50 protein-coding genes and 3 tRNA genes (2 of these 53 only partly in view) are annotated in these 57,671 nt (G+C 50.8%); 25 read left to right on the forward strand and 28 right to left on the reverse strand.

Annotation, left to right across the window (positions count from 1 at the left end; all coding sequences use genetic code 11):
* Positions 1-310, forward strand: the end of a protein-coding gene (locus BUA93_RS01370; RefSeq protein WP_072976781.1) for a hypothetical protein. It extends 1,037 nt beyond the left edge of the window; 310 of the gene's 1,347 nt are visible here — the last part of the coding sequence; the start codon falls outside the window, past its left edge; the stop codon is at positions 308-310.
* Positions 311-448: 138 nt separating this feature from the next.
* Here BUA93_RS01370 and BUA93_RS01375 read toward each other — a convergent pair.
* The 7 genes from BUA93_RS01375 to BUA93_RS01405 all read right to left on the reverse strand — a co-directional run bounded on the left by BUA93_RS01375 (position 449) and on the right by BUA93_RS01405 (position 7,465).
* Positions 449-521, reverse strand: a tRNA-Ala gene (locus tag BUA93_RS01375).
* A 45-nt stretch (positions 522-566) separates the two neighbouring features.
* Positions 567-1,571, reverse strand: a complete 1,005-nt coding sequence (locus tag BUA93_RS01380; RefSeq protein WP_072976783.1) for a polyprenyl synthetase family protein — start codon at positions 1,569-1,571, stop codon at positions 567-569.
* Positions 1,572-1,576: 5 nt separating this feature from the next.
* Positions 1,577-3,514: a DNA topoisomerase (ATP-hydrolyzing) subunit B gene (gene gyrB, locus BUA93_RS01385; protein WP_072976785.1), complete on the reverse strand. Its 1,938-nt coding sequence runs from the start codon at positions 3,512-3,514 to the stop codon at positions 1,577-1,579.
* 59 nt (positions 3,515-3,573) lie between these two features.
* Complete coding sequence (locus tag BUA93_RS01390; RefSeq protein ID WP_072976786.1) at positions 3,574-3,900, reverse strand: DciA family protein; 327 nt, start codon at positions 3,898-3,900, stop codon at positions 3,574-3,576.
* Entirely contained in the window at positions 3,900-4,673 is a 774-nt protein-coding gene (locus tag BUA93_RS01395; protein ID WP_254793797.1) for an MlaE family ABC transporter permease, read from the reverse strand. The genes BUA93_RS01390 and BUA93_RS01395 overlap by 1 nt, the downstream gene beginning before the upstream one ends.
* A gap of 21 nt (positions 4,674-4,694) precedes the next feature.
* On the reverse strand, positions 4,695-6,494 hold the full coding sequence (locus BUA93_RS01400) for a S41 family peptidase (protein WP_072976790.1): 1,800 nt from the start codon (positions 6,492-6,494) through the stop codon (positions 4,695-4,697).
* 116 nt (positions 6,495-6,610) lie between these two features.
* The gene (locus BUA93_RS01405; protein ID WP_072976792.1) at positions 6,611-7,465 is read right to left on the reverse strand and encodes a sigma-70 family RNA polymerase sigma factor; all 855 of its coding nucleotides are present in this window, start codon (positions 7,463-7,465) and stop codon (positions 6,611-6,613) included.
* Positions 7,466-7,723: 258 nt separating this feature from the next.
* On the opposite strand from BUA93_RS01405, the gene BUA93_RS01410 reads away from it, so the two are divergent.
* From BUA93_RS01410 to BUA93_RS01425, 4 genes are all read left to right on the forward strand, one after another.
* Positions 7,724-8,899, forward strand: a complete 1,176-nt coding sequence (locus BUA93_RS01410; RefSeq protein ID WP_175547348.1) for a sensor histidine kinase — start codon at positions 7,724-7,726, stop codon at positions 8,897-8,899.
* Positions 8,900-9,107: 208 nt separating this feature from the next.
* Positions 9,108-10,361 (forward strand): hypothetical protein, encoded by a 1,254-nt coding sequence (locus tag BUA93_RS01415; protein WP_139257652.1) that lies wholly within the window; start codon positions 9,108-9,110, stop codon positions 10,359-10,361.
* Entirely contained in the window at positions 10,361-12,844 is a 2,484-nt protein-coding gene (locus BUA93_RS01420; RefSeq protein WP_072976797.1) for a hypothetical protein, read from the forward strand. Before BUA93_RS01415 ends, BUA93_RS01420 begins: the two co-directional genes overlap by 1 nt.
* A gap of 68 nt (positions 12,845-12,912) precedes the next feature.
* The gene (locus tag BUA93_RS01425; RefSeq protein WP_139257654.1) at positions 12,913-13,752 is read left to right on the forward strand and encodes a hypothetical protein; all 840 of its coding nucleotides are present in this window, start codon (positions 12,913-12,915) and stop codon (positions 13,750-13,752) included.
* Positions 13,753-13,848: 96 nt separating this feature from the next.
* Here the strand turns inward: BUA93_RS01425 and BUA93_RS01430 are convergent, their stop codons facing one another.
* The 8 genes from BUA93_RS01430 to BUA93_RS01455 form a co-directional block, all read right to left on the reverse strand.
* Positions 13,849-15,423: a biotin attachment protein gene (locus tag BUA93_RS01430; protein WP_072976800.1), complete on the reverse strand. Its 1,575-nt coding sequence runs from the start codon at positions 15,421-15,423 to the stop codon at positions 13,849-13,851.
* Between the two features lie 257 nt (positions 15,424-15,680).
* A complete protein-coding gene (locus tag BUA93_RS01435) occupies positions 15,681-16,049 on the reverse strand; it encodes a DUF1232 domain-containing protein (RefSeq protein WP_072976802.1) in 369 nt (122 codons plus the stop codon).
* A gap of 85 nt (positions 16,050-16,134) precedes the next feature.
* Positions 16,135-16,581 carry a hypothetical protein gene (locus BUA93_RS16110; RefSeq protein WP_175547349.1) on the reverse strand — a complete coding sequence of 149 codons (447 nt, stop codon included), beginning with the start codon at positions 16,579-16,581 and terminating at the stop codon, positions 16,135-16,137.
* A gap of 1 nt (position 16,582) precedes the next feature.
* A complete protein-coding gene (locus BUA93_RS16115; RefSeq protein WP_175547350.1) occupies positions 16,583-16,798 on the reverse strand; it encodes a hypothetical protein in 216 nt (71 codons plus the stop codon).
* A 147-nt stretch (positions 16,799-16,945) separates the two neighbouring features.
* On the reverse strand, positions 16,946-17,746 hold the full coding sequence (locus BUA93_RS01445; RefSeq protein ID WP_072976804.1) for a nuclease-related domain-containing protein: 801 nt from the start codon (positions 17,744-17,746) through the stop codon (positions 16,946-16,948).
* A gap of 9 nt (positions 17,747-17,755) precedes the next feature.
* Positions 17,756-19,234 carry a PH domain-containing protein gene (locus BUA93_RS01450; protein ID WP_083597073.1) on the reverse strand — a complete coding sequence of 493 codons (1,479 nt, stop codon included), beginning with the start codon at positions 19,232-19,234 and terminating at the stop codon, positions 17,756-17,758.
* A gap of 157 nt (positions 19,235-19,391) precedes the next feature.
* Positions 19,392-19,553 (reverse strand): hypothetical protein, encoded by a 162-nt coding sequence (locus BUA93_RS16120; RefSeq protein WP_175547351.1) that lies wholly within the window; start codon positions 19,551-19,553, stop codon positions 19,392-19,394.
* A gap of 41 nt (positions 19,554-19,594) precedes the next feature.
* Complete coding sequence (locus BUA93_RS01455) at positions 19,595-20,128, reverse strand: DUF4823 domain-containing protein (protein ID WP_072976807.1); 534 nt, start codon at positions 20,126-20,128, stop codon at positions 19,595-19,597.
* A gap of 175 nt (positions 20,129-20,303) precedes the next feature.
* On the opposite strand from BUA93_RS01455, the gene BUA93_RS01460 reads away from it, so the two are divergent.
* The 5 genes from BUA93_RS01460 (at position 20,304) to BUA93_RS01480 (ending at position 24,183) form a co-directional block, all read left to right on the forward strand.
* Positions 20,304-20,747 (forward strand): hypothetical protein, encoded by a 444-nt coding sequence (locus BUA93_RS01460; protein ID WP_072977239.1) that lies wholly within the window; start codon positions 20,304-20,306, stop codon positions 20,745-20,747.
* A 68-nt stretch (positions 20,748-20,815) separates the two neighbouring features.
* Positions 20,816-21,712 carry an aspartoacylase gene (locus BUA93_RS01465; RefSeq protein WP_254793798.1) on the forward strand — a complete coding sequence of 299 codons (897 nt, stop codon included), beginning with the start codon at positions 20,816-20,818 and terminating at the stop codon, positions 21,710-21,712.
* Between the two features lie 49 nt (positions 21,713-21,761).
* The gene (locus tag BUA93_RS01470) at positions 21,762-22,406 is read left to right on the forward strand and encodes a hypothetical protein (protein ID WP_072976809.1); all 645 of its coding nucleotides are present in this window, start codon (positions 21,762-21,764) and stop codon (positions 22,404-22,406) included.
* A gap of 15 nt (positions 22,407-22,421) precedes the next feature.
* Entirely contained in the window at positions 22,422-23,366 is a 945-nt protein-coding gene (locus BUA93_RS01475; protein ID WP_072976811.1) for an HAD-IIA family hydrolase, read from the forward strand.
* 61 nt (positions 23,367-23,427) lie between these two features.
* Positions 23,428-24,183 carry a DUF3298 domain-containing protein gene (locus BUA93_RS01480; RefSeq protein ID WP_139257658.1) on the forward strand — a complete coding sequence of 252 codons (756 nt, stop codon included), beginning with the start codon at positions 23,428-23,430 and terminating at the stop codon, positions 24,181-24,183.
* A gap of 218 nt (positions 24,184-24,401) precedes the next feature.
* On the opposite strand, the gene BUA93_RS01485 is transcribed toward BUA93_RS01480, so the two are convergent.
* Positions 24,402-24,474: transfer RNA gene (locus BUA93_RS01485), tRNA-Gly, on the reverse strand.
* Between the two features lie 98 nt (positions 24,475-24,572).
* Between BUA93_RS01485 and BUA93_RS01490 the strand changes: the two genes are divergently transcribed.
* Positions 24,573-25,202 (forward strand): hypothetical protein, encoded by a 630-nt coding sequence (locus BUA93_RS01490; protein WP_139257660.1) that lies wholly within the window; start codon positions 24,573-24,575, stop codon positions 25,200-25,202.
* A gap of 85 nt (positions 25,203-25,287) precedes the next feature.
* Here BUA93_RS01490 and nudC read toward each other — a convergent pair whose 3' ends face one another.
* The 5 genes from nudC to BUA93_RS01515 all read right to left on the reverse strand — a co-directional run bounded on the left by nudC (position 25,288) and on the right by BUA93_RS01515 (position 31,165).
* Entirely contained in the window at positions 25,288-26,145 is an 858-nt protein-coding gene (nudC, locus tag BUA93_RS01495) for an NAD(+) diphosphatase (protein WP_072976816.1), read from the reverse strand.
* Positions 26,146-26,203: 58 nt separating this feature from the next.
* On the reverse strand, positions 26,204-28,102 hold the full coding sequence (speA, locus tag BUA93_RS01500; protein WP_072976818.1) for a biosynthetic arginine decarboxylase: 1,899 nt from the start codon (positions 28,100-28,102) through the stop codon (positions 26,204-26,206).
* Between the two features lie 123 nt (positions 28,103-28,225).
* On the reverse strand, positions 28,226-29,500 hold the full coding sequence (locus tag BUA93_RS01505; RefSeq protein ID WP_072976820.1) for a saccharopine dehydrogenase family protein: 1,275 nt from the start codon (positions 29,498-29,500) through the stop codon (positions 28,226-28,228).
* Positions 29,501-29,622: 122 nt separating this feature from the next.
* Positions 29,623-29,696: transfer RNA gene (locus BUA93_RS01510), tRNA-Ile, on the reverse strand.
* Between the two features lie 44 nt (positions 29,697-29,740).
* Positions 29,741-31,165, reverse strand: coding sequence for a glycogen synthase (locus BUA93_RS01515; RefSeq protein WP_072976823.1), 1,425 nt, complete (start codon positions 31,163-31,165; stop codon positions 29,741-29,743).
* Between the two features lie 158 nt (positions 31,166-31,323).
* Here BUA93_RS01515 and BUA93_RS01520 point away from each other — a divergent pair, with 158 nt between their 5' ends.
* Complete coding sequence (locus BUA93_RS01520; protein ID WP_072976825.1) at positions 31,324-32,376, forward strand: hypothetical protein; 1,053 nt, start codon at positions 31,324-31,326, stop codon at positions 32,374-32,376.
* 227 nt (positions 32,377-32,603) lie between these two features.
* Here BUA93_RS01520 and BUA93_RS16650 read toward each other — a convergent pair whose 3' ends face one another.
* Both BUA93_RS16650 and BUA93_RS01525 read right to left on the reverse strand, forming a co-directional pair.
* Positions 32,604-32,726, reverse strand: coding sequence for a hypothetical protein (locus BUA93_RS16650; protein WP_256374664.1), 123 nt, complete (start codon positions 32,724-32,726; stop codon positions 32,604-32,606).
* 245 nt (positions 32,727-32,971) lie between these two features.
* Positions 32,972-34,102 carry a hypothetical protein gene (locus BUA93_RS01525; RefSeq protein WP_072976827.1) on the reverse strand — a complete coding sequence of 377 codons (1,131 nt, stop codon included), beginning with the start codon at positions 34,100-34,102 and terminating at the stop codon, positions 32,972-32,974.
* Positions 34,103-34,226: 124 nt separating this feature from the next.
* Between BUA93_RS01525 and BUA93_RS01530 the strand changes: the two genes are divergently transcribed.
* The 4 genes from BUA93_RS01530 (at position 34,227) to BUA93_RS01545 (ending at position 38,850) form a co-directional block, all read left to right on the forward strand.
* The gene (locus BUA93_RS01530; RefSeq protein WP_072976829.1) at positions 34,227-34,859 is read left to right on the forward strand and encodes a LolA family protein; all 633 of its coding nucleotides are present in this window, start codon (positions 34,227-34,229) and stop codon (positions 34,857-34,859) included.
* 3 nt (positions 34,860-34,862) lie between these two features.
* Complete coding sequence (locus BUA93_RS01535; protein WP_072976831.1) at positions 34,863-36,494, forward strand: hypothetical protein; 1,632 nt, start codon at positions 34,863-34,865, stop codon at positions 36,492-36,494.
* 143 nt (positions 36,495-36,637) lie between these two features.
* Positions 36,638-37,642, forward strand: coding sequence for a PorV/PorQ family protein (locus BUA93_RS01540; RefSeq protein WP_072976833.1), 1,005 nt, complete (start codon positions 36,638-36,640; stop codon positions 37,640-37,642).
* The gene (locus BUA93_RS01545) at positions 37,639-38,850 is read left to right on the forward strand and encodes a DNA replication/repair protein RecF (protein ID WP_072976834.1); all 1,212 of its coding nucleotides are present in this window, start codon (positions 37,639-37,641) and stop codon (positions 38,848-38,850) included. Before BUA93_RS01540 ends, BUA93_RS01545 begins: the two co-directional genes overlap by 4 nt.
* A 133-nt stretch (positions 38,851-38,983) precedes the next feature.
* Here BUA93_RS01545 and mscL read toward each other — a convergent pair whose 3' ends face one another.
* On the reverse strand, positions 38,984-39,427 hold the full coding sequence (gene mscL / locus BUA93_RS01550; protein WP_072976836.1) for a large-conductance mechanosensitive channel protein MscL: 444 nt from the start codon (positions 39,425-39,427) through the stop codon (positions 38,984-38,986).
* An 82-nt stretch (positions 39,428-39,509) separates the two neighbouring features.
* On the opposite strand from mscL, the gene BUA93_RS01555 reads away from it, so the two are divergent.
* Together BUA93_RS01555 and coaE are read left to right on the forward strand one after the other, a co-directional pair.
* Positions 39,510-40,379, forward strand: coding sequence for a DMT family transporter (locus tag BUA93_RS01555; RefSeq protein WP_072976838.1), 870 nt, complete (start codon positions 39,510-39,512; stop codon positions 40,377-40,379).
* Complete coding sequence (gene coaE, locus BUA93_RS01560; protein WP_072976839.1) at positions 40,380-40,946, forward strand: dephospho-CoA kinase; 567 nt, start codon at positions 40,380-40,382, stop codon at positions 40,944-40,946.
* Between the two features lie 94 nt (positions 40,947-41,040).
* Here the strand turns inward: coaE and BUA93_RS01565 are convergent, their stop codons facing one another.
* Complete coding sequence (locus BUA93_RS01565; RefSeq protein WP_072976840.1) at positions 41,041-42,942, reverse strand: glycoside hydrolase family 9 protein; 1,902 nt, start codon at positions 42,940-42,942, stop codon at positions 41,041-41,043.
* A gap of 98 nt (positions 42,943-43,040) precedes the next feature.
* Positions 43,041-44,615: an OmpH family outer membrane protein gene (locus BUA93_RS01570; protein WP_072976841.1), complete on the reverse strand. Its 1,575-nt coding sequence runs from the start codon at positions 44,613-44,615 to the stop codon at positions 43,041-43,043.
* Positions 44,616-44,780: 165 nt separating this feature from the next.
* On the opposite strand from BUA93_RS01570, the gene BUA93_RS01575 reads away from it, so the two are divergent.
* The 4 genes from BUA93_RS01575 to BUA93_RS01590 are packed head-to-tail and all read left to right on the forward strand — an operon-like array spanning position 44,781 to position 47,870.
* Positions 44,781-45,995, forward strand: coding sequence for a class I SAM-dependent RNA methyltransferase (locus tag BUA93_RS01575; RefSeq protein WP_083597095.1), 1,215 nt, complete (start codon positions 44,781-44,783; stop codon positions 45,993-45,995).
* A 55-nt stretch (positions 45,996-46,050) separates the two neighbouring features.
* A complete protein-coding gene (locus tag BUA93_RS01580) occupies positions 46,051-46,485 on the forward strand; it encodes a lipoprotein (protein ID WP_072976844.1) in 435 nt (144 codons plus the stop codon).
* Positions 46,486-46,488: 3 nt separating this feature from the next.
* Positions 46,489-47,403, forward strand: coding sequence for a hypothetical protein (locus BUA93_RS01585; protein ID WP_072976846.1), 915 nt, complete (start codon positions 46,489-46,491; stop codon positions 47,401-47,403).
* Between the two features lie 5 nt (positions 47,404-47,408).
* Positions 47,409-47,870 (forward strand): hypothetical protein, encoded by a 462-nt coding sequence (locus BUA93_RS01590; protein WP_072976848.1) that lies wholly within the window; start codon positions 47,409-47,411, stop codon positions 47,868-47,870.
* Positions 47,871-47,940: 70 nt separating this feature from the next.
* On the opposite strand, the gene BUA93_RS01595 is transcribed toward BUA93_RS01590, so the two are convergent.
* Both BUA93_RS01595 and BUA93_RS01600 read right to left on the reverse strand, forming a co-directional pair.
* Positions 47,941-51,489 carry a PD40 domain-containing protein gene (locus tag BUA93_RS01595; protein ID WP_072976850.1) on the reverse strand — a complete coding sequence of 1,183 codons (3,549 nt, stop codon included), beginning with the start codon at positions 51,487-51,489 and terminating at the stop codon, positions 47,941-47,943.
* Between the two features lie 95 nt (positions 51,490-51,584).
* Positions 51,585-53,654 (reverse strand): cellulase family glycosylhydrolase, encoded by a 2,070-nt coding sequence (locus BUA93_RS01600; RefSeq protein WP_072976852.1) that lies wholly within the window; start codon positions 53,652-53,654, stop codon positions 51,585-51,587.
* 256 nt (positions 53,655-53,910) lie between these two features.
* Here BUA93_RS01600 and BUA93_RS01605 point away from each other — a divergent pair, with 256 nt between their 5' ends.
* The 3 genes from BUA93_RS01605 to BUA93_RS01615 all read left to right on the forward strand — a co-directional run.
* Positions 53,911-55,287, forward strand: coding sequence for a nitroreductase family protein (locus tag BUA93_RS01605; protein ID WP_072977243.1), 1,377 nt, complete (start codon positions 53,911-53,913; stop codon positions 55,285-55,287).
* A 79-nt stretch (positions 55,288-55,366) separates the two neighbouring features.
* Positions 55,367-56,977, forward strand: a complete 1,611-nt coding sequence (locus tag BUA93_RS16490; protein ID WP_072976854.1) for an FISUMP domain-containing protein — start codon at positions 55,367-55,369, stop codon at positions 56,975-56,977.
* A gap of 8 nt (positions 56,978-56,985) precedes the next feature.
* Positions 56,986-57,671, forward strand: partial view of an FISUMP domain-containing protein gene (locus BUA93_RS01615; RefSeq protein WP_175547352.1) — the beginning only. The gene runs 1,021 nt beyond the window's last position; only the first 686 of its 1,707 coding nucleotides appear in the window; its start codon is at positions 56,986-56,988; its stop codon lies off the right edge, out of view.

Consider the following 57,671-nt stretch of genomic DNA (forward strand, 5'->3'; position numbering starts at 1 on the left):
CGCAAAGTGGCTTGGTCCCACACTGCGGTCGAGGCTATCTTATAAATTCAGGAATGGTCTTTCGCTTGAAGCGCGTTTGAACCTGTTCTATGGTTTTGTCCTTGACGGTCCCGACAGCGATTACGAAAAAATAAGGAAGTTCAGCGGTTCATGGGGCGGTACGGTTTTCTGGAAACCGAATTCGCTGACCCTGTACTTGGGGCTGGAACAGTTCTACAAACATTACGGCCTTCCCGCTTATTACAAGGGAATCTATCCGCAGAACACCCTGCTTTCCGAACTTAAGGCCGGTCTCAAATGGGAATTGTAATGTCATTCCCGCGAAAGCGGAAATCCCTACTTATAGAAAAGACCAGAACAGTAGTTCTAGTCATGCTTCTCTGTCATTCCCGCGAAAGCGGGAATCTCTACTTATGAAAAAAGACTAGAACAAAGTTCTAGTCTTTTATGGAGATAGTGGGAGTCGAACCCATGACCTACAGATTGCGAACCTGTCGCTCTACCAACTGAGCTATATCCCCAGGTTTGAGGCGAAATATAGAATTAAGCGCCTACGTTGTCAAGTGTCAGTTACCCCGGTTGTCCATCGAAGAAAACATTTGGACGATTTCTTCGGTAAACTGCGAACTCGGAAGCCCCTGAGCGATTTCGAGAGCTTTTTCCAGATGCCCCTGCGCATTAATCTTAGCCTTCTTGAACGCATCCTTTTCGTTCAGTTTTTCGATGATGCTTTCGGGAACATCAGTTTCTCCGGCCCTTGCAATCAGTGCTTCCATTTCAGTGCGCTCCTGCTCGTTGCAACTTTCGAAGTAGTACAACAGCGGAAGCGTGATGAGCCCGTTGCCGAGGTCGGTGAACTTCGCCTTGTCCAGGTTCTTGCTCCCGAAACCGTAATCCAGAAGGTCGTCAATAATCTGGAAGGCGATGCCGAAGTGGCTACCCATCTGGGCGCACTTGTCGATGATTTCCTTGTCGAAACCGGCGAGGATTGCGCCGATGCGGGCTGCAGCCGCAATCAAAGAAGCTGTCTTTCCATCGATAATGCGGTCGTATTCCTCAAAGGAAAGTCGCATATTTCCGGACTGGTCCAGTTCCAGGATTTCGCCTTCGATTAGTTTGTCCGCAGCCTTGGAAAGCACCGTCGGAATGTCGCGAGATTCTTCATCGATCACACACTGCATGGACTGTGACAGCACATAGTCTCCGATGAGCACAGCCACCTGGGTGCCCCATTCCTTATGGGCAGTCTTCTGCCCGCGGCGAATGTCGGTTCCGTCGATGATGTCGTCGTGGACTAGGCTTGCGAGGTGCAGCAACTCGATGCCTGCGCATGCGTGTGCGACTCGCAGGCTGTCGGGCTTCTGGGAACCGCTCTGTGCAATCAGGCAAAGCAGAGTCGAACGGATGCGTTTGCCCTTGCGCTGGAACAGGGATTCCAGTCGTTCGTTAATGCCTGCGGGTGCGTTTTTGGCTACACCGAAAATAACCTTTTCGGTAAGTTCCAACTGTTCCTGCACAAGCTTGCGGGCTTGTGCCAGTACAGTCTGAAAGTCTTCTTTACTTGGCGCCATCGAAATTAAATATCCAGGTCGTCCAAGACCTTGTAAGCGTTAGATTCAATGAACTTGCGGCGCGGTTCCACGTCTTCGCCCATCAGCATACTGAAAATCTGGTCGGCCGCCACGGCGTCTTCCACATAGCACTGCTTGAGGAATCGCTTGGTGGGGTCCATGGTCGTTTCGGAAAGCTGTTCCGGAGACATTTCGCCAAGACCTTTGAATCGGCTGATGGTCACGTTCTTCTTGTCTTCGAGCTTCGCCATGGCTTCGTCCTTGGCGGTTTCGTCGAACAGGTAAGTGTCCTTGGTGCCGACCTTGAGCTTGAACAGGGGCGGCATGGCGAGGAACACGTGGCCTTCGTCGATGAGCGGGCGCATGTAGCGGAAGAAGAAAGTGAGAAGCAGAGTCTGAATATGGGAGCCGTCCACATCAGCATCGGTCATGATGACGATCTTGTTGTAGCGGAGCTTTTCGAGCTTGCATTCGGTGCCGAGACCGCAACCGATGGCGTTCACCAGGTTCTGGATTTCTTCGGTGTCGAGCACGCGGTGGAGGCTTGCCTTTTCCACGTTCAAGATCTTACCGCGCAAGGGGAGAATGGCCTGGAATTCGCGGTTGCGGCCCATCTTTGCAGAACCACCTGCAGAGTCACCTTCCACGATGAACAGTTCGCATTCCTTGGGGTCACGGCTGGAGCAGTCGGCGAGCTTGCCCGGAAGTCCGCCGCTTTCGAGAACGTTCTTGCGGCGGGCGAGGGTGCGTGCCTTGTGGGCCGCTTCGCGGGCCACGGCGGCATTGTAAACCTTGTCCAAAATCGTCTTGACGGCTGCCGGATTTTCCTGGAAGTATTCTTCGAGCTTCGCACCGAATGCAGATGCCACATAGCCTGCGATTTCGGAGTTGCCGAGCTTGCGCTTGGTCTGTCCTTCGAACTGCGGCTGCGAGACCTTGATTGCGATGACTGCGGTCAGGCCTTCGCGGATATCGTCAGAAGTAATGGTGATGTCCTTCTTGCCCTTGGGCATTTCCTGTGCGAACTTGCTAATGACGCGAGTAAGGGCCGTCTTGAAGCCCGTCACGTGTGTACCGCCATCGTAGGTGTTCACGTTGTTCACGAAACTGAAGAAGTTTTCCTGGTAGCCGTCGTTGTACCACATGGCGACTTCGAGCGGATACTGGCCGTCGGGGAGCACCAGGTGGATCGGTTCCTGGAACAACGGGGTGCGGTGTTCGTCCACAAAACGCACGAATTCCGAAACGCCACCGGGGTAGCAGAAAGTTTCGCTGCGCTTTTCTTCGGTGCGCTCGTCGGTGAGCGTCAGCCGGAGCCCGCTCATAAGGAAGGCGAGTTCGCGGAAACGCGTGGCGAGCGTGTCGTACACGTAGACGGTTTCGCTGAAAATTGTATCGTCGGGGTAGAATTCGACAGAAGTACCGGTCGTTCCGTCGCTTTCGCCGAGGTCCACCTGCGGGCCGCACGGGACGCCACGGGCGAATTCCTGCTGCACCACGCGTCCGTTGCGGCGCACGGTAACAACCAACTTGTTCGAGAGTGCGTTCACGCAGCTCACGCCCACGCCGTGGAGGCCGGCAGAGACCTTGTAGGAGCTGTTGTTGAACTTGCCGCCGGCATGCAACTTGGTCATCACGACCTGGATGGTGCCCACCTTTTCCCTGGGGTGGATGTCGGTCGGAATGCCACGGCCGTTGTCGGTCACGCGGATGCCGTTGCCCGGCAAAATGGAAATTTCAATATGGGAGCAGAATCCGGCGAGCGCTTCGTCCACGGAGTTGTCGACCACTTCCCAAACTAGGTGGTGGAGACCGCGGATGTCGGTCGAGCCGATGTACATGGCCGGGCGCACGCGCACCGCTTCGAGGCCTTCCAAGACGGTAATGCTTTCGCCGCTGTAGGCTTCTTCGGCCTTTTTCATTTCTTCAGTTTCTTCTGCCATTTTTTACCTTGTTTTCTTCTTCTAAAACTATGTGCCGGAGCCGCACCGCACAGCCTTTTTTAGACAAAAAGGATATTCTTGACGGAGGGCTTTCCGAGCAATAAATTACACTTGTCAATAATAGCTTTTTTCTGCAAGAAAAGTTCCTGTTTCCACGCGGAACTGTCGCACTTTAGCGTCAAAATATTGCGCTCGAATTTAACGATTTGAACGTGCGGTTTTATGAGAGAACCCACTATGTTTTCGAGGTTGTTTTCTAGCTTTTCGAACGCCATTTCGTCGGAAAGATGAGTCTTGTCTAAAAGCATTTGCAACAACACACTGATGTCTTCAGGGTCTTTCCCGCAGATGGGCTTGCCGCGCCTTTTCCGGTAAGGTGTATCCATTAGAGCAACAGCAATTTCGACAGAACGAATCCGCCGATAAGGATGCTTGTCATGCCGGCGACAACGGTGGCCTTGGTGTTCTTGCCCACGCCTTCGGCGCCGCTATGGGTCGTGTACCCGAAGAAACATGCGTAGCTGGCGATAAAGTAGCCGTAGAGGGTTGCCTTAATCAGGCCCACGACCAGGTCCCAGTCGCGGTAGAACATACGGACTCCGTAGAAGAACACGGAGAACGAAACATCCTTGTAGAGGTGCGCCACTTCGTAGCCGCCCACAATACCGATAAAGATACTGATAATTGTCAGCGTCGGGAGCATAATGACAGTCGCAATCAGGCGCGGCGCTAACAAAAACTTATAGGGACTTAGACCTAATACTTTGTATGCATCGAGCTGCTCGGTCACGGCCATGGTACCAAGTTCCGAACACATGGATGCCCCGATGCGGCCCGCAAGCACCATCGCGGTTAGGATCGGGCAAAGTTCCACCATCACCGACTTGCCGACCGCCATTCCCACGAACATCAGCGGAATGATATCTGCAAATTGGTATGCCAGCTGCCATGCCATGATGGCGCCGGTTGCCAAGGATGCCGCCACCACTACGGGAATGCTGGTGAGGCCCACGTGCTGCATCTGTTCGACCGTCGTGTGGAAGTTGCTGAATGCACCGGGAATGCTCTTGAACAACATCCACACGAAGTGCAGGTAACTTGCCACCGTACGCAGAAACTTCCGGATAAACTTACCCAGACTTTCTGCGATCCTGTTCATGATGGTAATCAAGGATCAGCCCTACTTCTTCTTGGATTCCTTGGTGCTTTTCTTGGCTCTCTTGTCCGGGGCGCTGATGGCCTTCTTGTAAAGGTTCATGTCGCTCAGGTACTTGATGGCCTCGTTCAGCTGCTTGTCCTGCTTCAGGGAGAACGCCGTACTGACGGAATCGTTGATGAACGCCGTCAGAAGTTCGCGCTTGATGCCGTCCTTGATGTACTGCTTGTTCTCTTCAAACTGGGCGTTGCGATTGTTTTCGAGAGCGCTACGCATGTCGGCGAGTCGAGCCGCAAGCGTAGAATCGCTTACGGTCTTCGCGCTGTCGCCCATGTAATTTTGCTCGCGGATGATGCTCTTTTCGAGCTGGTCCACACCGACCAGGGCGTTGCTCTTGACCTTGGTGAAGTTCGTATCCTTCATGCAGAAATCGCGGAACTGCGTGAACAGGCTGTCGGGGACTTCCCAGTTTGCATCGATTTTTGTACCGGCCTTTTCGAGGTCGGGGCGAATCTTGACAGCGAACTTGAAGTACATGGCCATACGTTCCTGAACCTGCACCACCCATGGCATCGGGGCGAGTTCCACTTCTACGTCGGGAGTGATGCCACCGCTGCCGAACATCATGCGGCCGTTGTGCGTGTAGAAGGTGTCAACCTTGGCGGTATCCTTTTTCGTAGAATCGGCCTTTTCGTCGCCTTCTTCTTCGGCGGCGTATTCTTCTTCCAGGAGCTTGAGTCCCTTGATGCCGTTCTCGGGCTTGTTGATGCAGCGGCCGAAGGGCAGGTAGTAGAAGGCCGTGGTGAGCTTCAAGGCGTTCCCCTGGTTGTCCAGCGGGAAGATCGTCTGTACGGAACCCTTACCGAAGGACGTCTTGCCGATAATCAAGGCGCGGTCCCAGTCCTGGAGGGCGCCCGAGACAATTTCGGCGGCACTTGCGGAACCCTGGTTCAAAAGGACGACCATGGGCACGTCGGGCTTGACAATGCCGTTCCTGCGGGCGTGGCTTTCGGTCTTCTGGGTGCGGCCGCGGGTGCTTACGATGACGTTCCCCTGTTTCAGGAACAGTTCGCTGATTTCAATAGCCTGGTTCAGGAGTCCGCCCGGGTTGTAGCGCATGTCGAGGATGATTTTCTTCATGCCCTGTTTCTGGAGTTCCCTGAGGGCGTTTTCCACGTCACTCGTGGTCTTGTCGCTAAAGGTGGCGAGCTTGATGTAACCGATGTCCTTGCTGACCATGCCGTAGTAGGGCACGGCGTGCACGATGATTTCGGCACGGGTGATGGTGAAGTCCATCAGGTCGGGGACGCCTTCGCGTTCGATAGATACGGTCACGTCGGTGCCGATCTTGCCGCGGAGTTTGTTCACGGCTTCGTCGAGGGTGAGTCCCTTGGTGTCCTTGCCGTCGATTTTGCGGATGCGGTCACCGGCGCGGATGCCGAGACGGAAGGCCGGCGTACCGGACAAAGGTGAAATCACGGTCAGGATATTGTCGCGGAGGCTGATGGTAATGCCTACGCCGCCGAACTTTCCTTCCATCGAGACTTTCAGGCTTTCGTAGTCCTTCGGGGAAAAAACGGTCGTGTGCGGGTCCAGAATGTTGCGGATGCCGTTCAGGGCTGCATCGCTGAGTTCGGTGGGATCTACATCTTCGACATACTTGCGGTTGACTTCGGAAAGCACCTTGTTCAGGCGCGAGACTTCGTTGTAGAAGTCACCCGGGGCGTCCTTCTTGTCTTTGGCCGCGAAAGGGCTCGTCGTAAGGCAAAGGGCCGAAAGACCCGCTACAAAAAGAGTGCGAAAGTTCAGCATATTGAAATTCATGCCCTAAAAATACAATTTGATTTCTTTGTCGGGGCGACTCAAACGGGGAAAAACGGAAAAAACCGGCTCAAAGGCCGGTTTTTAATATTAGGAGAGAGAGAAAAAAAGGTCAAATGTTAGGCGGCGTCGTTCAGGACGCGGGTCAGCTGCTCGTTGCGGAGCTTTTCAAGGGCGGAATCCTTGAGCTGGCGGGTGCGTTCCTTGGAGAGGCCTACCATCGGGGCGATTTCCTTCAGGTTCAGGTCGGAATCCATCTTGAAGCCGAAATAGAGCTTGATGATTTCTTTTTCCTGTTCAGAAAGGCTGTTGTCCATCGCCTTGTCAAAAAGCTTGTTGCGGTTGTGCTGCTCGGCGAGTTCGTCGGTGCGGAATTCAGTCGCTGCAATGGTGTCGCCGAGGGTTATGTCGCCGTCTTCACCGACGGGAGCGTCGAGCGATGTGGACTTGTTGCCCATCATCAGAATTTTTTCGATGTCGTTCGCCTTGTACTTGCTAACGCCTTCGAGGCTCTTCGGGTCAAGCATAAGTCCACCGCCGACGACCTGGTGCATCTGGCCGCCCTTCTTGGCGAAGCGGCGGAGCACGAGTTCCTTTTCGGCGCTGATGCGCACCAGACGGCCGCGTTCTGCGATGGCGCGGGTGATGTTCTGACGAACCCACCAGACGGCGTAGCTGATAAACTTGATTTTCTGGGAGTGGTCAAAGCGGCGAGCGGCTTCGATGAGGCCCATGTTGCCTTCGTTGATGAGCTCGTTCACGTCAAGTCCCTGACCCTTGTAAAGGTTGGCGATATTCACCACGAAACGGAGGTTGCTTTTGACAAGCAGGTCCATGGCTTCGCGGCTGCCTTCGCGAACTTTCGCGAGTACAACCTTTTCTTGTTCCTTGGTAAGCAGCGGATATTTGGAAATATCGTTCAGATACTGGAAATAAACATCCCTGTCATCACGAACGTGCGTATTCTTTGTCATATCTACCTCGTTGCTTGTTGTTTTGTTTACGTTCGTAAATCTACCTCCTTTTCTATTTTGAAGTGTCATAGATTACGCTTTACTTCGCAAAAGTTTTTTGTGAATTTCGTCAAGGAAAACGGCACTTTTGTCACGTTTTTGTCATAAGGGGCTTTTTTTTGCTCAAATAAGGGCTATTTTTATACCCAGAGAGACACTTTTATGACAAAAGACAACCAAAATTCCCAAGAAAAATGCTGCACGTCAATACTCGAGCGAGTGAAACTCTTTTTTAGCAATCTGAGAATGTGGCTTGCCGAATTGCAGGAAGCTCAGTTTGATCGTGGCGAACGCGAGATTGCCACCCTGATCGAGGACGAAAGCATCAAGCATTATCCGGTGCCATCTTATGCGGTGTCGATTCTGGTCTGGTTTTTTATCCTGATCTTCCCGCTGATTTTGATTCTTGATCCGACGGCTCCCATGGCAAACGAGTTTGACTTGTGGAACATGGTGAGCTTCTATGTGCCGCTCCTTGCGACCATGATTATCTTTTTTGTGAACCTGCGCATCTTGGTTCCGAAACTTTTTTTCCGAAAAAAATACTTGGCTTATTTCTTGTGCAACGCCTTGCTTTTGGTCATTGGCATCGCCTGTAGGGAATTTGTCGTTTTCCTGATGACCAAAAATCCTGCCGAGACATTGTCGGACTTTTTTGCCATATATTGTTTCAGGGCTGTCCGGGGACATTTTTCGATTTGGACTGCAGTCAGTTTCTTCTTGATATTGAGTTTTGTATGCTTGATTTGCTTTGCTATTGTTTTTGCGAGCCGTTCGATCATGAGGGCTTTTGTGATGCGCGAAAAACGTCGTACCGAGATGACGTACGAACTTACTTTTTTAAAGCAGCAACTGAGCCCGCATTTTTTATTCAATACGCTGAACAACATCACAAGCCTGATTCGCATTGATCCGGACCTTGCTGAAAATAGCATGACGAAGCTTTCGCAGTTGCTTCGCATGATGCTTTACCAGACGTCTGACCAGTACATTTCGGTGAAAGAGGATGTGGAAATTCTTGAGAAATATGCGGACTTGGAAAGGTTGCGGTTAGACGAGTCCTTTGATTTGAAGTTCGAGGTGAACCTTGAAAATCCGCAGGCGCAGGTGGTGCCGCTGATGATGATGCCCCTGATGGAAAATGCAATGAAACATTGCCTGAATCCGGACGGCAAAAGTTTTGCGCATATCTATATCGAACAAAAGAACGGTGAACTTTATTTCAGGGCCGAAAACAGCAACTTCCCGCGGAAGAGTAAGTCCAAGTCGAGTGGACTCGGACTTGCCACATTCTTGAAGAGGCTGGAACTTATGTACAAGGACCGCTATACCTATACAACGAAGGTTGAAAACGGCGTATATATAAGTGAACTTAAGGTGAAACTAGAAAATTAATTTTTTTTGAAAAAATTTGACGCAACCTCTTTACAAGGATTTTTTCTTTAACTATAATTTTGTACGGAGCAAAAAATTTATTAGATACATCCATACGCCATGGGTGTATCTTTTTTTTGTTTTAGGCTCTATTGGTATATGGCTTGGTAGATTTTGCATGGCGGCGGGTGCCGTCGTGTTCTGATAACATTATAAAGTTGGAGGTCCTATGAAAAATAGGATGTCAAGGTGTGCAGCCTTGATGGGGACCGTATTGTCCCTTTCGAGTTTTGCGCAAGTGTGTCAAGAAATCTCGCTGTATAAGAATGGCGAATCGGGCAAGGTGGAAACCGCGGGGACGACGTTCCCGGAAGCGCCGGAATGGAGCGCCAACTGGGGCGAAATGGAGGCGCTTACCCCGCCTTATATCCGCTGGTCCGGTATGAAGGAGAAGGCGGGGGACTGGACGGGCGCATTGACGCTTTCCAAGTTGCCTGCGACCGTCCAGGGCGGGAACCTTTCCCTTAAGGTTCGCGTCTCGCAGAAGGCGAAGTTTGGCGTCTGGCTCGCGGGAAACTTTGGGAATAGCGGCGTTTCCTTCTACAATCTCGAACCGAACCGTACTTATTCCCTGACGGCTCCGGTGGAAAATCTCCTTGGTCGGGGCAGTGCCCGCATCGAGAAGGTGGGGGTCGGACTCTTCGATGTGCCGGCGCATCAGTATACGACGGTATTCGTGGATGATATTGCCCTCAGCTGCGGAATTTCGGACAACGCAAACGCTGGTGCATCGGATATGGAAGAAGCTTATCCTTTCAGTGATATTTCTCCGGAACGGAGCGCACGCTCGCCTAAGTTTATGCAGTCTAAGGTCCCGGTAACGACGGCGGCATATTCTTCCGAGGAACGTTCCGCCTTGACGGCGTCGACAAATGCTATGTTCGTCTTGAGCGAAGATGAACATATTCAAATAGGGGCATTTGTGAATAGGGACAGCTTGACCGCTCAGGAATCGCGTAGCGGATGGTTCCGGAGCATGTTCTTTGTTGAAAGGAATCGCTTGAGGGATAGTGTCATAGCGAATCCCAAGGCGCTCTTTTACGAGGCCGAAATTTATGCGGCGGGAACGGATAATCGCGCCATGCCTCTGTTGCTGGGCAATGTGGATTACGCTTACCGAGTTTGCGCGGATACCGCTTGCGAAACAAGTCAGCTGAAGAATTCTCGTGTTCTGCTTGCGGGCCTGCCTTCGGAAAATGTCGGCGGCTCCAGACTGAAACTATTCTACGATCCTTATTTTGTGAGTACGAACAGGAAAACGCTGCCCAAGGTGGAAATATGGTCGGGCAACCAGTGGAAGATTCTTGAACCGAAAAGTGAAATGGAGCTGGAGTTCGAATCGGCTGGTCACCAGAAGATTCGCCTTAAGCTGACGGAAGGCGGATTGACCGTTAATCAGAATATCTTTGTGGAGGTAAAGTAATGAAGTTCCTGAGCATCCTTATTATGTGCCTGCTGGCATCTACGTCTGTTTTTGCAAGAAATTATACTGTCAAGTTTGCTAAATCGACTGACCAGATCTTATGCGCGAGGGAAACTTCTACCGCAAGGTTCGTCGATGCCTCTGGTGAGTTTTGCAATGTTCAGATGAGTCAAAACGTTCGAATCCGCGTCTACGAACCGCAAGGGAGTAGTTCTGCCAAGTACGGTTTTGCTTTGGATAGGCCGTTCTTTATTTTGGACGGGATTTATCTTGACTTAAGGGGCTTGCGCACCTTGGACGCGTTCGAAAAGGAAGTCAATGGAATCGGCCTCACCAACATTCTTTCGGAATTGGGGTACACGCCGATTTTAGTGCAGTTCCCCGAAACGGTGAGGTGTTCGCTCGAAGAGAATGCGACAGATTTCTCGAGGCTTCTCCAGTTCTTGAATAATAATAGCCTTATTGATTTTGCTAATAAACAGGAGGGCTTCGTCGTGATGGGAATTAGCCAAGGTGGGGTGCTCGGACGCTATGGAGCGTATCTTTACGATACGAAACGAGCGAAAACGGATGCTCCCATAAAGCTTTATGCCTCGCTGGATTCTCCCCATCAGGGGGCTGTGTTGCCACTGTCTCTTTACTATACGATTAATTTCTGGGCGAAAGAAGGCGGGGCTGCTGAAGCGGAGGCTTTCCGGGACTTGATTGATGGACCTGGTGCGAGCGGCTTGCTGCTGTATGACTATGTTGAAAAGGACGGAAGGAGAGAATATTTTAAGAATATATCTTCGGAAAGGTTCCTTTTTGGGGAATACCGCAAGGCTGCAGAATATAAGGGTTTTCCGTCAGTCCTGGTTGCGCAGGGACAGCTGAAGGGTAATCTTGTCGAAGGAAATCTAAATTATTTTAAATTGAACCGCGCGGCTTCTAAGGCTTCGGTCGTAATGGGGCGCGCCATTAGCGAAATGGGGTATTCTCCGGATAATTCTGCAAGAATTGCTTATAACAGGGCCTACAAGAAAACGGATTACGATCGTAAACGCCAAGAAAATCAGGCGTCCTTGTACGATTTTGTTCAGGGAAGTACATATCCTTTTGCGGAAACGATGTATAACAGCTTGCTCTCCGGAATGGAAAGTGCGATTCCGCCTAGTATGCAGGTGAGCGTAGGGCTTTTCTCGGTGGGGTTGTCCACAAACTGGGACGAAAAACAGCTTAATCAGAAAAACAGCACCTTTATTCCTACGGCAAGTGCGATGGATATGAAATGCGATGGAACTCTCGCCATCGACAAACCATGTGCGTTTCATCAAACTTCGGACGGATTCCCGTTTACGAATCCGGGAAACCGTAGCACGGCCAAGGCAGCCTACGCGGTCGATCCGACGCATCCGCGCTATAACGAGCCGATGAGTGGCCGTCATGTAGAATTGCCCGACGGATCAAATGCAAATGTTGCAGATGCAATGCGTGTGGACTTGTGGCGCCTGCTTTGCGAATTGGCAAAGCAGGACTATGATTCAACGTATAGGGCGTTTCGAAACGAAAAATTGGCGGGGCACTTCGTTCCTGGCACGAACTGTATGGACCCGTCTAAAATTCCGCATCTCTTGAGTACGCTAGGAAGTGTCCAAAGAACAGCGCCCGGCTATAGTCGATATATGTATGAGCAAACGGCTTCTGAATTAAATGACTTGGTCTCGTTCAGCGTTCCTGCGGGTTGGCACAAGGTGAGCCTGCATGACAACGGGGCGAGCATTCCGTCTGCTTCTGTCATTGAAGTTGAAATCAAGGTAAATCAATCCAAGGGAAATTGGATGAAGGCGGAACTCATGCTCTACAAGAGCAGGAACGGGGGTGGTCAGCTTCAGCTGAAAGAAATAGATGTTCCTTTGGATGGCAAGTATCATGTATTGCGCTGGAATATGCCTGCGGCACCGGGAGCGCTTGATCGTTACCATTGGTTCGGGGTGGTCTTGAACTCCGATGGAGCCGATGTGACCATGCATGAACCCGAACTATTTGTCTCTACGGCAGGTCTCAATGTTCCTGCGGAAAAGGTACGCTCGCAGGTTTATCCGTCTAATGAATACAAATTTGTCCCTTGGACAGAATCTCAAAGTTCTAGCACTTACTCGGATGCACTGGGAAATGGTGCAGCGTTGAAGTTCGGTCGAGCGGGGGGCGGAATGCACCTTGACCTTGATGGGGAAAAATTCATGGGAGACTATTCGACTCTTAAAATTACTTATTGGCCGGGGACTTGCAGCGGTACGGGAGTCTACTTCGATTCCTTCAAAAAAGGCCGCAAAATGATAGGTTCTGGCCGAATGGATGGCAATTTTATGGTCTCTGAGATTCCTTTGGCCGAAATTGTAAATACGCTTTATACTCCGGAACAGAAACTGGTTGCCTCTAGGCTTGTCTTTGAAAATGTCGTTACTAACGAAGAATGCCTGATTCATGACATTGTCTTGAAGTAACTTGTTGTGGATATGTTATCTTTATTTGAGAGTGTTTGGAAAGTGAATCCTAATTTTATGGAGATAAAATGAAAAAAATATACATGCAAATGGCGGTGACAGCCTCGTTGTCGTTGTTTGTCACTGGATGTTTGGAGCCCACTTCCCGTTCTATGGGGGCGACCCTTATGCCGGCCCCGTTGATGCACCGTGCCTCTGCGGATAGTTCCTCGTCGGAAATGTCCGTGACCGCTTCTGGTTTCTGGGGGCACACGGGTGACGACTACAACGTGAAGGACCTGAATGCGGGAGGTGGAAATGTAGGCTTTACCTACCGTATGGGCGGAGCGTTGTCGCCGTTCTTCGTAAACATCGCGGCGGGCGGTTTCGGCGGTTCGCTGAAGTTCGGTTGCGACGAAGGGAGCAAGTGCAATCCGTCGTCGCTTACGAAAACAGACAATACGGTACCGCTGGATGGTGACGCGAAGTATGCTGCGTGGCTTAGGAGCGATGCTGGCAAGGAAAGCTACAGTTTCTGGAATATCCAGGAACGTATCTTGGCCGGTGTCGACTTCAACCTGGGCGCGTACGTCATTCTTGGCTTTGCCGGTGGAGCCCAGTTGTTCCAGGGAGCATCCGATTATGACGATGTTCGTGAAAAGCTGGACGAACTGCGGATTGTCGACGATGTGGACGGAAAATCGGGGGCCGCTTTCGCGACCGCCTACTGGTTGGGTTTGCATCTTGGCCGACACGGACAGTATGGCAACCTTGTCGCGGAGTATGGCTTCCTGCATAAGGGGAGTCCCGACAACTGGACATCTTCGCTCAAGTTTACCTATGCGCATCCGACAGGGTTCTTCGCAGGTCTCGCGAACAATAACCTGATGTCTGTGACCGTGTATGCGGGTAAGCAGTTCTTGTTCTAAAAAGATTCCTTGAAAAGAGAAAAGACAAAAAGAGCCCCGGCGATTTGCCGGAGGCTCTTTTTAATTTGTTTATGAAGCGGCGGTCGCCTCAACAAATTACTTGAGGGTCTGAACCTGCACGTCCCAGCTCTGGTTGCCAAGAGCGATGCGGTAGGTGCTTGCGGCGCCGGCCTTCATGTTCTTGGTGTCCACTGCCGGAGCAGCATTCGGGTCCTTCTTGGGAACGCCAATGTGGCGGTTGCCCTTGAGGAATTCGATACCCTTGTTGCCAGCCTTCGTCTGGAGGCAGCCCGTGATGAAGATGGTTTCGTCGGTGACCGGCAGACCATTTTCTTCGAGGAGGGCCTTGGCCTTTGGAATGCCCGGTTCGAGAATTTCTTCTGCGCACTGGACGCCCGGATAGGCTTCCTTGAACGGCTTCATGTTGAACTGGTCGGCAGCAATCTTCACCAGCTCCGGATCCGGTTCGCAAGGAGTCTTGCCCTGGTAACCGAGGAGCATCTTGCCGTAGCCTTCCGTCATCTTGAACCACGTACCGCGGCCTGCGGCTTGGTTCAGGGTGTTCATGTAGGCCTGCTGGAAGTAGAACTGGGAAACCGGCGTCACGGAAGAAGCAAAGCCACCGCGGCGGACGCATTCACTCATGTTCTCAATCACCTTCGGGAACAGGTGGAAGGTCTTGGTTTCACGCATCATGAGGGTGTTGGCGGTAAGAGCGCCACCCGGCATGGGGCTGAAGATCACGTCGGTGGTAATCTGACGGGCTTCGGGCGGGAAGTTGTAGTCCTTGAGGCATTCGACGGCGACGTTGTTGGCTTCCATGAGTTCCGGAATGTGATCGTCGACGATGCTGTCTTCACCGAGGGCGAGCTTGTATTCCGTACCCTTGAGGGCGTGGAACATGGAGAACAGGTCGGGCTGAGCCGTACCGCCGGAAAGCGGCTTGCGACCGAGGTCGACGCCATCAGCGCCACCTTCGATAGCGGCCTTGTACTGGGCCACACCGGTACCGCAGGTGTCATGGCTGTGAATGCGGAGTTCCACCTTATCGCCGAGGAGCTTACGGGCGCGCTTGAAGGTTTCATAAACCTTGGTCGGGTTCGTCGTACCGGAAGCGTCCTTGAAGCAGACGGAAGCGAACGGAACGCCTGCGTCCAAGATGTTGCGGAGGATGCGTTCGTAGAATTCCGGGTTGTGGGCGGCGTTGAGGTCGCATCCCGGAGGAAGTTCCATCATGGTCACGACGACTTCGTGTTCCAGACCGGCGTCGGTAATGCACTTGCCGGAGTAGATCAGGTTGTTCACGTCGTTGAGGGCGTCGAAGTTACGAATACGGGTCATGCCGTGCTTCTTGAACATGTCGGCATGGAGTTTGATCATGTCGCGCGGCTGCGGAGCGAGGGCCACCACGTTGATACCGCGGGCAAGGGTCTGCAGGCGGATGTTCGGGCCGACTACGCGGCGGAATTCGTCCATCATGTCGAAAGCGTCTTCGCCGCAGTTCTGGTACAGGGCCTGGAAACGGGCGCCGCCACCAGCTTCAAAGTGGGTGATGCCAGCCTTCACGGCTGCTTCGACCGCGGGCATAAAGTCCTTGGCGAACACACGGGCACCGAAAATAGATTGGAAACCATCGCGGAACGAGGTGTCCTGGAACTTGATCTTTTTCATTTGTGTCTTCCTATGGGATAAATCCCTGGTTTTTACTGTACAATAAAATACGGGGGGAAAGATAGAAAAAGTAGTGGTTGGTGATTGGTGATTAGTGGTTAGGGGATAGCTGAAAAAAGGCTTTTAGGCAAAAAGCGAAAAAAAAGATGTTTTTTTTGAGGATTCGCTAATGACCCTGGACGAAATCATTGACTACCTTGAATCTGAAAAGATTCCTTGCATTGATTCTGCAATGGAACCGTAAAGGGTTGTTTGATTTATCCGGCGACCAAATTCACGATGAGGGCGATTAGACCGCCTAGCAGCAAAACGGCTATGGCGACCATCGAGACGAAGGTCCACTTGGCGTATTTCAGGAGCTTAACCAGGCTTGCGTTCTGGTTCCCGACAAATTGTTGAATCAGGTTGATGCCTGCTGCGAGCGTAAGGCCCGCATCATCAATCCAACCTATGATGGGAATGTCTGGAATGAAGTCTACCGGAGAGGCGTCGTAAGCCAAGGCAGCAAGCATCAGCAACACCGCCAAAGCCTTTTTCATGTTCGAAGAATTATCTTCCACAGGAACTTCTTCCCGGTGAATTTCGTGAACTTCCACTTCCTCGATTTTGTCTTCATCTTTTGTCATGGCATTTAATATAATAAATTTGCCGATTGAGATTTTCATGCAAAAACTTAATGCAGTAAAATGGATCAAAGGGCTAGGGGCTCCCCTAAAACCCCTTTGCAGAAGATTCCTTTGTCGTCTGCATAACTTTTTCGATAACTTCTTCAGGGGTCACGAAGTTCAGAACACTATAAGCCGAAAATTCCGCACCCATATCCTTGAAACTAGCCCCGAAATGGTAAACCGTATCATCTACAAGCAAAAATCGGTCGTGAATAACTCGCATGGTCTTTAAATCAAATTCTGGATGCTGTTTTTTGTATAGCGCAGCCTCCTCCTTGAATTGGTGCGAAATCCGTGCGGAGTAAATGGTGGCGGCAACGCCTTCCGCTTTCATTGCGGTAAACTTCAATGCACTAATGTCTGCATATGGGTCAATAAAAACGATAGATCGTCTTGCTGATTTCACCCTATAACCGACAGAAATAATGACATCTAAAGAATAGATGGTCGTTGGCTTATACTTGGAGAGAGTATTATGCAAAATTTGCATATTACCTTCTTTGGTGATTTCTCCTTCTGAAATAGCGTTTTGAATGTGTCTGGCAATCTGATTGATTTTCCTGAAACAACTCAGCCATCTGCGCCTGTGTAAGCCATACGGTTTCGTTTTCAACGCGCACTTCCAGTTTTACTTCGCCTTCGGGTTGGTAAAGTACGATTTCGCCGGCAGAAACTAGCGGATTCGGCGTATCTTTTCTTATACTCATAGTAGTCCTTTTTTGAGGTGCATATATACTATACACGCTTTTTTCGGACTATTGAAGCCTTTTTTAGGACGAAATTTTACAATGATTTACAAAGGGGGGAGGAGGACGGCTAGGCTTTCGCTAGGGAATGAATTGTATATGAAAAAATTATTGATCAATGTCAATCTTAACTAGTTCTTTAATATGACTTGCGATATGTTTTACAACCGAATCGTCGTAAATTTCTTTTTCCTCTAAAAACATCGATGGTAACAGTTTCTCATTTACTATCCAATATTTGGAAAAATATTTCTTCATGTTTTTGTCTGCTTCATTTTCTGCAGGTGTATGTATAAAACATCCCACAAGGACCGCGACTTTTATAACAGGAATTTTTAATTCAGTTCTGTTTTCGATTTCGTTTTGAATGAATCTTGCTTCGCCGTCCATTTGAGGCAAAAGTTTTGGGCAAAGAAATAAGCTTCCATCTTTCATTTGGCGGTAAACCATGTTCCCGTCAAATGAAAACTCGTGGCACTTGCTTCTGTCAAAATGTTTAGTCTCAATGGCAAAAACGCCACGAGTGCTTACGATTATATGGTCTACATTAAACCGCTCTCCGGGGATGTCATGAAAAACATAACAAGAGTCGTTACTTAACTTGTTTAGTACTTCACCGACAAGTCTTTCTCCTTCAAGTCCTTTGCGATAGTTGTTTAATGATTTTCGTAAGTTTTTGACTTTTCGATAAGAGCGGATGGATATAATTATTGATATGACGGTGAACACACTCGCTGTTATAGCGTTAAATTGAATCCATTTAAGATCTAGGCAAAAAAGCCATAAGAATATTGTCATTATTACGAAAAAAACGGGAAACATACATGCTTCGTAAATATCAAATTCGATACCTCGAATTTTCTCTTGTAGGCCTTCGCCTTGGATTCTTGTGCGGTAACGGTGATTCATAGTAATCCTTTACTTTTTGTTCTCCTGAATTACAATTTTGCCGGATTTGCTTTCGCGAATGAGAATTCCCGGTTTTGTTTTTTCGTCTTGGATGGAAGGCGTGGCTTGGAGCTGATTTCTAGCTAACTGATTTTGGTTGGCTTGTCTGTTTGGTGTGATTGTATTTTGTACAGTTTGTACAGGCCGAACTTCTTTTTTTTCACTTTTTTTGCGTATAGTTGTAACTTTGCATTTGTCGGCGGAATATGTTCCGGCAGAAAGGCCTCTTCCGATACAATTGGCTGCTATTAAATCCCCCTTTCGTGCATCTAGCAGCTTGTTGGATTCTTTCTTAGGGAATGTTAATTCTATTTCAGAAACCTTATTACCTAAATTAAGTATATTGAATGGTCCGAGACCCTCGAATTTTACAACGTAATCTCCCCAAAAATCTTTTTCAACAGAACGTATAACTCCGGCAATGGTTAATCTTTTGCCGTCAAAGGTTCTGTCTGCAGCAGCTTCGTTCTGATTATATGTGTCAACGATTTCTCGAATGCTAGCTAGTTTGCCAGAATCTTTTATACTTTCATCACTGTACTCCGTCCAAGTTTCCGCAATATTTCCAATCAACAGAATAAGATATAGTAGTGAAAAGAACCCTGTTAAACCGCTTGATACAGCGGATGAAGGTTTGTCTTTGAAATAACTGCCGTCGTATATGTTGGCCAAATCGCAGAATACCCAAATGCAAATTATTGAAAAGGCTATAGCTGATAAAACATAGTGACCGCTTTTTTCTAGATTGAATGAAATTGCGCATAAACCACATTTTGTAGCGCCAGCTCCCCATGCACCCCAAATAAAATCGTTTAATCCGAACCAACCGAAAAATCCAGTAACAAGTGTAGCTGATGTTCTACTTGCTTTATTTGTTTCAACTAAAGGAGGCTTGACCAGTTTGTCGTTGTTTTTTGAGCTTTTCTTGAAATTGGCTATATCTTCATTTTCTTTTGGAGGGGTAAATCCATTTTCAAGTTCTTTTAGCCATTTGTTAGCTAAATCGGCCATTACTTTAACAGATTCTTTTGTACAGTTGTCGATGGTAATCAAACGACTGCCGAGGTCAATGGATATTTTCCCAAAAACGAAACCTTGTGAAGCCGAAATGGCTTGAACTTTGTTTAAACGGGCGCTTTGTGTGTCTATAGATGAGGTGAGTAAAGCTGCGTCCATAAATAGAAAGCGTTCAGAAGTTAATACAACAAGCCATGTGTTTAATCCCCCATCAAAGGTATTTGACGTGATGGTTTGTTTCATCAATCCAGATGCTAACGCAAAAACAACCTCGTCAGGTTCAAGGTAGCTAGATAAGGCTTCTAGTTCTTTGCGGGTTCCAAACGAATCAAAGCTGATTCCGTTTATTTCGCAAATACCTTGCCAGTCGGCATTTTCAGTTTTGATTTTGTAGCGATTGTAATCTTGTATCATAGATGTACCGAGAAACATTTTCTTTGTGAATATAACTTAAAATTCAAAAAGAAGGTTGGTTATTAGTCGCTTTTTCTGGTAGGTAAAAGGAGATTCTCACCTTGGTGACCATGCGCACTAAGCGTTAAAGGGCTAAGTGCTGTTTACCCGGTCAAACCGGGGAATACTTTGTGGACTATTCTTCTTGTTCCCAGCTCAAAATGGGGTAGCCGTCGTTCAAACCGCTGTCGTAAACGAAATCTTCGCCGAGGAGTTCCGCAAAATCTTCGGATTTCATTTCTTTGGATGATTTGGGGGTGGCGACTCCGCCGCCGTTGTTAAGACCGAAAGGCAGCATTCGGTCACTTTAAGATTACGTGGCGAGAATTTGCTAACCTGCTATTTAAGCTTGCCGAAAAGTTCCTTCAGCATAGCGCGGATGGGCTTGGGAAGCAGCGAATTGGGCTGCTTGCTGACCCAGACGATATAGGCACTCCTGCCGTTGATGAGGTAGGAGTCGATTAGCTGACGCTGGTTATTGTAGATGTCGAAACGAACCTCGATACGGTCCGGGACGAAGGACCAGCCCGTGGCACGGTCTTCCCAATGCTGAATTTGCGGGATGATCACGTAGTCGGTCTGTGCCAGATCCTGGGGGTAGATCTGTTCAATAGTCACGGGGACCGGGATGGTCGCGATGGCGTTCGTGTAGTGCTGCAGTTCCTTGGTCAGCGCCTGGATGACCTCGAAGCCCGAAGATGGATAGACGGTGTTACCGTACATACCGTTGACCGGGGTGACCAAGAGAAAACGAGACTGCGGGTAGAGCACGTTTGCGGGCTGGTTCAGGGTCATGTGCTGGTAAGACGCCGTGCAACCGCTTGTAAGCATGGCTAGCGCGATGGCGAAAATAAGGAAAATGAGTTTGTTCATAGTAAATCCTTTGGGGTTATTTAAATATAGTATTCTTTGTTTTTAGAGTTTCTCGTTTACGATTCTTATTCCAACTTGGACTATAAAAATGTTTACATTCGCTGGTTTGGCGAATGGGGTGGTTTGTATTTTGGAGGTGGGGCGGTTGGTTGCCCCGATAACACGGAGGTCCATCATGAAAAGCGTAAAAATAATGTTGTTTGTAATGCTAGCCGTTCTGGTATCGACCTCTTTCGCTGCCAGGAAGGTTAAGTCAAAGTTGGGAGACATCGATGTCACAGCCCAGAAAGGTGGTGGCGTGGTTGTCTGCACCGCTCACTTCAATGACGAATTGACGATTCTCAAGGATTCCGATACGGAGGTTCTTGTGAAGGGAGGTTGCGGTCAGGGGTGGGTCGCGAAATCAAAACTCGAATATGTGGCGCAAGGCCCGCGTGATAATACAATCACGATCGAAAACTTCGATATCCAGGCATGGATTGACAATCAGTCGGTATTCGATGTTCATATTGATAATGTCGAGGATTTCGATGGGGTTACGATTGACCGTGACTTTAGAGAATACTTGACTTACACGATTGATCGCGAACAGACTGAAATGCATAATGGCGAAAACTGATTTAACCATGGAGGTGTTTAATCCGTAGAATAATCCCTGCGCAAGCGGGGATTTTCTATATTATGGGTATGAGTTTGATAAATACCATAGTCGTTGCAGGTGGTACCCACGGTAACGAACGGACTGGCGTTCGCCTTGTCCAGAAATGGATGGAACACCCAGAGTGTTATAATTCGCTCTGTAGCGCCAAGGTGGATTTGGTGCTTGCTAACCCCGATGCGGTACGCTTGAATCGCCGCTATCGCGATCATGACTTGAATCGCGCTTTTTCGCAGACTTGCTTGGATGTGACGGTGGAGCCGCAGCAGTACGAGTTCCGTCGAGCCAAGGAACTGAATGCTTTGTATGGCCCGAAGGGGGCCGCCACCAAGACGGACCTGCTTCTGGATGTGCACAACACGGGCTCAAACATGGGCTACTGCCTGATTCTTTCGGCGCGCGACCCGTTTACGATGCGCGCCTCGGCGGTGCTGACGCAAGAATTCAAGGATGCTTGGATTTATTACCAGCCCGAAGAACGCTCCGCTTCGCCGTATTTTGGAACGGTGGCGAAGGCGGATGTGTGCATCGAAATTGGCCCGCAGCAGCATGGAACGCTGGATGCCGCGATTTTCGAGGAATCGGAACGCCTGGTGAAGCGCTATTTGGAACTTGCCGAGGAATGGAATCGCGGTGAATTGCAGAAAAGGGCGCCGATTAAGGTGGAAGTCTATACGCAGTTCAAGGATTTGGGTTACCCCAAGCCGCAGGGTGGTGGAGCGATCCAGGCGATGATTCATCCGGATTTGATGGGGCGCGATTATCGCGAACTCAAGGATGGCGACAAGTTGTTCCGTACATTTGACGGCAAGGATATTTTGTACCATGGCGAAAGTCCGGTGTATCCGATTTTCATTAGCGAGCCAGCGTATTACGAAAAGGATATCGCGATGAGCTTGACCACAAAAACTGTTGAACAATGGTAGAGTAACGTCATTGCGAGCAACGCGAAGCAATCCAAAAAAGAAGAGCTTTATGAGTGAAGAAAATGAAGAACTGAAGGAAATCTCGGGTGAAGAACGCCTGAAGAATTTCATGGAACTGGTGCAGAACCAGAAGAACGAACCCTGGGATTCTAGGTTGTTCGAAATTTTGGATGCCTTCGAGGATTTCTTGACGCTTCGTCCGGAACCGCCGCAGGAATGGCAGGAAACCTATGCCAAGAGCGGAAAGGAATTCGATTACTACCAGGTGGTGCTGCCGCAGGATTTCCAGGACCCGTACGAAGACGACTTGGGTAACATTCGCAGGCTGCGCAACGAGTTCGAGCGCACGCCTTCGACGATGGCGCTTGAACATGAACTCGTGAGCCGCAACTACTTCATTTTTGAAAACGGCCATGCCGAAGCGATTCCTGCCCCGCGTCCGATGCTGATGCTTGAAAGCAAGGATCGCGATGATGACGAGGAAGAACAGGAAGGCGACATCACGTGGGACTGCTGCATCTCGATTTTCTCGGACGGCAGCTACGTTGCCTACAACTTGAATCACGACGATGAAGAGGAGCTCGGCGAAGATTTTAAGGCCGAATTCGACAAGCATATCGATGTGCTTTCTAAGTTGCAGTTGGTGATTCCGGTGGAAGGCCGCGACTACGGGATTCTGAATAGCCGCTGCTAGGCGGCGTTTGAATCAATGACCCAATTCGAAACGGAAATCTACCTGCGGTATAGGCAAATTATTGAATCGCAGGGTGTGGGAACGAGTGTGCTCGCAGGGGGCGAGTCACCTGCGCCGCGCTGCACGCACATGGAAGATTTGCTGGACCGCTACGACGCGTTCTGCTTTGATGGGTATGGTACGCTTTATAACCGCGGGAGCTTTGTTTACGAGGGGGCGCAGGATTGGTATACAATGCTGCGTGCCGCGGGCAAGGAGATGCGCCTGATTACGAATGCTGCCTCCGATGTGGATTCGGTGCTTGCGGCCGATGCGGGCAAGCGAGGCTTCGCGTTTAGCGAGGCCGAGACGATTTCTTCGGGAAGTTTGCTCAAGGATTTGTGCGCTGAATTGCGCGGTCGTGGCAAGGCGGTGCGCGAAGTCTATTACATCGGGCGTGAAACGGGAAAGCATGTGCTTGAAAGTTGCGGCATTAAAGCGGTAGCTCCGGCTGCAGAACCGGTAGAACCGATTGTGGCAATTTCGTCGGCGAAGGATACGCCTGAAACATACGCACAGGCGGTCAAGATTTTAAAGCGCCCGGGCTCGATGCTCTTGGTGCTGAATTCTGATGCGTGGGCGCCGAAGATTCCTGATGACGATGGCGTGACGGTTCGCGAACCGGTATCGGGCGCTTTGAGTGAGCGCCTGCGTCGCGATTCCATGTGCGAGGCAAATGGGGGTGATGGCTGCGAGACTTATTATTTAGGTAAGCCGTTCCCGGCGATTTGGGAAAAGGTCAAGCGGAGCTTGCCTGAAGGTTCGCGCGTGCTGATGGTGGGCGATACCTTGGGTACGGATGTGCTAGGGGCTCGTGTGGCTGGGTTTGACTGCGCCCTGGTGGTGGGCCGGAATGTGCCGGCGGAAGAACTTGAGACGGATGAAAAGGCCTTAGGAATTAGGCCGGACTGGTATTTGTGATTTTTTTTCATTTCTTTTTTACAAAAGGGGCCTTTGAAACGATAATGGATAAGAGGTCGCTGTGAAAAAGATTTCTTTACTCCTAATTTTTTTGTTGGTTGCTTTTGCTTGCGCCGGCGGATTCCGCGATTCTGTTGTCGTGAAACGATGGATTGCTGGAACTCGATGCAATCATCATTTGACTTACCTAGCGATTGATTATCCTGTGGATGGTCCTTCTTCTGTCATAGAACCGATTCGTGACTGGATTGATTCTGAGGTATCCTGTAACGGCCATATCCGAAGTGGCAGGAATCCAGCGAAGAATTGCCTTGAATGTGTTGCCGAAAATGACGAAAGTCTGAAAGCCAATTTTGAGGTTGAAGATGCGTCTGTGTTGGGGAATAGCTATGATTCGACTTGGATTGTCTATAGGTCGCAGACGAAGAGTACGATTGCATACGAAATTCGGTCTTCGGGGTACGCGTTGGTGGCTGCCCATGGTTGGTATAATTCGCCGACATATGTTTTGTTGAAGGGGGAGTCCCGTCCTTTGCTGTATCACGATATTTTTGCGTTTCCCAAGAGTGCGATGATTCGCTATGTAGGAGAATTGGCACGGACGGAACCGAGTAATCAACACGATTGCGGTGTGAAACAGGGCTTCTCTGATTTTGACTGGATTTTCCCGACTTCAAGGGGGCTTGGTTTTCAGTGGCATACTTATGCGGTCAATTGTGGTGCGTGCGGAAATGTCGTGTTGATTTTGCCGTACGAGTATTTCCGCGGGATGTTTACGAAAAAATTCTACGAAATCCTGCCGGAATTTACGAAATAAGTTGCCTTAGACGTCAAAGGGTTTGATTCGTCGCCAGTCTCCGCTGCGCGGCTGGCTCCTCACCTTAACAGGCTTTTCGCTACGCTCAAAGTCCTAAATTCTTTTCACGGGCTTGCGCCCACAAAAGAATTTAGTCGAACCCTCTTCGAGGGTTCTCAACCCAACTTATTCACTTGTAAAATGAAAAAGACACCTTCACGGTGTCTTTTTCATTTTAGAGCGGGAAAAGGGTTTCGAACCCTCGACATCGACCTTGGGAAGGTCGCGCTCTACCAACTGAGCTACTCCCGCGAGTTTGCATTAATTTAGAAAAAATAGAGCGTTTGTAAAGGGGTAGGGGTGTTTGCTTGCCATGTTTTGGGTGATTTTTCTATCATTGAGGTATGCTTATGATAAAGTCTTTTGCGTCTCGTGGAGTTCTGTGCGCTTGTGCTGTAGCTGCGCTTGTTTCGGCAGGGAATGCCGAAGAAAAAAACTTGTGGGATAAGTTTGTTGATTTCTTCACCCCGTCTTCGGAAGTAGAAGGTGATGGCCCCTTATATGATGAACTACGAGCGCTGGACCGGAAAATAAACCGGGTTGAAGGTAAGTACGCTCGCGAAAGGCGCCCGATGCAAAAGGATCGTTATAAGAAGGAAATTAAACAGTTGCGTGAAGAACGAGAAGTCCTTCTGAAAAAGATAGAGACTGAAAAGGCGGGGCATATTTCGTCTTCGTCGGTGAAATCCAGTAGCTCCGTGGCGAAGGTTGCTAGTTCTTCTTCGGTTGCTGTCAGCTCTTCTGTGGCAAGTTCCTCGTCTTCGGTAGTCGCGTCGTCTTCATCGGAAATCGTTGAATCCTCTTCTGCGAAATCGGATTCCTCGGCGGCATCTGTAGCGATGATTGCGCAGATGAAAGAGATGCTGTGTAAGCCGGATACGGTGTATGTCCGCGATACGGTCGTGGTTCACGACACGTTGTATGTGATGCTGGCGCCGAAGCCTGAAAGTGTTCCGGCGGAACCCCCTAAAAAGAAGTAGCTTTTTTTAGTAGAAAAGAAGATCCCCACATTCGCGGGGATGACAAAAAGTGGGGCGTCGAAGATGACGTGTGTGAGGATGACGATTATTCGCTAATAGTAAATCCGCGACGGAAGTTCTCGATGAGGCAGCAGCTGATGCTGACATCGGTTTCGTATTCGGGAATGTCTTCGCGCTTGACCCACAAGGCTTCGGAAAGTTCTTCCTTTTGCATGTGGATGGTGTCGTCGCCGTCGAGTTCAGCGGTAAAGCCCGCGATGAGGGAGTCGCTGAAGGGCCACGGCTGCGAACCGAAGTAGCGAATGTTTTTCACGCGGAGCCCCGCTTCTTCCATGACTTCGCGGTGTACGGCCTGCTCCAGGCTTTCGCCAATTTCCACGAATCCGGAAATCAGGAACAGCCTCGGGTTCGGATTGTCGATATTGTGCGCCATCAGAAGTTTATCGCCGTTACGCACGGCTACGATTACGACGGGAGAGATTCTCGGATAAACGACGTTGCCGCATTTGGGACAAATGATGGAGCGTTCGTGGTCGCCGCGGATGGTTACGTTGCCGCATTTGCCGCAGAACTTGTTCAGCGATTCCCAGTGGGCGATGTGTGCAGCGGTGGCGCCGCCCATGCGTTCTACCGGATTCATTCCGCGGAAGGTTCGATTGCCCATGTATTCATAGCCGGCAGGGGCTTCTGCTTCGACGGTCGCCTTGCTGTCATCTAAAAAGAAGGCTGTGTCATCGATGCTGAAAAGGTAATGACCTTCGAAGTTGGCGAGAGTCTTGCCTTCAAGCGTAAGGAGTTCGCCTACTTGCGGGATGACATAGCCGTCGCCTGCTTTCTTGAGGAGCGTCTTGGAACCATTGTAGCGAATAACAAGGTCGGTGACCTTGGGGTCAACGACTTTGAATTCGTTATTGAATACGTGAGGATATATCTCGTGAATCATGAATTAGATCCTTCGACTTCGTGCTGCGCACTCCGCTCAGGATGACACATTCTTTCGTCTACTCTAGATACGTGTAACCGTATAGGCCGCCACGGTAGATGTTCAGGAATTCCTTGCCTTCTTGCAGGCTAATCTTTCCTTCCTTCACGGAGCGGGATACCCAGTTTTCCATGGTGCGCACAAGGGCCTTGTCGCTGAAGTTCACGTAATCGAGTACGTCTTCCACCGATTCGCCATCGATAATCTTGTCGATTTCGTAGCCGCCCTTGTCGTTGCAAACGATGTGGACTGCGTTGGTGTCGCCAAAGAGGTTGTGCAGGTCACCGAGGATTTCCTGGTAGGCGCCCACGAGGTAGACTGCGATGTAGTACGGCTCATTGTTCCTGAGTTCATGCAGCGGAAGTGTGCGGCTGACATCGCCACCGCGCACGAACATATCGATTTTACCGTCAGAGTCGCAAGTGACATCCTGGATGGTCGTCTCGACTGTGGGTTCCTCGTTCAGGCGCTGGATTGGCATGAGCGGGAAAACCTGGTCTACGCCCCAGCTGTCCGGCAGGCTCTGGAACAAGCTAAAGTTGCAGAAATACTTCTGGGCCAAGAGGCGCGGAAGTTCGCTGAGTTCATAAGGCGGATGGCGCAAGTCTTTTGCGAGCAGGTCCACCTTGCGCACGATGCTCCAGAACAGACGTTCGCACATGGCGCGGGTGGGCAAGTCGTAATCGCCGACCTTGAAACCGTTGAGCACGTCATCGTTCAGCTGAATGGCATCGTGCCAGCTTTCCAGCAGATTCTTCGGGGTGAGCCCCTTGTAAATGCCGTAAAGGTCTTTCAGTGCGTCGGGTGCATTGTCATCGATTTCGTGGATATTCTCGTCGAAGAATGCCTGACCGGCTGTTTCAAGCACGTTGAATACCAGGATGGAATGGTGTGCCGCAAGTGCACGGCCCGATTCTGCGATGATGTTCGGGTGAGCGACGCCGCCGTTTTCGCAAGCTTCGAACATGGCGTACACCACGTCGTTCGCGTATTCCTGAATGGAGTAGTTCACCGAGCTTGCGTTGGAACTGCGGGTGCCGTCGTAATCCACGCCGAGACCGCCGCCTACGTCTACGAATTCAAGGCCCATGCCCATCTTCTTAATTTGCACGTAGAACTGCGAGACTTCGCGAAGGCCGCTCTTGATGTGGCGAATGTTGGTAATCTGGCTACCCAAGTGGAAGTGGATGAGCTTCATACAGTCTTCCATCTTCTCTTGCTTGATGTAGTCCAGTGCTTCCAGCAATTCGGAACTGTTCAGGCCGAACTTGCTGTGGTATCCGCCGGATTCTTCCCACTTGCCGCTACCGGAGCTGGCAAGCTTGATGCGGATACCGATGTTCGGGCGCACGCCGATGCGGCGCGACAGTTCCACCACCAGGTGGAGTTCGTTCATCTTTTCGACGACGACGAAAATCTTCTTGCCCATCTTCTGTGCAAGCAGCGCGAGTTCGATAAAGTCTTCGTCCTTGTAGCCGTTGCAGATAATCAGCGAATCTGGATTGTCCATGTTCGCGAGCACCGCATGCAGTTCCGGCTTGGAACCGGCTTCGAGACCGATGTTGTACTTTTTCCCGTGGCTGACGATTTCTTCCAAGACGGCGCGTTGCTGGTTCACCTTGATCGGGAAGATGCTGTAGTAGCTTCCGTTAAAGCCGTATTCCTTGCGGGCCTTGTTGAAGCACTCGTTAATCTTCTCGATGCGACTGTCCAAGATATCCGGGAAACGCAACAGCATCGGAGTTGAAACATCGCGGAGCGAAAGTTCCTGCACGAGTTCGTACAGGTCGATGTCCGGGCCGCCTTCCTTGAGCGGGTGAACCGTTGCGTGTCCTTTTTCGTTGATGTCGAAGAAGTTTACGCCCCAACCCTTGACGTTGTACAAGTCGCGGGAATCGTCAATGCGCCATTTTTTCATTGCTTTGCAGTGGTTAGTGGTTAGTAAACAGTGGTTAGGAAGTGGTTAGTATGCAGTGGTCAGTAGATAGGGCGGCTCTGCCGCGATTATAAAACCTAATCACTAACCACCAATCACTAATCACTAATCCACCAGCACCGGGTTAAAGTTTTCTTTCCACGGGAGGCCGTACTTGGTGAGGGCTTCCATGAACGGATCCGGGTCGAATTCTTCCACGGTATGTACGCCCGGCTTGTTCCACTTGCCGGTAAGCACCATCATGGCGCCGCACATGGCCGGAACGCCAGTGGTGTAGGCGATAGCCTGGCTGCCGAGTTCCTTGTAGCATTCCTGGTGGTCGCAAACGTTGTACAGGTAGTAGGTCTTGTCCTTGCCGTCTTTTTTACCCTTGAAGATACAACCGATGTTGGTCTTGCCCACGGTGCGAGGGCCGAGGCTTGCCGGGTCCGGCAACAGGGCCTTGAGGAACTGGATAGGCACGATGTCCTGCCCCTGGAACTTGATCGGCTGGGTGCTGAGCATGCCCACGTCTTCGAGGCAGCGCATGTGGTCGAGGTAGCTCTGGCCAAATGTCATGAAGAAACGGATGCGCTTTACGCCCCGGATGTTTTGGGCCAAGGATTCGATTTCTTCGTGGTGCAGCAGGTACATGTCCTTCTTGCCCACTTCGTCAAACACGTATTCGCGCTTGATGCTCATGGCCGGGATTTCAACCCAGTGACCCTTGCCGTTTTCGTCGGTGTCCCAGTAGCTGCCCGGTGCAGAGACTTCGCGGAGGTTGATTTCGGGGTTGAAGTTGGTGGCGAACTTGTAGCCGTGATCGCCGCCGTTGCAGTCGAGGATGTCGATTTCTTCGATGGTGTCGAACTGGTGCTTCAGGGCGTAGGCGCAGTAGGCCTGAGAAACACCCGGGTCGAAACCGGAACCGAGCAGAGCCGTGAGGCCGGCCTTTTCAAACTTTTCCTTATAAGCCCACTGCCAGCTGTAATCGAAGTAGGCGCTGAAACCCTGTTCCTTGCAACGCTTGTCGTAGACCTTGCGCCATTCCGGATCGTCGATGTTTTCGGGTTCGTAGTTCGCCGTGTCCATGTAGTTCACGCCGCATTCGAGGCAGGCGTCCATGATGGCGAGGTCCTGGTACGGAAGCGCAATGTTCATGACCAGGTCGGGCTTGTATTCCTTGATGAGCTTGGCAACGTTCTCGGCCTTGTCTGCATCGACGGCGGCTGTCGTGATGACCGTCTTCGTATTCGGACGCAGTTCCTGAGCGAGCTTTTCGCAGTTTTCGCGGTGGCGGCTAGCGATGCAAATTTCGCTGAAAACTTCGCTGCAGGTGCAGCATTTTTTGATAGCAACTGTGGCGACTGCGCCACAACCGATAATCAAAGCTCTTGCCATTTTTTTATTCCTTTCAAGGATGGTTGAAATGTTTAAGCACAAATATAAAAAAGTGTGTGGGCGAACTGCCACTTGCGGTCGCCAAAAAAGAAAGACGGCTCCTTAAAAGAAACCGTCTCTCGTGGGACCTCCGGGACTTGAACCCGGAACCCGCGGGTTATGAGTCCGCTGCTCTAACCAATTGAGCTAAAGTCCCGATGATGGGCCAAATATAGTCTTTTTGTAATGAAAGAACGGACGTTACAGTCCAAGTTCACCGAATATGAGCAGGTATTTGGAAATGGTTCTGCACCATTCGTAGTGGAATCCGCTGTAGGCGTTCACCACGCACTTGTCCCAGTCCTGTATTTCGGTCTTGTAGACGTTGACCGCGTCCTTCACGGCTCGGAGCATCTGGTGCGGGGCGTTGGCGTCGTCTACGAGGAACGCATTTGCTTCGCCTGCGGTTTCGAGGGCGTAGCTGGTAAGCATCGTGGAAACGCCGACCGTGCGTCCTGTCAGGGGAAGTGTTCCTGCGGCCATGGCCTTAAGGATAATCGAAGACGACGGTTCGCGGAGGTTTGCCGCAAACAGTGCGTCGGATCCGGCGAGGGTGTCGCGGAGCTGTAGCGTGTTGTCGTCGTCGCTTTCGAGGTCCTGGACGCACATGACTTCGGGGTACTGTTGCGCGAAGTCCTTGTAGTAGTTCCACTCGTTGTTGTTCGAAGAAATGCCGACAATAATGAACACATCGAGTCGTGCAATATCCGATAGGATTGTCGCAAGTGTTTCGGAGGTGTTGCCCGCTTCTTCGTCTAGGTGGACGTAAAGAATCATCTTGCCGTCAAAATTGACTCCCAACTGCTGTTGGAGGTGCGCTCTTGCCTTGGTCTTCGCTTCCTTGATAGGGAGATTTTCTTTGTTGAAGTCCCAGACCTGATAGCTCACGCCGAACTGGACTCCGATAAGTTTGTCTGAATTTCGGTTCAGGAATCCGCTGATACCGCCGGGGAGGTTCGTGTTGAGCATGGCGTCGCGGTAACCAGGCGATGGGAACAGTACCTTGGTCGCATAGAGAATGCCGACCTTAAGAAGGCTGACCTTGCCCCAGAATTCGTAACCGTCCATATTGAAATCTTTGCGGGGAAGCCCGATCTTTTCGATTTCGCTCGAAGGAATATGGAAATCGTAGGTGATGTTATGGACGGTGAAGAAGAAGGGAATCTTGCTGAAATTCTGGTAGGTGGTGTGTGCGAGCGCACCGGCGAGAGCGCCGCCCCATTCGTGGCCGAGGATCGCTCGACATTCGAAATGGGAGTCTTCTGCGTAGGCCAGAGCCGCCGAGGCCAGGAAGGCGAACCGGATATGGTTGTCTGTGTAGGGGGCGTTCTGGGGTGGTCCGTAAATGTAGGGCCTTCCGAAATACTCTTCGTTGTAGATATAGGTGTGCAGCGGATCTTTGTCTGATACCCAGATCTCATAGGGCTTGTTCTGGAGTCTCTCGATGCCGGTATGGACACAGCGGTAGCTCTCGACATCGACCATCATATTCTTGAAAAAGGGCGAGCATGTAATAACTTTCGTGCCGGCGCTCGCAAAAGCGTCGGTCATGCGGTTGACCGCGGTGGCCAACGGACTGGTCTTGTACCAGTTTCCGGCTTCGGGGCTTACGACAAGAATATTCATGCCTAGATGGTTCTCCAAACAAAAATTTACCTGATGGACAGGTTTAGCATAAATTTATTTAATTATTTTTAGAAAGTATATTAAAAAATCATTTTTTTTTGATAAAAGACTATATATCTATCTATATTAGTTGAAAACATCAACTGAAGGAAACAAAAATGAAAAAAATGCTAATCGCCTCTTTGGCAGCCGCTGTCGCTTTCACGATGATCGGTTGTAAGGGTACCAATGAAAAGCGTGGTGACGAACACCTCAAGGAAGGTCGTTACCGCAATGCCATCAATTCCTACCTGGAAGCCAAGAAGAAAGGCAGCATGTCCGACGAATTTTATGACAACTTCACTTTGGCCCTTGTGCGTGCCGCTGAAATGGAAGCCAAGAAGGACCTGAACAGTGACCTGATCAACGGATACTTCGACAAGGCCTCCGTGAACATGGCCGATGTCCAGAATGCCGAAGTTGTTGAAGAATACGTGACCAAGCTTGCTACCATCGGTAAGCAGCAGGCCGCTCAGGAAGGCATGGACTACGGTACGATTGTGAATGCTTTCGCAAAGATTGATACCGCTCTTGCTACCGCCAAGGCCAAGGGTGCTGGCGAAGCAGCCGTGAAGGCTATCCGCACCGAAGCTGAAAATGCTTACGTTGCCAAGAATCTCTCCGAAGCCGTGGGTGAATCCGACCCGGTGGTGAGCGAATACCAGATCATGAAGATTGCTGAAATGGCTCCGGAAAATGCCGAAGTCAAGGCAGCCCTCAACAAGAGCCGCAAGGGCACTCGCGGTTACTTCCTGATCTTCGGTGAACAGATCGGTGAACCGGTGAGCCGCCGCGTCGACAAGTGGGGCTACGTGATGGCTCTGCCGACCATCAAGATTGCTCCGGGGTCTCTCTCTGGCGAACTCCAGTTCTGGGCTTCTACGGGTAACAACACCGAACTTGACCCGAGCAAGATCAAGCTTGTCTCTACCGACGGCAAGGAAGTCTTCGCCAAGGGTAACAGCGGCTGGTGCGAAGCTGAAGTGCTCGTGGGCAAGAAGGGCCAGGAAAAGATCGAAAAGAAGAAGCAGAACTTCAAGGGCAAGGGCAAGCTCATGAACGAGTTCCAGTGCTCCGTGAATGTTTCCTTCTCTTACGCCAAGGACTTCGTTCCGGACTACATCGAATACAAGGATGAATTCGGTATCGGCCGTAAGTACCTCGGTCAGTAATAACGGCTTTGAGGTCGCGCAAAGCGCTCTGAGCATTGAGCTGTGAGCGCTCAGGTAAAACCTTAAATTTTTTGAAAGGCGAGAGCAATCTCGCCTTTCTTTTATGCATTCATAGTTGAGTATGTGGGGAAAAAATAGAGGCTAGTTTTGCCTGAATAGATTAAAAATCAGAACGCTACGATTTAATAGCCAGGTGTTACGTCGGACAGCACTTAGCAATTTATTGCTTAGTGCGCATGACCACCAAGGTGGGGCTGGCGATTGAAGCCCGTAGAGAGGGTGATGGAGGACTTTGCGAGAGCCTGTCCGCTAAGCGAACATTCGTCGGCCGAAGGCCGACCTTTGGTCACTTGGCCTTTAGGCCTTAGTGAACATGGCCACCTTTAGGTGGTGCCATGTGAGCCGGAAAGCCCCATGCGTTAAGCTGGGGCTGTGGCGAAAGTGAGGCGAAATCGACTTTTCTTTTTGCGATAGAGCCGAACGGTCTTATTTGCGTGCGGAGCAGGCCGAGTAGAGGCCGAAATCAGGGGGAGGCTTCCCCCTACAAAAAAACACCGGGCATAACCCGGCGCTTAAGGTCTTTTTTGATCAGGGCTTAAAAACTAGCCTTGCCGCTCAAACCGAGGGAGAACCTTGCCTTGCCGAACGGCGTGTCGTCGGTGTCGGTGAAGTTATAGCCGTGCCAGATGACGATTTCGGTGTTCATGGTCGGGTAGATGTAATGGTTCATGCCCAGGAACTGGAAGTCGTCACCGTGAATTTCCTTGTCCGGATCGTGGTATTCGTAGCTGACACCCAGGGTGTACTTCTTGTGGATGTTGAAGCTGGGTTCCACGGCGAACAGCATCTGGTCGTCTGTCATGAGCTGGGGTTCGGCCGCGTAGCTCTTGTCGGTAATGGTGTAGAAGTAGGTCAGGGCCAGGTTGAAGATGGCGTAGTTCATGCTCGGTTCGAGCAAGAAGGAGTGGACGCCCTGTCCCTTGTACGGGTGGAGTCCCCATACAGCGTAGATGCCGTAGTTGAACTTCTCGTAGCTCTTGGAGTAGTCGATTTCGGTACCGAGGACGTAGGTGTGGGAACGGTTGATTTCGGAACCGAACACCCAGTCGAGGCTCGGGGTGATGATCAAGTGCTCGTCGGTGTGGTTGATTAGCGGGAACCCGTAGGTGGCGAAGAGGGCTACGGTGTGGTCGGTTGCGTCGGATGCGCCCAAGTACAGGGAGCCGCGTCCGTACTTGTCGTTACCGACATCGAGGCCGATACCGCGGAGGTTTTGTTCACGGACGATGACGGCGTAACGGGAAGCATCGCGCCAGAAGTAGTAGTTGAAGGCGCCCGCGCTGTAAGTCATGTCACCGAAGATAAGGGTAACTTCGTGGCTGACATCCCAGCGGAACTGGACTCCGTCAAATTCAAAGGAATTGTAGCGACCATCCGAACCCATGGCGGTGGAACGGGCGAGTCCGTGGCGGACTTCGGATTCCTGGAGTTCGCCGTTTTCGTTGACGAAGGTGCTGTGGGTTGTTCCCTTGACGACGACGGCGATGTTTTCGTCGAGGTGCGCCTTCAGGGCGAGGTCGATGTCCTGGTTGCCGGCGTTGGTCGGGTCAAAATCGCTGTCAAAGTAGCTGGCGTAGTCCATGTTCACGTCGCCGTGGATTTCGATATCGGCGGCGGAAGCGATGGTGGCGGTGGCCATGGCCAGGGGCAAAATCAGTTTGCGCATACGTTTTTTCCAATAGAATTAAATTTTTCTTGAGCAAAGATAGAAATTTCGCCGGATAAAAGCCAATCGCGAATAGGCGTAATTTTGTAAATTTGCACATATTCTTAAAGGATGGAGTTCCCTGATGCGGTATTTACTTCGTTTATTTGCGTTTGTTCTGTTTTTTGCTGTGATGCCGGTGATGTCGATGACCGCTGACGAGGCAATGGAAAAATCCAAGGCCTGGTTCAAGTCGGGCAAGGCGTGGGATCTCAGTTTCCGTGTGCAGGTGTTCTATGTGGATTCTCCGGAAATCGCTTCCCAGGACGGAAAGCTCCTGGTGGCCGAAGGGGATCGCTTTGTGCTGGAAATGGCGGGAATCAAGTTCTATAGCGACGGGGAAAGCCTCTGGCAGCACAATGTGGAACAGAAACAGGTGCTGATTAAGGCGGTGGAAGACCTGTCCAGTTCGCTGCATCCGTCGGAACTCCTGTTCAAGTATTTGAATTGTAAGGCGAAGTCTATTTCTGAAGGTGAATTTGGCGGCGAAAAACTGTGGGTGCTCAAGCTGGATCCGTCCAAGTATGCGGGACAGTTTACCCAGATGGAAGTATGGCTCTCGAAAAAGGATTTCTCTCCGAAGCGTCTGTTTACCGTGGATCCGTCGGGAAACGGTTCCTGGTACAACATCGTGAATCTTAAGGTGATGAAGAAGGTTTCGGCTGAAGATTTCAAGTATAAGCCAATTAAGGGTGTCGATGAAATCGACATGCGGTAATTTATGAAGAATAATTTGTTTGTAAAAAACTTGTGGGCGGCCTTGCTTGTCGGCCTGATAGCCTTGCCGGTAGGGGCGGCGGAAACGCTGTTCAGCAACTACGCCATGAATGTGACCGGCTCCGGAAAGAACGGGGAACTCTGGGTGTTTTCCCGTAGTGGAACCTATAGCGGCGTTACGCTTTTGAATCTGAATGCGGGATCGTCCGGTATCCAGGTGAACGGTTCGAAACAGGGACAGGCATCCGATTCCATGACCGCGATGCAGGACGGAATCTACAGTGGAGTGCTGGCGGAACACCGTCGAATCTCGTCGGGGTATGCCGGTAAGATTGGTTACGTCCTTCCGATGTATGGCCTCAATGATGACGGCAACCATTTACTGCCTGCGGGATTTTTTTCGGTGCGCGGAACAGAAGAAGTCCAGGAAAATCCCCTTGATGTTGATCATAGCTTGTTGCCCGAGGCTGTGGCCGAGGATTCGGCGATGTATTATGCCGTGAGTGGTTTTGCATTCGATTCAACTAGTGGCCGGTTGTGGCTTGCGCGAGGCACGGCTGGTCTTGGCTTCTACGAAGAATTGAAAAGTGGAAAAAAACAGGGTATGTTCCAGTTGAACCTGAAGACGGGTGCGCTGGATACGGCCAAGGTCAACTATAAGTGGGACGCGAAGAACAATCCCCGCGTGCTCGATGTGAAGTTGCATCCCGAAACGGGTGAACTCTGGATGGCGACCTCGAAGGGCTTGTGGAAACGTTCCTCGGAGGGCAAGATTTCGAAGGTCTCGACGAGTCTTGATACGTCTGCCCGCGTGACGGGGCTTTGGATGGGAGGAAATCCGCTGACGATTATTGCGGAAACGTCCTATATGCAGAAGGAGTCCATGAAAGGCGCGCTGTGGGTGCTTCGCAAAAATGCAAAGGATTTTGCCAAGGTCGATTTCTTGGATACGGCGGGAAAGCAACAAAAGAAGGACGTATATGACGATGGGGATTATACCGTCAGCGGTGTGGCTTTTATAGGCAAGGTGGCCTATGTCGCCGTGACATCAGGTGGATCGGTGAGTGGTTTTTTCAAGCTGGATTCTACGGGTGTTCGCGCCTGGGAAACCGACGATGACGGCAAGAACAACTGGCTGTACGGCTTTGAAACGGGCGCGACGGACCGCGATGCGATTATCACCTCGATATGCTCTTTCCCGCTAGATACGAAAACGGAGGGGTTAGCCCTTGCGACCTACGGGAACGGAATCTCGGTTTCGGCGGATTCGGGGAAAACCTGGACCACCATTCTGAACCGTGCCAAGCTGGGGGGCGATCTTGGAACAATCCGTATGGTTCCTTCGGTGATTACCTCGGGTGATGGGGACCAGTCCCTTGTTTCGTACAAGGTAAGTAAGGATTCTAAAATTACGATTGACGTGTTCAGCTACGATATGAGAAAGATCCGCACGATTGTAAAGGATGCTCCCCGTAGTGCCGATAAATCACGAAGCACGAACCCCAAGGAAGATTTCTGGGACGGTAAGGACAAGGCGGGTCGGCCCTGCACCATGGGCGTGTACTATGTGCGTGTCAAGGACAATCACGGCCATATCGGCTGGGGTAAGGTGATGACCTTGGGAGGGCACAAGTGATGATGCTTAGACGAAAGACGAAAGACGAAAGACGAGAGAGTGTCATCCTGAGCTATACGAAACTAAGAACTTTAGTTCTCAAGTTGAGTTATCCTCTTTGGGGAAAGCGAAGCGCGTCGAAGGATCTAGGTCTTATATTCGTAATGCTTTTGCTTTTAACGGCATCGGCGGTTGCGGGAAAAAAGGCGACGCTAGGCAGCTTTGACGGCTTTGTGGAACGTATGGGTGCGGGTACTCGCGAACTGGGCCGTGGCAATACGGGTTCTGCGGATACGGCGTCGATGCCCGCTGCCTACTGGAATCCGGCAATCCTTGGCTTCCGTCAGGATTTTGGATATTCGCTAAGTGCCGAAAAACGCGACCTGGATCGTATGGGCGGTTCGCTGGGTCTGGAATCGCCTGTGGGAAAGCGCATGGGTGTCGGCTTTGCGATGCTTTACCGCGGCGACCTTGCCTTTGACGTGATTAACGAAGATGACGAAACGATGGGAACCGCGACTCCCTACTTTACCATGATGTATCTCGGCTTTGCCTATCGAGTCACGCGCCGCGATGCGTTCGGCCTGTCGCTTTCGATGAGCTACGACAATATGGATATTGCGGAATATTACGACGGTGTAGAACTGGTCGATGATTACCGCAGTCCCGTGACTCTTAACCTCAGCTGGCTTAGACAGTGGAACGAACAGTGGTCTACGTCGGTGGTCATCCGTAATTTGAGCTTTAGTAAGAACTTGTCTGCAAAATGGAGCAAGAATACCAGTACCGACAATTCCGTGGCAAGCACCGATGGCGTACGTCCGAAGGTTTTGCAGATTGGCTTGGGGTATCGTTCCAGGGTTATGGGGAAACCTGTTTACGCCTGGATGGAAGCGATTGACTACCAGGTGGCCGATACCTTACTTGCTTTTGATCCTGATTTGCATGTGTGGACGGGCCGCGTCGGTTTTGAGTGTGAAATCATTCCTGACGGCACGCTCCGTCTGGGCATGGATGATTTGGACTGGACGGTGGGTGCCGGCTACAAGTTCCGGATTCGTATCGGAAAGAAGAAGTATCCGTTTGATGTGAACTACGCCTTGATTTATGAATCGGAAGCGGGGCTGTGGACGCCGCTTAGCTTTGGTCTCCGGGGCTATATTCCGTGATTTCCAAAATCTATATAGAAGGCGTGCGCAGCCTATCCGGGTTTGAACAGGAGTTTGGGCCCGGAATTACGGTCGTTCATGGGCCGAACGGTTGCGGCAAAACTTCGATACTGGAATCGGTCCATTTGCTGGCCCAGGGATTTTCATTCAGGGCAAGAGACTTGAAAGAACTGATCGCCTGGAACGGCGATGAGTTCCTGCTGCGGGCGACCTTTGAGGATTCGGGGCGGACGACGGCGCGCGCGATTCGCGTGGGCCGTCGCAGTTGCGATGTCCGGGAGAATGGCGAGAACTTGAAATCGGCGGCGGCGCTCTTCGGAAGTCTGCCTGCAGTCGTGATGCAGCCGTCTGATATAGAACTCTTGCGTGGGGCGCCCGATGTGCGGCGCCGGTGGCTGAACGAAATTCTCTGTTTCCGTTCGAAGGCGAATGCCTCTTTGCTGCGTCGGTACGGTCGCGTGCTGCAACAGCGCAATAAGTGGCTCAGGGATTTCAAGCGCGGGGGTGGAATGGCGCCCTTGGGCGGCGAGGAACTCTTTGGAATCTTGACTGAACAGCTGATTGACCTGGGGGCGAAATTATGGGCAGCCCGACTTTCGCTATCGAAAGAAATTTCTCCGATTATCACGGGGTACTACCGTAAGCTTTCGGGGGGAGTCGACGAAATTACCTGCGCCTACAAGAGTTCGATTCTGAAGGAACTCGATGCGCTTGACGGAGCGGAATTTTTGGATGATGCGGAACTGGACAAGGTCGCCGCGGAGCCCTCGGCGCCGTACAATGTCTCGGGTGATGATTCAGGAATGTCCGACGACGGTTCGGTTGACGAGGACGCCTTGCGGACTGCTTTTAGTCGAAAACTCCGCAGCTTGGAAATTGCGGAACGCTCTTTCGGCGGTACGCTTGCCGGTCCGCACCGCGATGATCTGGGAATCTGCATTGGCGGATCCGAAATGCGTTCTTCGGGATCGCAGGGGCAGTGCCGTTGTGCGGCGATCGCGATGCGCTTTGCTGCGGTTGATGTGGCGAGCCGTTTCCTTAGTAAGCCGATTCTCTTGCTCGATGATATTTTTGCCGAACTCGACGTGAAGCGTCGCGATGCGGTGGCGTCGCTCATTCGCGAAAAGGCTTGCCAGGTGATTATCGCGACTCCACAGCTGGAAGAATTGCCGTTTACCGCAGAAGCTAGTATAGAGCTTAGAGTTTAGAACTTAGAATTTACCGTTAGCTACCTTTAGGCGGGAGCTTAGAACTTGGTAACGGAATAAATGAAGAGCCGCCAAAGGCGGCTCTCTAGGCTCTACCAATTAAGTTCTGGTAACTACGGCGTTGCCGTGTAAATTACTTCTTCAGCAAGTCGCGGATTTCGGTGAGGAGCTTTTCTTCGGCGCTCGGTTCAGGAGGTGCCGGAGGAGCGGCCGGGGCTTCTGCTTCCTGCTTACGCATGTTCTGCATGAAGCCGAGGAACTTCTTCATCACGAGGAACACCACGATAGCGACGATGAGGAAGTCGACGATTCCACCGATGAAGTTGCCGTAGGGGATTTCTACGCCGGCAGCAGTGGTGTAGGAAAGTGACTTAAGGCCTTCGCCAGCATCTTTACCGCCAGCCATGGCGATGATTGCCGTAACGCCCGGCATCACGATGTCGTTCACGAAGGAGGTCACGATTTTACCGAATGCACCACCGATGATCACACCGATGGCCATATCGACGATGTTGCCCTTGAATGCGAAGGCCTTGAACTCTTCGAGAAGGGACGTTGCTTTACCTTTAATACCCATATTGGTTCCTTTTGTTGAAGTTAAGATAAAAATATGTTTAAAATATCGCTTTGGCAAGAGGGTTTTCTAAATTTGAGTTGTTATGTCGTGGTTTATTCTAGCCCTTTTATCAGCATTTTTCTTGGGTTGTTATGACCTCGCCAAGAAAAAATCGGTGCAGGACAACGCCGTCCGCGTGACTCTTTTTTTCTGTAGCGCCTTTTATGCTCTTTTCATGAGCCCGCTTTTGCTGACGGGGCATTGCGAAAGTCTGCCTCTGCAGAGCCATGTCTACCTGTTCGGCAAGGCAGCCATTGTGGGGGGCAGCTGGATTTTGACCTACAACGCCCTGGCGCACCTTCCCTTGAGTATCGCGACCACGATTCGAGCGCTTGCTCCCGTATTTACGATTTTTATCGCGGTAACCTTTATGGGGGAACGTCCGTTTGCGCTCCAGTGGATAGGTGTCGCCATCTGCATTTGCTCCTATGTGGGACTCAGCCTTGCCGGCCGTAAAGAAATGGGGCATTTTTTCAGCAACGGTTGGGTGATTTGCATGGTGCTGGGGACCATTCTTGCGGCATGCAGCGGCGTGTACGACAAGTTTATCCTGCAGCGCATGAATTTTGACCCGCTTACGGTACAGGTGTGGTTCAGCATTTATATGGCCCTCTGGCAGTTCGTGATTTGCGCCGTGACATGGTTCCCGACGCGGCACAAGACGACTCCGTTTCAGTTCCGTTGGACCATGCTTCTGGTCGCTATCCTCCTGATTGTGGCGGATCGATGCTATTTCGTGGCGGTGAGCGACCAGGATGCCTTGATTTCGATTATTACGGTGTTCCGCCGCTCCAGCGTGCTGATTTCGTTCTTTGCGGGTTTACTACTTTTCAAGGAGCGCAAGAGCAAGATGAAATTTGTCGCCCTGCTCGGCGTGATTCTGGGTATCTGCCTGATTGCTTTAGGAAAATAGATGATCGGTATTACGGGATCCATAGGTGCGGGAAAGTCTCTTGTAGGTCGACTTCTGCGAGACCGCAAAATTCGCGTCATAGATGCGGATGTGGCCGTGCATCATCTCTATCGTGACGATGCCGGATTGCGCACGGCTATTGCCGATGCTTTTGGAGCGGACATGCTTACCGAAAAGGGAATCTGCCGTAGCCGAATGGCTGACTTGATTTTTAAGGATCCTTCTGCGAGGGCGAAACTTGAATCGCTTGTGTATCCGGTATTGACAAGGTTCCTGCTCCGAGCGAATCCCGCCTTTGTTGAAGCGGCCTTGTTTGAAAATGTTCCCGAATTGGTCAAAAAACTCGAGGCTATCTGGGTTGTAACGGCATCTGAAGAGGTTCGCCTGAAGCGTTTGATTGAAAATCGTGGATTCAGCGAAGAAGATGCTCGCCGTCGCATTGAATTGCAGCGCCCGCGGGATTCCGAAGAATTTTGGCGTAGGTTATTCCCGAATACTCCGGTTAAATTTATTGACAATTCTAGCGACGAATCTGCGTTGCGGAACACGGTTGTCGCTTTGCTGTAGGGATTCCTGAAATTTTGAGATGACAATACAGCCCCTGAAACCAGGGGCTGCATTGAGTGTTTAGGAGGGAGTGTTTTAGGAGTTACTTTAACGATTAGCGGATACGCTTGCCGCCGATGTTGAAATACTGAACCTTTCCTTCGCGGTTTGTCTTCTGGACCTGGACTGCGCCGTTACGGATGACAAGCTTGCTCCCGGCGGAAACCTGCTTTTGGAGGTTTCTTGTAGCCTTGATTCCTTCGACTTCCAGGAACTTGGCCGGAACGGTCGTGATATCGTAGGTCTTGCCGGTGGTGTAAATTGCCTGCAGGCTGCCGATGACATAGGCAAAGGGTGCATTCCAGTTGATAGCCACTTCGTTGGTGGCGTAGCTACAGCTGTTGTCGTAGTAAGATTTGGCGACAGCATCCATTTGGACAAATTTCTTTGCGCAGTCGTTGGCCGTGTAGTTTGGACCACCAACGAGCATGCCGGGGACAGGTTCGTCGATTCCGTCTGCCTGGCTTGGGCGGTGGTGCGGATTCTTGGCCGAGTTGACGCCGTAACCGGTGAGATAGGAAATATCGAGCGGGTTGCGTCCCAGGATGTAGTCAATAATGGCCGTAGCGGCGTTCAGGTACTTTTCTTCTTTGGAAAGAATGTAGGCGTGGATCAAGATCATGCCCTTGTTGGCGGCGAAACTATTGGAACCCCAGTTGAAGTCATTTTCCAGAAGCGGAACTCCGTAGCCGTTATTTTCCAAAGACAAGACGATACTGTCGGCGAGGGTGAAAATGCATGCCCTGGCGGAATCCAGAATGTCCATGTCGAAAATTTCGGGATTCGTTGCGATGGTGAAGGCGGCCAGGGCGTAGGTGGTCTGCCAGCTTTGCAGTTTCCAACGGAACTTCTTGAAGGGGTATTTTGTGAAAACTTCGGTGAAAACGGGATTCTTGGAAATTCTGTAAAGTTCTGCATTTGCCCAGATTTCTTCATCGATCGGATAACCGTCGATATAGGTTCCCGTGTTGACTCCGGCGGGCTGCTCAAAGTAGGCAGCTTCATTATGCATGGCCCACCATCTGGCCTTGGAGGCGGCGGTCGCGCACTTTATTGCGAACTCTTCGTCGTAGGGGGAATAGATTTCTGCGGCGAGAGCGGCGACCGCGGCAAGGTTCCAGGATGCCGTAACGGACTTACCGATGGCATATCGTGCAGCGACATCCTTTTCGGGCATAACCGTTCCGCTGAACTTCAGGGTGGTCAGCTTGTGGAATACACCGCCGTCAGTAGGGTCCTGCATGGTGAGCATCCATTCCAGGTTCCAACGAATTTCGTCCAAGATATCGGGGACGGTATTCTTGCTTTCGGGAATGTTCAAGTTGAGCTTATCGAAGTATTCCTTGTTCTGCTGGTAAAGCTGGAGCAGGGTATAGGTCGAAATGCCGGAATTGACGATATATTTTCCATAATCACCGGCGTCATACCAACCCTTGGCGCCGTTGAAAGTGGAGTCGGAATTTTCAATTCCCGTGGAAGAATGGTATTTTACGGCCGTATCAGGGTGACCTGCGGCACGGGCGTAGATGCCGGCATATTCTTCGGTGAGTTCGATGGAGGCGCGCTGGAAGTAGAAGAACTTGAGTGAAGCCTTTGCAGCATCTTCAAGGGCGTCATCGGCGATGATGATGGGGTGACCGATCTTTTCGTCTCCGATGAAAGCCTGGTAGGTGCCTGCCGTCTGGATTTCAGAAAAATCGACGAGCGAAGCGGCGGTATCGCCGGCGGGAAGCCAGGTTTCTGCCTTAGGTGCCGTTACCTTGAGGACTTCTTTACCATCGGAATCCTTGAAGGAAATTTCCTTGTCTTCGGCTCCGATGACAGCCATTTGCTTTTGACCTTTGGTGAGGTAGCCCACTTGGTTTTGGTAAGCAGTGGCTGCAAATAAGCCTGTAGCGGTGAATGCCGTTACGGCCAGTGCCGAGGCTAATGCGGAGTGGATTTTCTTGAGTCCCATACGACCATCCTTTTGTTTTTGTTTTAAATTTAAACCTTTTATTTGGGGATAGGTAGGGGGCTGTTAGTAGAAAGTGGTTACACCTGAAAACTACTCCTCTAATAATAAAAGAATGCATTTTTGAGGTCCTCGGCGAAATTTTTTGCTCCGCAGATATTGTCACTGGGTGTGGATCCGTGCGTACTTGAATAACGGGGATCGTCGTCGTTAAATCTTATCTTAATGTGGTTATTTGTGTGATGGTCGCACTTGATTCCGAATTTGCACAAAATGTCGGTATTTCGGAGAAAGTTATTCTTTCGACTTGCATTGAGTAATTGAGAAACATCTTGCTTATAGGTCTTGTAGCGTTGTTCCGCATCGGAATTTGCCGAAATAAAAGCCTGCCATATATCCTGAGACCTTAGTTTACAGGAATTTGCCTTGACGGGGCCGTTTTCCATGGCGAAATGGAGGGCGCTCATCAGAGCGATTTCGAATTCACCTGCAAATTTTTCTGTTTCTTTTTCAGGAAGCGAGAATATGCCGAAACGGTCCTGCCGTTGACGGAGCGACTGTACCTGAGCCTGAAGGTTCTGAATTTGCCAGTCGGCATTTTGCAGGCGCTGCCCGAAGTTCTTGTTGTCGTTTTCGAGCGAGATCTTTTCCTGATTGTTGTGCTCCAGCATCTGTTCGGCAATCTTTTGAATTTCGTCGATTTCTTCGTTTTTCTTTTCGATGGCGAAATCTTTGGATTGCTTTAATTTTTCGATTTTCTGCTGGAGGTTCTCGATTTCGCGGTCACGCTTTCGGGTAGCGGTTTCGTTTGTATTCAAAAGAGCAGTGTAGGCTTTTTGGACGGTTTGCAGCTCTTTCTGCAGTAGGTCAATGGCTTTGTCTTGCCGGGCCACCTTATCGACGAGTTTTTCTCGCTTGGCTTTTTTGGCTCCCTTACGCTGTTCTTTTTCGGTGGCGTACCGTTGGATGTTGAACGTCCCTCTTTCGGTTTTGATGGTCTCCTTGATAACCTTGCGGGTGGAGTCCTCTCGGCGTGAGCAGAGTCTTACTTTCCAGGTGTCGTCGGGGCCGCTAGACATATATTTGGGAATGCGTATGGGAGGCGTTTCGCGGATGACGAGTTCGTGGAAAATCTTGTGAGCGACCGTGATGGGGCTTGCGCTATAGGCTTCTCCGATAGAAACGGAAAATGTAGGCGTGCTATTGTCTTTGGCGAAGGGGCGTAATATCTCAAGAATGTCTGAAAGGGCTGAATCCACTTTTGGCAAGGTCGTATCCCATAGGGTAATGAAGAGCCTCGCAACTTTCTTGTTTTGGCTTCGCAAAATAAGTCGTATGTTGGCATCGGGATTTAGGCGGCGAAATTCGCAGGTAATGATGTCGGTGGAGCCGATGTTTGTATGGTCGGTCCATTTTCCTGTTAGGTCGCATCCGGAATGGAGCAGGTCGAGCAGGTTCTCGTTATAGCATTTGGAAAGGTCCAGGGGGTCGACATGGTAAATTTGCCAGTCGATAGTGATAATCCTGTAGATTTCCTTGATGGGAACGTCCAGAAGTTCTATTTCGGTATGGAGCGTGTACGGCAGCGGAGTGTTCTGAAGGGTGGAACCGCAGAATGTGATAATTTTTTTGCCGAATCGGCGAGCGAAGGTGTGAATTCGATAGGGGTGTTTCATAGGTGTTTAGTGGGTGCCGCCTATAATTAGAAAACCCCTTTTTTACAAACAAGAGAAAAAAGATTTTACGTCCATTTTGCTAGCATCAGTTTGCAAAATGGCGGGCATGTTTGTTTTCGAAGAAAAAGTTGATTATATTTTGTGGATTTAGCTATATTTATTTTGATGATTCTTGATTTGCGTATAGAAAAGTTGGTGCAGGGGGGCGAGGGAATGGCGCGCCTTCCCGATGGCCGCGTGTGCTTTGTGCAGGGGGCATTGCCCGGTGAACTTTGCACGGTTGAACTTTTGCAAAACAAGAAGGATTTTACGCGGGGTCGGGTGGTGAAGGTCGTCGAGAAAAGTCCCGATCGCGCGCAGCCGAAATGCCCCCTTTACGGAAAATGCGGCGGATGTAGCTTGCAGCACTTGGAAAGCGATAAGCAGGCTCTGTATTCGGAACGGGTGGAACGGGAAAACTTCAAACGGTTGGCCCATGTCGCGCTTCCGGAGAATTTCGTAATTCATACGGGGCCTGCGTGGGGCTATAGGAATCGTGCCCGAGTAGTCATCGCAACCTCAAAAGAGGGAAAGGTGCGCTACGGTTTCCGTATGCAAAAAAGCAACGGCATTGTCTCGTTTGAGAACTGTCCCGTATTGACGCCTGCCTTGAATGATTTCTTGAAGTCGAATGCTTCAAAAATTTACGAAGAATTTGTCCGTTCCCAGCCAGTCAATCGTAAAAAGCCCTTTGAACTGGATGTAAATCTGTTCGATAACGGAAACGGCAAGGTCAGCTATTATTACAAGGGAATGCCTGCTTCTGATTTCGAAAAGAAGGCGGTAAGTATCGTTGAAATGGCGGGAAAGAGAATCCAGTCCGATGCTTCTGTCTTTTTCCAGAGCAATCTTCAGCTATTGCCGGAGCTCGTGAATGCGGTACAGAATGCTGTGGATGAGGGGCTTGCCAATGGCGAAGCGAGTGATGCCTGGCTAATCGACCTCTTTAGTGGAGTGGGCTTCTTTGCTACCATCTTGAAAGATCGCTTCAAAAAGATTACGACGGTGGAACGTGACGAAGGGTGTCTCAAACACGCAAATGTGAATTTGTCTGCAGAGAATGTTTCTGCTCCGGCCGAAGATTGGCTTGCCGAAAATGTCGTCGACGTGCCTGCCTCCTTGATCGTGGATCCTCCTCGGACAGGCCTTCCTCCGAGCGCCTTGGATGCCATTGTGAAAAGTTCTGTTAACAGACTGATTTATGTTTCCTGTGACCCGGTGACCTTGGCGAGGGACTTTGCAAAGTTCAGGGATGCCGGTTTTGCGCTGAAAAGGGCAGAAGGTTTTGCCTTTTATCCGCAAACGCCTCATTTGGAAATGATGTTCGTGCTTTCGCGTTAGCCGGAAATTTCCAAATTTGCTAGTTTATTCATAGAAAAGTTTGACGGAGGTCGCTATGAAAAAGGTGACATTGGTATTGTTTGTTTTCGTTGCCCTGCTTACAGGGTGTAATGTCGAGAAAACCGCCATTGTGTGCGGTAGGGAATGGAACCCGAACCTCGAAGTGGTGGCGGATACGGCCAGCGAATTCGAAATGAAGGATCAGCTGATCGTGCAGTTCCGCTACGGTAAGAATTTTGATTTTGCCAAGCTTAAAACGGCCTTCTACGAAGGGACCCTCGCAAATAAGGGATCCGAAATCTGGAACCACGAAGTGGCCGTGAGCGAAAAGATGGGCGTCTATACGCTGCAAGGCAAGTCCCGCCACGGTGGATTGATGACGGCTCGCGAGCTGTGCCGTAAAAAGGAACCTGGTCCCGTCGTCATCGAAGTGAGTGGTGACGGAAAAGTTCTCTTGTCGAAGCAAATTTTATTGACCAAGAATCGGTAACTCATGAAAAAAGTGTTATGTGCGGTCGCAGCGGCCCTTCTCCTTGGCGGTTGCGGTGAGTCTAGAGTCGATGTCCAGTATAAGGTGGACGCACCTGTTGTCGTAGAACTCTATGCAGAAGGGTATTTTTCGACAATAGACTTGAAGGGTGACGAAAAAATGGGGACGGTGACGGCTGCATACGCGAACCTGACCTACTCCAATGTGGGTGATACGCTCAAGGTCCATCGCGATTACGTGATGGACAAGTCCCGTGGCTATCTCAAGAACTTTATGCCGTCGGAACTTGCTTGGCGCGTGAAATCCGTGGATATGGCCGCGGTGGACCGTGAGGTAAAAAGTGTCGAAGGTCTCGATGACGGTTATGATTCGCTTTTGGCGAGGATTCCCATGCCCGAGGTCTGGCGAAAGCAGCTTCTCAATCCTGAATACAAACCGCACTTGAAGCGCCTTGAAAAACACCGCTGGGAAATGGACCACATGTTGCTTGGCTCGGTGCCGACCAAGGGTAACATTACGCAGATGCTCAAGAACCAGGGGCGCCTGAATTTTGCCCTGATCCAGGTGGATTCCGTAGTGGTGAAGGGATTTGAAAATCGCGATCACCGCCGCTGCCTGGACTATGTCGTTTACTTGCAGGAAAAGGAAAGCTTCCCGTATTACATCTGGGAACAGCACGTGAATAGCAACATCGTTCCTGAAAAGTTCAAGAAGTATAACAAGGGGCTCAAGGCGGAATACCAGACCCAGTTCGAGGTTATGATCGACCCGACGACCGGCGTCCCTTGTCAGGAACGCGAAGTCAAGGTCGGTACGCATACGATGGTGAATCCCGACACGAAGGATACGGCGACCTTCAAGAGCCAGATTACGCTTGAAAGGCTGTACACGATCAAGAAGCCGGAAGAAAACGAATAATAATTATGAAACCGAGCCTTTCCGTATACATCCTTCTGTCTACCGCCTACTTCCTCCTATTTCTTGTGGGCTGCACCTCGCATCCGTCGCCGCAGCAGACGATGGTCGATGACCGTTACCTAGTATACAAGGAAATGGAAAAGGCTTATCGCAATGCCGAAGAAGATTACATGAACTTGCTCTTCAATATCGAGCGTATGCCCGAGGAAGAAGAGCTGTGGATCATGAAACGCGACAAGATGCTTGAACTGATGCAACTCAAGGAGCTGATGCTCAATGCTCGCGCGGAATTGGACCAGGCGATGCAGGAGTGGGAACGCCACATGATGGACCTGCAGGCCGAGCAGAAAAAGGCGCAGGTCAAACAGTTCAATCCTAATTTTACCGGAAAGGATGCTCAGCGGACCAGTCCGGGGCAGTTGCTCCCTGGCGAGGTCAAGCCCCGCAAGAAATACGGCGAACTGTAGTGAATTCAGAATTCGGATTTCTGATTTCGGATTTTGAAATTATTTAAGATGTAGCGGTTAACTCGTTGCCTTACTGCCATGAGTTAACAAACCCCATTCCAATGGCGAATTTGATTCTCGTGGGCGCGATGCTCTCGGGAATTATAGGAAGGTCAATAGGCGTGAGTTTTTTGCCACCGTGCAGGTCTTCGTCTTCGCCGATGCGGTCTAGGCCGCGGGCGAGCGTGAATGAAATGTCGAACGGTGTCCCGTAGAAAATCCGGTTGCTGATACGGAACGAAAGTCCCACGGAACGGTCCCAGAAACGGTGGTCGGTAAACTTGTCGGTGTCAAACCATTTGTCGCCATTCCAGGCGGCACCTATTTGTGCGAATAGGTCGATGTAGAAACTGCGCGTCACGAATATCCAGGCGCCCTTGCGCCAATCGTCGTAAACGGGGAAAAGGTAGTGGAGTTCCGCGATGGCGGTGCGCATTCCTGCGAGCGTGTAGTTCTCGGAACTGCGCAGGTACGGGTAACCTTCTAGGAAAATCGGACTGTAGTAGTAGGAGTCCAGCGTGTCGTGGTCGGTGGAATCCTGGCGAGTGTCGGTACTCCAGTTGAAGACTCCGCCGAGCTTGCCTCCAGCGGCGAGGCGCGCGCCTGTAAGCGGGCTCTGCACGCTTCCGTAGAGGTTGAGCCCTAGCTCGTTGACGATGAAATTCCTGTACTTCGGGGTGATTTTTCCGCTCGGGCTGATGACGAAGCTTTCGGCGAATGTTCCGGGACGGAACAGGTCGGAATTCGTGTACTGGTAGTAGATGTTCAGCCCGTTTCCCTGGCCGGAGATTTCGGAGCCTTCGGCATGGTCGGCGTAGAGGCCGAACGAAACGAGGGCGCTGATGCGTTTCTGGTAGGTCCAGTCTAACTTGTCTTCGTAGAGGTTGAAATTCGCCCAGTCATAGCCCACGGCTATCTGGAGTGTGTCGATGCTCTTGAAGATACTGTATCCAATACCAGCGACGATGGCTTGCATCGGAATGGCGTAATGGCTCGTGTGGAGGCTGTCTCCCTTGGCACGGACGTCTTCGTTGCGGACGGTGTCCTGGCTGGTGTAGTTGGCGTAGGTGTAGCTGAGGGAGAGGTCAAGCGGAGTGCTCCTGTTTTCCCACGAGACGAAGAATTCTTTTTCCTGTTTCGGGTTGAGGCCGTCACCGTTGATGTAGTTGAATCCGTTACCAAGTTCCAGAAGGAATCCGATCTGAACGGTGTTTTTCTTGAGGGCGTCGGAAATGATCGCGGCAAGTCCCGCCTTGGCCTTGAGCTTGCCTTCGCCGAACACCGTGAGGTCGGGGGCGTTCTCGCGGAATACGAGCATCGGGACGAATAGCGGGATGTTCGGGATGGGCTTGTAGTCCTTTTCGACTCCGGCGAATTCGACATCATTCAGTTCAAGTTGCTTTATGATTCGTGCGGGGAGCGTCCCGTGAAGCGAAATGCTTGCAGGGGCGGGCTTCTGCGTAACGGTGCGTGTGGTGTCCGTAATCTTGATGATGCTATCGCGGAGGGTGACTGCGGGAATCTTGTTGCAGCTTGTAGTGGAGTCCACGACAGAAGCTTCGGCTTGCAATGAGGTGTCCGCCTTGAAGTTCTCGCCTTGAGTTGAATCGGCCGGTATGATGCTGTCGGAACATTGCCACGTGGTGTCGGCCAGCTGAATGAGGCTATCGCGTTCGGTTACGGTGACGGTCGTGTCGTCGATGAGCGGAGGTGTACTGTAGCTCATCTTGTAAAGCGAAAAACCGTCCTTGTCATATTCGGTAAAGTAGAGCGTGTCGCCCGCGAGGGTCGGGGTGAATGCGCCGCCGACAACGTTGGTGAGCGGGCGTTCGGCTCCGGTCGAAAGAGTTTTCTCGATAAGGTTGAAGATGCCGTTCCTGTTGCTCGCGAAGACAATCTTGTCATTGTCAAGCCAGTTCACATCGCGTTCGTCAAAACCTTCGGTAGAGACGATCTTGAAGTTCTTTCCGTCGCTGTCAATCACGGCAATGCCGCGTGTCACGTTGTCAAAGAAGCCAAAGGCGATGCGCTTGCCGTCGGGGCTGAACTTGGGACTGTAAATGTTGTAGTAATCGAATTTCGCGTCGGGAACGAAGATGTCCACAGGGTCTTCGGCGGTGTAGTCGTTCAGATCCTTCGGGTACGGAACCTTGGCTAGCTTGAACCGGGTGCTGTAGGATTCACGCATGGCAAAGACGATGGTGGTTCCTTGCTTGTCGATGGCGGGGTAGACGGCGTCCGCGAGGTAGGTGACTGAAACGATATTTTTGTTGGTGTCGCTGACGGCGATGTCAAAATGGGCGTGTCCGTCCTTGTCGCGGTTCAGGTAGTTGACGTAGGCGAGTATGGGCCCCTGAACGCTATCTTCGTATACGTCGATACCCTTGTCGAGCCACGCTTTCTTGAGCTTGAAGCCGTGTTTGGCGTAATCGGAAATATCGATGGTCTCGCTTTCGTTTTCTATTTCAATGTCTCCGATTTCGACACCGTCAATGACTTCTGCAGAATCCTTGACTGTTGCGGAATCACTCGTTTCTCGTTTCTCGTCTTTCGTCTCACCTATTTCCATTTTGAAAATGCTTCCGTCGAACCACGCTCCGCCAAAGTTCGAGACCCCGTAGAGGTGGTTCCCTGCGACTACAGGAAAGTCCTGCCAGAAGGCGTCTTCGGTCAACTTGGTTCCCTCGACAAGCGTTCCAAGGCTGTCGCGTTGAGCCTTGTACTGTTCAGTGATATCTTCTTTCCACTTGTCGTAGAGTTCCTGCTCATCGATGCCGAGGACTTTCTGAATGGCTCCGTCAAGTGTCATGCGGTGGTATTTTGACAACTCGTGCCAGATTTTGGGGACGGCATCTTCGCCGTACTTTTGGCTGATGTAGCGTACGAGCGAAAAACCCTGCGTGTAGGGGCCGAGTTCTGCAAATAGCGAGTTGTCCGTGAAGTCGTGCATGTAGGGGAGCGTGAGCAAGGAATCGTTCAGTGCCGCCACGCGGAGCAACATGTCGCGGTGGGAATCCCAGGCATCAAAACCCATGCGGCTCGATTCGTACTGGGCAGTTCCTTCGGCAAACCAGAGCGGTTGCAACGTGAAGGGAATCATTGTCGCGAAATCTTGTGTGGTGCGTTCGTTATAGTAGTCCGTGTAGCTGACTTGGAAACCGTACAGGTTAGGAGGAAACTTGCTTGCGTTTTCGATGCTGACTAGGTGGCTGAACTCGTGGGTAACCACGTCCGAAAGCCAACCGTGGCTGCTGCGCACCTTGAAATCCCAGTTCGTTAGCCATAGGTTGATCGAATTCTCGGCGGGAATGGCGTTGCCGTTGCTATAGAGGGCGTTGTTGAGGGTTGCGTTTACGCGGCCAGGTAAGTCATGGTGGTAACGGTTGACAACGGAATCATAGACGGCTTCGGCGTATGCGGAGACTTTGGCGGCGTGGCTCGAATATTCAACAGGATAGATAAAGTTGAAATGGTCTGTGGCGGCTGTTTTCCAATGGATATCGCTATTATTGCCGTAAAAACCATTGGCGAAAGCTACGCCAATACAAAAAAATACAAGGCTCGAAATATAGGCACGCATAAGTGACTACAATATACAAAATACGCAGCGAAACCGCAAAAAAGGTCGCCCGCGATGGGGCGACCTTGGATTATTATGGGAGTTCTAGAATTTTTTTACTTACCAAGACCGAACGCTTCGTCCATGCCTTCGATTAGCTTTGTTCCCTTGACGCCGTTGGTCGATTCGAAGAGTGCGAATCCGCCGGTGTAGCCCCAATGGGTGAGAGGAATTTCAAGTGTATCGCTGATTTCCCTCATGGCGGTCATGTAGTTCAGCACGGACTGCTTGTCTGTTTTCAGGTTGTAGGCGCCGAATTCGTTGATGATGACCGGGACATTGTTTTCGACGGCCCATTCCTTGGCGGGTAGGATCAGGTTGAGGATGTATTCCTTGTTGCCAACTTTATAGTAGTTGAAAATGTCGTCCTTGTACCACTTGGGGAGCTCTTTGGTGACACCAAAGTCGGCGCTGTATTCGGACCATCTTTCCTTGTCGTAGGGGAACATCAGGTTCTTGACCTTCTTGAGGTCTGTCCAGTTGGCGTACTGGTGCGTGAATACGAAGGGCTCGTAGGTGTGGATGGCGTAGATGACGTTGTCGTCGTTCAACGGCTTGCCTGCTGCGAGTTTCTTGATGGAATACCATTCGACATCGCCGAAGATAATAGAATGTTTCTTGTCGACCGTGCGGATGGAGTCGATGATTTCCTGTGCAGCCTTGCGCCAGTTGGTGGTGCTGACCTTGCCGTTTTTCATGTCGGGTTCGTTCAGCAGCTCAAAGAAGATGTCTTCGCGTGCATTTTCTGCGTAGTGGGCAGCAACGTGCTTCCACACTTCGGCCATCATCTTGGTATACTTGGCGTTGATGGCGGTCTTGGTGTTGTAGCCGTTGTCGTATTCGTGGTAGTCAATAACGAAGGACATCCCATACTTGGCGGTCCATTCTTCAAAGGCGTCGAGGACTTCGAACAGGTTCTTGTCGTCGTAGGAGAGGGTGGTCGTATCGGCAGTGTCTGCAACGAAGGCGTCGCGGTTGGTGGCGTACAGGTCAAGGTCGATGGGCAGACGCAGGGACTTGACGCCGTTTTCGGCCATCAGTTTTATGTCGTCCTCGTCAAACTTGAATTCTCCCTTGAATACGGTTCCGTCTTCTTCGAGCCAGTTGGTAATGTTGATACCCTTGTTCAGGTACTTCATTGCCTTGGCCTGGAGCGGGTTGGTAATGGCTATGTTACCAATGGTGACTTCAGGAATGACAGGATCCTTGATTTCCATGTCAGCCGTATCCTTTTCAACTTCGCTCGTGTCCTGCAGGTAGACGTTATCGATAAGCAGGGAATCCACCTTCTTGTTTCCCTTGGCCTGGAAACTGATGTTGGTGATGTGGGCCGGGTCGAAATCGACTTCTACACCGCCCCAACCTTCCTGGGCGAGATCCTTGAAGCGGATAACCGCCTTGGTCCAGGTGCGGGCTGCCTTCATGGTCATCATGTGGACATCGTAATTGGTTACGTCGGAGGTTTCGACGCGAACGGTATGAGCTCCACCCTTGTACCAGTAAGTAAGTCCACCGTATTTAGTGTAATCCACTTCGGTATCCAGGGTCACGCCCCAGCCGACATAAGGATCATACTTGTATTCGCCCTTGTCAAGTGCGTAGTAGACGGCCCAAGCGTAGTTGGTGCCGTTGTCGGATTTTCTTGCTACCGGGAATCCGTCTGCGCCGACGGGACTCTTGATTTCGGAAGCACCGTCGCCATCTGCGCCGCCGTTGTTGTCGTTATAGTCGTACCAGTAGAATTCTCCCTGCAGGGACATGTTGTCGCCGTCTTCGAAGTCATCGATCAGGAGACCCTTGCCTTCTTCCTTGGGAATGGTGACTGCGGCTACGATGTCCGTGGCTTCAGGCGGCATGACAATCTTGCTTGTGGGTTCGGCGACGGAGTCTACAGGAGTGACAGCGGTGTCTGCCGGGGTGGATGCCGTGTCGGCGGGAGTGGTTGTCGCAGTGTCAGCTGGCACAGGTGTCTGTGTCGAGTCTGTGACATTTGTTGAGTCTGCCGGAACCGGGGGCAGCTCTTCCGGTGCGTTAGGCTTGCTGCTGGAGGAATCGCTTCCGCAGGCACTCAGAACAAGGAGCGCTGCCGCAGATAGGGTGAGACTGGTCTTGGTTTTGAAATTCATCGTGACCTCACTAGGGTTTATGCATCTTAAAGCTATATTGGAACGAGTAATAAAACAAGCTTCGGGGCACGATTTGCGTATACACGGGTAACCTTGATGCCGGCGCCTTGGTGTAGCAAAAGCCTGTCTTTTTACCTTTTTTCATAAATTTATTCTTGAAATCAGTAATATGGTCCTTTTAAAAGGCCTGTTTTCGTGCTGGTGTATCAACTGTTTCTTGCGCGAGGGCAACGTCACTATTTACTATCTTTTGCCCGTGCGCTTCTTTTCTGAAAAATACCATGAATCCATAAAGCTTGCCCGTAAGGCAAAGTTACCGGATTTGCAATGGGAGTTGCAGAAAGGGGCTGATGTTCGTTATACTGGATGTAACCGGATCGATGTTCATCGAGGTGAAGTTCCTTCTTTCGGCTATGTTTCGGGTGATAACCTGAATCCGGTTGGAACCTTTGTCGTGGTGCGTGACCGTTCTATTCCGGATGGAGTCTATGCCTACGATGCTTCGGGAAAAAGCGATGCTCCCGATGTGGTGGGACAGTTGGCCCGCATGGGTGGCAAGGAAGATATCAAGCGGATTGTGTCCGCGTTTCCGGATAGCGATGTCGCAGAAGACGCTCCGTTGCTCTACATTTTTACGGGGCATCTGGAACGATCCGTATGGCGGTTTCGCGAGGCCTCGTATGCCCAGGTGATGCAGGATGTGGGGGCGTGTGCCGCAAGCGTCCTTTTGCATGCCAAGTCCAAAGGTGCGAAGGTCTTTGCCCTGGGTGGGTTTGTCGATGACGAAATCGCGGTAGTCCTTAATTTGTCCGCAGCGGAGGTTCCGCTCGCGGCTTTGGCGGTTTTTCCGGAGTATAGCGAAACGGCTTTCAATTCCGTAGATGAAGGTGTCGGCGAAACGGCGTATTCCAACCGTAGCGAAATTGAAACCGCCGGTGACGAGACGCTTTCCCGTTATCCGTCGGTTTTTATGTTGCAGAATCGCGTCGAAAGTATCGTCGACCTTTCAAAATGCATTCGCATTCGCAGGCTTTCGGCGCAGGCTCTCCCCGGTGATGAATTTCCGCTGACTCCCGCCAAATACGATGTGTCGCAGTACCTAGAACGGCTTTCTGACTTGGAGGCGGTGCCGCAGACCTTTAGACCGTTCAAGAAAGTGGGACTCGACCTGGACGATTTTTCTGGGCTTTTGCGATGGCTGGAGGTGGGGCAGATTCATCTTTTCGGTGCGGGACTTCTGAAAATGTGGGTGATCGCCTTCGACGTGATGTTCGTCTATCCGGGAGTCTACCGTTATATCCCGGTGCGCAAGTCCATCTACATGCAGTCGGGTGCGGTTAACGAGAAAAAGTTCGCCAAGTGCCATGCGGCTCCGGAAGAGGCGGAAAATACGGCGTTTGCGCTCATCTTGACGGCGGACCTGAACGAGTCCTGCAATTTACTCGGTGAACGGGCTTACCGCTATATGAACCTTAATGCAGGGTATATGGTGCAGTCTTTGCATCTGTCTTCACGGATGATTCGGAAATCGTCCCGTAGTGAACGCTTCTTTTTCCACGATGATTTGCGGAAACTTTGCGACATCCCCGAAAGCGAAAGCATTATTGCCGAAATTCTTGTAGGAAAGTCATAATTTTCTTATATTTTGTCTAAAAACTTAGGCTAGGAGTTAAAATATGCCCCAAAAGCAAGGCTTAATTATTTTATTGTCTTTGTTCGTTGCGCTACTTGCAGCTTGTGGCTCTTCGGACAGTTCCTCGTCGAATAATGACGACAATCGCTACAAAGAAGTGAAGAACGCCGATAATCTAGGAGACTGCTCCGATGAAAATGAAGGCGATTCTGTCTATGTCGCTTCGGAAAAGATGTACGTGACCTGTCTCAACGGTTTCTGGTCTGAGTTTACCCCTCCCGATACCGATACAAGTGCGGGCAAGTTGAACATCTATGTGGCCGCGGACGATACCATTCCGTCTCTTTCGAAGTTGATTTCCTGCACTTACAGCTATGACGGCTGGCTGGTCTTTGTGGCTTCGTTGAACTCCTATATGCTTTGCGAGGACTACGAATGGGTCGAGTATAAGCCGAAGTCCTCGTCGAGTGGAGATGTTGAATCGAGCGATGACAACGAGTCCTATTCCGAAGAGTCTTCCAGCAGTCGTAGGGCGCAGTCCTCTAGTTCCCATGTCATGACCCGTGATGAAATTCTCGGTCCTTGCACCATGGCAAACAACGGCGCCGTTGCGATGGATTCCCTGGATGAAATTCGCGTATCCGGGACAGACTACTATATCTGCCGCTCCGGTCTTTGGATTTCTGCGGATACCTATGACATGAATACCCATGGGTGGTCCGATACGACCGATGGCGCCTTCAGGGAAGGTATGTGGAGCACGTTTATTTTTAATCCTGTTTCGGAAGAGTGCGTAACGGAAGAAGATTCTTACACTTACCAGGTTTATGTCTATGACAGGGGTTGGCGTGTCGCTAAGAGAGATGAACTTTGCTACGGCAAGGCTTGCACGGCGATGACCGGTGGTGAATCTATTGTTTGGAATGGAAGAACGTATGTGTGCAGCGACACTGCCTGGCGGCAGGAAAATGTCTACGGCATGGACAAAAGCTCCTTCTTTGCGTCTGATGTCGATTACGGTTCGCTGACAGATGCCCGAGACGGTCAGGTCTATAAGACTGTGAAAATCGGGACGCAGGTGTGGATGGCCGAGAACCTGAACTATGCGGATTCCCTGGAGGATGTCGTGCTGCAGGATGGCGCCAGCTTCTGCTATGACGACGATTCCGACAACTGTGCTGTGGGCGGAAGGTTCTATCGATGGGCTGCTGCGATGGGCCTCTTGTCGAAGTATAATAATTCCCGTGCGGATACGACGTTGCTGAAAAGTTCCAATCACAGGGGGCTTTGCCCGGAAGGTTGGCATATTCCCGATACGACGGAATGGAACACCTTGATTGCAACCGTGGGTAAAGGAAACGCCCATACGCTCAAGACGACTGGTGCCTGGTTGTTCTATGCGGATTCCATCAATGCCGCGACCAATACGACTGGTTTCAGTGCCGCACCGATGGGTACCAATTCTACGAGCGGTGTGAACAGTCAGATTCTGTTCTGCTCGACTTACCAGACCGATTACGATGAGTTCCGCTATTTTAGCCTTTCTTATAGTTCCAATCAGCTTTATTCCGGAAGTCGCGACAAGGAATATCCGTGCTTTATCCGTTGCCTTCAGGATGCCGCCTCATCGCAGCCGGAGCCGGATGATCCTATAGATACTGACGATTCTGGCGAAACGGAAAATAATTAATGGGGGAAATGATGAATAATAAGGTTCTTTTACTTGCTTTTTCTGCGGTTTCCCTGTCAATGCTCGTCGCCTGTGGCGGTAGCAGCGGCAGCGGTTCGAATACAGCCGACGTGGATTATATTTTCTCGAACTATTCGGAATTGACCAAGAGTGTCTCTTGCAACTATTCCAACGACGGTAAAATTGCCTATCTGACCGATATCGAGTCTGCAAAAATTTGCTCGGACGGTTACTGGGAAGATATTGATCTAGTTGCAAAGGATACGTCTTCTGAATCCAAGAACATCGTTGCCGATACGGTGTTTAACTACTCGAGCTTGCCGTCTTGCAACTACTCCAGGGAAGATTCCGTCGTTTATGTCCGTTCGCTCCAGATCAACCTGGTGTGCGATGGGTACAGCTGGCAGGAAGAGGCCCTGAGCGAGGTCCCGACCTCGGTTTCGACGATGAAGGCCTTGCCTACGTGCGTGCCGTCCATTGCCGGTGCGATTGTCTATGTGAGCGGAATTGGCGAAGACGTGATTTGCTCCGAGAAACGCTGGGTCGAATATCGCCACTGGCTTGAGTCGTCGTCTTCGATGAATTCTAGCAGTTCCTCGTACGATGACGATGATGAAAGTTCGTCTTCTTATAAGACTGACGAAGAATCGGTGCTCGGCAAGTGCTCCGCCGAAAATAACGGAATGCTCGCCTA

The organism is Fibrobacter sp. UWH4 (assembly GCF_900142475.1).
GTDB lineage: Bacteria > Fibrobacterota > Fibrobacteria > Fibrobacterales > Fibrobacteraceae > Fibrobacter.

Coding starts and splice junctions, on each gene's coding strand:
- BUA93_RS01445 (WP_072976804.1), bottom strand. CDS start 17,746: ATGAATCACCGTTACCGCACAAGAATCCAAGGCGAAGGCCTACAAGAG.
- BUA93_RS01470 (WP_072976809.1), top strand. CDS start 21,762: ATGAGTGAAGAAAATGAAGAACTGAAGGAAATCTCGGGTGAAGAACGC.
- BUA93_RS01390 (WP_072976786.1), bottom strand. CDS start 3,900: ATGGATACACCTTACCGGAAAAGGCGCGGCAAGCCCATCTGCGGGAAA.
- BUA93_RS01430 (WP_072976800.1), bottom strand. CDS start 15,423: ATGAAAAAGATCAAGTTCCAGGACACCTCGTTCCGCGATGGTTTCCAA.
- BUA93_RS01580 (WP_072976844.1), top strand. CDS start 46,051: ATGAAAAAGGTGACATTGGTATTGTTTGTTTTCGTTGCCCTGCTTACA.
- BUA93_RS01435 (WP_072976802.1), bottom strand. CDS start 16,049: ATGACAAAAGATGAAGACAAAATCGAGGAAGTGGAAGTTCACGAAATT.
- gyrB (WP_072976785.1), bottom strand. CDS start 3,514: ATGGCAGAAGAAACTGAAGAAATGAAAAAGGCCGAAGAAGCCTACAGC.
- BUA93_RS01405 (WP_072976792.1), bottom strand. CDS start 7,465: ATGACAAAGAATACGCACGTTCGTGATGACAGGGATGTTTATTTCCAG.
- BUA93_RS01415 (WP_139257652.1), top strand. CDS start 9,108: ATGAAAAATAGGATGTCAAGGTGTGCAGCCTTGATGGGGACCGTATTG.
- BUA93_RS01565 (WP_072976840.1), bottom strand. CDS start 42,942: ATGGGACTCAAGAAAATCCACTCCGCATTAGCCTCGGCACTGGCCGTA.
- BUA93_RS01570 (WP_072976841.1), bottom strand. CDS start 44,615: ATGAAACACCCCTATCGAATTCACACCTTCGCTCGCCGATTCGGCAAA.
- mscL (WP_072976836.1), bottom strand. CDS start 39,427: ATGGGTATTAAAGGTAAAGCAACGTCCCTTCTCGAAGAGTTCAAGGCC.
- BUA93_RS01465 (WP_254793798.1), top strand. CDS start 20,816: ATGAGTTTGATAAATACCATAGTCGTTGCAGGTGGTACCCACGGTAAC.
- BUA93_RS16110 (WP_175547349.1), bottom strand. CDS start 16,581: ATGCAAATTTTGCATAATACTCTCTCCAAGTATAAGCCAACGACCATC.
- BUA93_RS01515 (WP_072976823.1), bottom strand. CDS start 31,165: ATGAATATTCTTGTCGTAAGCCCCGAAGCCGGAAACTGGTACAAGACC.
- BUA93_RS01475 (WP_072976811.1), top strand. CDS start 22,422: ATGACCCAATTCGAAACGGAAATCTACCTGCGGTATAGGCAAATTATT.
- BUA93_RS16115 (WP_175547350.1), bottom strand. CDS start 16,798: ATGAGTATAAGAAAAGATACGCCGAATCCGCTAGTTTCTGCCGGCGAA.
- nudC (WP_072976816.1), bottom strand. CDS start 26,145: ATGATTCACGAGATATATCCTCACGTATTCAATAACGAATTCAAAGTC.
- BUA93_RS01450 (WP_083597073.1), bottom strand. CDS start 19,234: ATGTTTCTCGGTACATCTATGATACAAGATTACAATCGCTACAAAATC.
- BUA93_RS01490 (WP_139257660.1), top strand. CDS start 24,573: ATGATAAAGTCTTTTGCGTCTCGTGGAGTTCTGTGCGCTTGTGCTGTA.
- BUA93_RS01400 (WP_072976790.1), bottom strand. CDS start 6,494: ATGAATTTCAATATGCTGAACTTTCGCACTCTTTTTGTAGCGGGTCTT.
- BUA93_RS01600 (WP_072976852.1), bottom strand. CDS start 53,654: ATGAATTTCAAAACCAAGACCAGTCTCACCCTATCTGCGGCAGCGCTC.
- BUA93_RS01380 (WP_072976783.1), bottom strand. CDS start 1,571: ATGGCGCCAAGTAAAGAAGACTTTCAGACTGTACTGGCACAAGCCCGC.
- BUA93_RS01585 (WP_072976846.1), top strand. CDS start 46,489: ATGAAAAAAGTGTTATGTGCGGTCGCAGCGGCCCTTCTCCTTGGCGGT.
- BUA93_RS01540 (WP_072976833.1), top strand. CDS start 36,638: ATGCTTTTGCTTTTAACGGCATCGGCGGTTGCGGGAAAAAAGGCGACG.
- BUA93_RS01460 (WP_072977239.1), top strand. CDS start 20,304: ATGAAAAGCGTAAAAATAATGTTGTTTGTAATGCTAGCCGTTCTGGTA.
- BUA93_RS01590 (WP_072976848.1), top strand. CDS start 47,409: ATGAAACCGAGCCTTTCCGTATACATCCTTCTGTCTACCGCCTACTTC.
- BUA93_RS01575 (WP_083597095.1), top strand. CDS start 44,781: ATGATTCTTGATTTGCGTATAGAAAAGTTGGTGCAGGGGGGCGAGGGA.
- BUA93_RS01425 (WP_139257654.1), top strand. CDS start 12,913: ATGAAAAAAATATACATGCAAATGGCGGTGACAGCCTCGTTGTCGTTG.
- BUA93_RS01595 (WP_072976850.1), bottom strand. CDS start 51,489: ATGCGTGCCTATATTTCGAGCCTTGTATTTTTTTGTATTGGCGTAGCT.
- BUA93_RS16120 (WP_175547351.1), bottom strand. CDS start 19,553: ATGCTGCCTTTCGGTCTTAACAACGGCGGCGGAGTCGCCACCCCCAAA.
- BUA93_RS01455 (WP_072976807.1), bottom strand. CDS start 20,128: ATGAACAAACTCATTTTCCTTATTTTCGCCATCGCGCTAGCCATGCTT.
- BUA93_RS01525 (WP_072976827.1), bottom strand. CDS start 34,102: ATGCGCAAACTGATTTTGCCCCTGGCCATGGCCACCGCCACCATCGCT.
- BUA93_RS01555 (WP_072976838.1), top strand. CDS start 39,510: ATGTCGTGGTTTATTCTAGCCCTTTTATCAGCATTTTTCTTGGGTTGT.
- BUA93_RS01420 (WP_072976797.1), top strand. CDS start 10,361: ATGAAGTTCCTGAGCATCCTTATTATGTGCCTGCTGGCATCTACGTCT.
- BUA93_RS01530 (WP_072976829.1), top strand. CDS start 34,227: ATGCGGTATTTACTTCGTTTATTTGCGTTTGTTCTGTTTTTTGCTGTG.
- BUA93_RS01505 (WP_072976820.1), bottom strand. CDS start 29,500: ATGGCAAGAGCTTTGATTATCGGTTGTGGCGCAGTCGCCACAGTTGCT.
- coaE (WP_072976839.1), top strand. CDS start 40,380: ATGATCGGTATTACGGGATCCATAGGTGCGGGAAAGTCTCTTGTAGGT.
- BUA93_RS01395 (WP_254793797.1), bottom strand. CDS start 4,673: ATGAACAGGATCGCAGAAAGTCTGGGTAAGTTTATCCGGAAGTTTCTG.
- BUA93_RS01535 (WP_072976831.1), top strand. CDS start 34,863: ATGAAGAATAATTTGTTTGTAAAAAACTTGTGGGCGGCCTTGCTTGTC.
- speA (WP_072976818.1), bottom strand. CDS start 28,102: ATGAAAAAATGGCGCATTGACGATTCCCGCGACTTGTACAACGTCAAG.
- BUA93_RS01520 (WP_072976825.1), top strand. CDS start 31,324: ATGAAAAAAATGCTAATCGCCTCTTTGGCAGCCGCTGTCGCTTTCACG.